Source organism: Bacteroides sp. 44_46, from assembly GCF_001915465.1.
GTDB classification, from domain to species: domain Bacteria; phylum Bacteroidota; class Bacteroidia; order Bacteroidales; family Bacteroidaceae; genus Bacteroides; species Bacteroides clarus.
In genome coordinates, this window is sequence record NZ_MNQO01000009.1 from 57,672 (window position 1) to 98,576 (window position 40,905).

Annotated in this window: 35 protein-coding genes and 1 tRNA gene (1 of these 36 cut by a window edge); 14 read left to right on the plus strand and 22 right to left on the minus strand. The window is 48.7% G+C overall.

Annotation, left to right across the window (positions count from 1 at the left end; genetic code table 11):
* On the minus strand, positions 1-1,030 hold the 5' portion of the coding sequence (locus BHV73_RS04475) for an anaerobic C4-dicarboxylate transporter family protein (protein WP_009121559.1). 281 nt of this gene lie to the left of the window's left edge; the window shows 1,030 of its 1,311 coding nt (coding positions 1-1,030); the start codon lies at positions 1,028-1,030; the stop codon falls past the left edge of the window.
* Between the two features lie 338 nt (positions 1,031-1,368).
* Here BHV73_RS04475 and aspA point away from each other — a divergent pair, with 338 nt between their 5' ends.
* Both aspA and BHV73_RS04485 read left to right on the plus strand, forming a co-directional pair.
* A complete protein-coding gene (aspA, locus tag BHV73_RS04480) occupies positions 1,369-2,802 on the plus strand; it encodes an aspartate ammonia-lyase (protein WP_009121560.1) in 1,434 nt (477 codons plus the stop codon).
* Positions 2,803-2,945: 143 nt separating this feature from the next.
* The gene (locus tag BHV73_RS04485; RefSeq protein ID WP_286736936.1) at positions 2,946-3,479 is read left to right on the plus strand and encodes a TlpA family protein disulfide reductase; all 534 of its coding nucleotides are present in this window, start codon (positions 2,946-2,948) and stop codon (positions 3,477-3,479) included.
* Between the two features lie 20 nt (positions 3,480-3,499).
* On the opposite strand, the gene BHV73_RS04490 is transcribed toward BHV73_RS04485, so the two are convergent.
* From BHV73_RS04490 to BHV73_RS04510, 5 genes are all read right to left on the minus strand, one after another.
* Positions 3,500-5,371, minus strand: coding sequence for an outer membrane insertion protein (locus BHV73_RS04490; RefSeq protein ID WP_286736939.1), 1,872 nt, complete (start codon positions 5,369-5,371; stop codon positions 3,500-3,502).
* Positions 5,372-5,396: 25 nt separating this feature from the next.
* Positions 5,397-7,640 carry a hypothetical protein gene (locus BHV73_RS04495; protein ID WP_039950522.1) on the minus strand — a complete coding sequence of 748 codons (2,244 nt, stop codon included), beginning with the start codon at positions 7,638-7,640 and terminating at the stop codon, positions 5,397-5,399.
* A 75-nt stretch (positions 7,641-7,715) separates the two neighbouring features.
* Positions 7,716-8,291 (minus strand): DUF3575 domain-containing protein, encoded by a 576-nt coding sequence (locus tag BHV73_RS04500; protein WP_022219651.1) that lies wholly within the window; start codon positions 8,289-8,291, stop codon positions 7,716-7,718.
* A 44-nt stretch (positions 8,292-8,335) separates the two neighbouring features.
* A complete protein-coding gene (locus tag BHV73_RS04505) occupies positions 8,336-9,352 on the minus strand; it encodes a fimbrillin family protein (RefSeq protein ID WP_286736943.1) in 1,017 nt (338 codons plus the stop codon).
* A 38-nt stretch (positions 9,353-9,390) separates the two neighbouring features.
* A complete protein-coding gene (locus BHV73_RS04510; RefSeq protein ID WP_286736946.1) occupies positions 9,391-10,782 on the minus strand; it encodes a fimbrillin family protein in 1,392 nt (463 codons plus the stop codon).
* Between BHV73_RS04510 and BHV73_RS04515 the strand changes: the two genes are divergently transcribed.
* Positions 10,781-10,951 (plus strand): hypothetical protein, encoded by a 171-nt coding sequence (locus tag BHV73_RS04515; RefSeq protein WP_286736949.1) that lies wholly within the window; start codon positions 10,781-10,783, stop codon positions 10,949-10,951. The genes BHV73_RS04510 and BHV73_RS04515 overlap by 2 nt on opposite strands.
* 42 nt (positions 10,952-10,993) lie before the next feature.
* On the opposite strand, the gene BHV73_RS04520 is transcribed toward BHV73_RS04515, so the two are convergent.
* From BHV73_RS04520 to BHV73_RS04565, 10 genes are all read right to left on the minus strand, one after another.
* Positions 10,994-12,352 (minus strand): hypothetical protein, encoded by a 1,359-nt coding sequence (locus tag BHV73_RS04520; RefSeq protein ID WP_259319567.1) that lies wholly within the window; start codon positions 12,350-12,352, stop codon positions 10,994-10,996.
* A gap of 56 nt (positions 12,353-12,408) precedes the next feature.
* Entirely contained in the window at positions 12,409-13,845 is a 1,437-nt protein-coding gene (locus BHV73_RS04525; protein WP_286736953.1) for a hypothetical protein, read from the minus strand.
* Positions 13,846-13,847: 2 nt separating this feature from the next.
* Complete coding sequence (locus BHV73_RS04530; RefSeq protein ID WP_286736955.1) at positions 13,848-15,089, minus strand: hypothetical protein; 1,242 nt, start codon at positions 15,087-15,089, stop codon at positions 13,848-13,850.
* Positions 15,086-16,417 carry a DUF3575 domain-containing protein gene (locus tag BHV73_RS04535; protein WP_087412483.1) on the minus strand — a complete coding sequence of 444 codons (1,332 nt, stop codon included), beginning with the start codon at positions 16,415-16,417 and terminating at the stop codon, positions 15,086-15,088. Before BHV73_RS04535 ends, BHV73_RS04530 begins: the two co-directional genes overlap by 4 nt.
* Positions 16,418-16,661: 244 nt before the next feature.
* Positions 16,662-16,850: a hypothetical protein gene (locus BHV73_RS04540; protein WP_009121572.1), complete on the minus strand. Its 189-nt coding sequence runs from the start codon at positions 16,848-16,850 to the stop codon at positions 16,662-16,664.
* Between the two features lie 48 nt (positions 16,851-16,898).
* On the minus strand, positions 16,899-17,276 hold the full coding sequence (locus BHV73_RS04545) for a VOC family protein (RefSeq protein WP_022219658.1): 378 nt from the start codon (positions 17,274-17,276) through the stop codon (positions 16,899-16,901).
* Between the two features lie 32 nt (positions 17,277-17,308).
* Positions 17,309-18,412, minus strand: coding sequence for a DUF4468 domain-containing protein (locus BHV73_RS04550; RefSeq protein WP_022219659.1), 1,104 nt, complete (start codon positions 18,410-18,412; stop codon positions 17,309-17,311).
* An 11-nt stretch (positions 18,413-18,423) separates the two neighbouring features.
* Positions 18,424-19,155: an MBL fold metallo-hydrolase gene (locus tag BHV73_RS04555; protein ID WP_009121575.1), complete on the minus strand. Its 732-nt coding sequence runs from the start codon at positions 19,153-19,155 to the stop codon at positions 18,424-18,426.
* Between the two features lie 80 nt (positions 19,156-19,235).
* Entirely contained in the window at positions 19,236-19,940 is a 705-nt protein-coding gene (locus tag BHV73_RS04560; RefSeq protein WP_087412482.1) for a pirin family protein, read from the minus strand.
* A 91-nt stretch (positions 19,941-20,031) separates the two neighbouring features.
* Positions 20,032-21,033: a 2-hydroxyacid dehydrogenase gene (locus BHV73_RS04565; protein ID WP_009121577.1), complete on the minus strand. Its 1,002-nt coding sequence runs from the start codon at positions 21,031-21,033 to the stop codon at positions 20,032-20,034.
* Between the two features lie 192 nt (positions 21,034-21,225).
* Here BHV73_RS04565 and BHV73_RS04570 point away from each other — a divergent pair, with 192 nt between their 5' ends.
* Positions 21,226-22,341, plus strand: a complete 1,116-nt coding sequence (locus BHV73_RS04570; RefSeq protein ID WP_022219661.1) for a PDDEXK nuclease domain-containing protein — start codon at positions 21,226-21,228, stop codon at positions 22,339-22,341.
* A gap of 416 nt (positions 22,342-22,757) precedes the next feature.
* Positions 22,758-24,092, plus strand: a complete 1,335-nt coding sequence (locus BHV73_RS04575) for an OmpP1/FadL family transporter (RefSeq protein ID WP_022219663.1) — start codon at positions 22,758-22,760, stop codon at positions 24,090-24,092.
* A 100-nt stretch (positions 24,093-24,192) separates the two neighbouring features.
* Here BHV73_RS04575 and BHV73_RS04580 read toward each other — a convergent pair whose 3' ends face one another.
* Positions 24,193-25,476, minus strand: coding sequence for a DcaP family trimeric outer membrane transporter (locus BHV73_RS04580; RefSeq protein WP_009121580.1), 1,284 nt, complete (start codon positions 25,474-25,476; stop codon positions 24,193-24,195).
* Positions 25,477-25,652: 176 nt separating this feature from the next.
* Here BHV73_RS04580 and BHV73_RS04585 point away from each other — a divergent pair, with 176 nt between their 5' ends.
* The 6 genes from BHV73_RS04585 to BHV73_RS04610 all read left to right on the plus strand — a co-directional run bounded on the left by BHV73_RS04585 (position 25,653) and on the right by BHV73_RS04610 (position 32,830).
* Complete coding sequence (locus BHV73_RS04585; RefSeq protein ID WP_009121581.1) at positions 25,653-26,333, plus strand: queuosine precursor transporter; 681 nt, start codon at positions 25,653-25,655, stop codon at positions 26,331-26,333.
* A 92-nt stretch (positions 26,334-26,425) separates the two neighbouring features.
* Positions 26,426-27,082, plus strand: coding sequence for a 7-cyano-7-deazaguanine synthase QueC (gene queC / locus BHV73_RS04590; RefSeq protein WP_087412481.1), 657 nt, complete (start codon positions 26,426-26,428; stop codon positions 27,080-27,082).
* A 104-nt stretch (positions 27,083-27,186) separates the two neighbouring features.
* Entirely contained in the window at positions 27,187-27,642 is a 456-nt protein-coding gene (gene queF, locus BHV73_RS04595; protein WP_009121583.1) for a preQ(1) synthase, read from the plus strand.
* Between the two features lie 235 nt (positions 27,643-27,877).
* Positions 27,878-30,175 (plus strand): TonB-dependent receptor, encoded by a 2,298-nt coding sequence (locus tag BHV73_RS04600; RefSeq protein WP_286736991.1) that lies wholly within the window; start codon positions 27,878-27,880, stop codon positions 30,173-30,175.
* A gap of 52 nt (positions 30,176-30,227) precedes the next feature.
* Positions 30,228-31,628, plus strand: coding sequence for a DUF4374 domain-containing protein (locus tag BHV73_RS04605; RefSeq protein WP_009121585.1), 1,401 nt, complete (start codon positions 30,228-30,230; stop codon positions 31,626-31,628).
* Between the two features lie 5 nt (positions 31,629-31,633).
* Positions 31,634-32,830, plus strand: a complete 1,197-nt coding sequence (locus tag BHV73_RS04610; RefSeq protein ID WP_087412479.1) for a PepSY-associated TM helix domain-containing protein — start codon at positions 31,634-31,636, stop codon at positions 32,828-32,830.
* A gap of 387 nt (positions 32,831-33,217) precedes the next feature.
* On the opposite strand, the gene BHV73_RS04615 is transcribed toward BHV73_RS04610, so the two are convergent.
* Positions 33,218-33,841, minus strand: coding sequence for a Crp/Fnr family transcriptional regulator (locus BHV73_RS04615; protein WP_087412478.1), 624 nt, complete (start codon positions 33,839-33,841; stop codon positions 33,218-33,220).
* 164 nt (positions 33,842-34,005) lie between these two features.
* Between BHV73_RS04615 and hcp the strand changes: the two genes are divergently transcribed.
* A complete protein-coding gene (gene hcp, locus BHV73_RS04620; protein ID WP_286736994.1) occupies positions 34,006-35,661 on the plus strand; it encodes a hydroxylamine reductase in 1,656 nt (551 codons plus the stop codon).
* A 123-nt stretch (positions 35,662-35,784) separates the two neighbouring features.
* Here the strand turns inward: hcp and BHV73_RS04625 are convergent, their stop codons facing one another.
* Positions 35,785-36,663 carry a PfkB family carbohydrate kinase gene (locus BHV73_RS04625; RefSeq protein WP_087412476.1) on the minus strand — a complete coding sequence of 293 codons (879 nt, stop codon included), beginning with the start codon at positions 36,661-36,663 and terminating at the stop codon, positions 35,785-35,787.
* A 161-nt stretch (positions 36,664-36,824) separates the two neighbouring features.
* Between BHV73_RS04625 and BHV73_RS04630 the strand changes: the two genes are divergently transcribed.
* Entirely contained in the window at positions 36,825-37,913 is a 1,089-nt protein-coding gene (locus tag BHV73_RS04630) for an MBL fold metallo-hydrolase (RefSeq protein ID WP_373129651.1), read from the plus strand.
* 32 nt (positions 37,914-37,945) lie between these two features.
* On the opposite strand, the gene BHV73_RS04635 is transcribed toward BHV73_RS04630, so the two are convergent.
* Together BHV73_RS04635 and BHV73_RS04640 are read right to left on the minus strand one after the other, a co-directional pair.
* Complete coding sequence (locus BHV73_RS04635; protein ID WP_087412474.1) at positions 37,946-38,842, minus strand: helix-turn-helix domain-containing protein; 897 nt, start codon at positions 38,840-38,842, stop codon at positions 37,946-37,948.
* Between the two features lie 23 nt (positions 38,843-38,865).
* Positions 38,866-39,765, minus strand: coding sequence for a helix-turn-helix domain-containing protein (locus tag BHV73_RS04640; protein ID WP_022218790.1), 900 nt, complete (start codon positions 39,763-39,765; stop codon positions 38,866-38,868).
* 164 nt (positions 39,766-39,929) lie between these two features.
* On the opposite strand from BHV73_RS04640, the gene BHV73_RS04645 reads away from it, so the two are divergent.
* Positions 39,930-40,493, plus strand: coding sequence for a DapH/DapD/GlmU-related protein (locus BHV73_RS04645; RefSeq protein ID WP_286736980.1), 564 nt, complete (start codon positions 39,930-39,932; stop codon positions 40,491-40,493).
* 315 nt (positions 40,494-40,808) lie between these two features.
* Here BHV73_RS04645 and BHV73_RS04650 read toward each other — a convergent pair.
* Positions 40,809-40,882: transfer RNA gene (locus BHV73_RS04650), tRNA-Asp, on the minus strand.
* Between the last annotated feature and the right edge of the window lie 23 nt (positions 40,883-40,905).

Below are 40,905 nucleotides of genomic sequence, written 5' to 3' on the forward strand. Positions count from 1 at the left end.
TGACGAATAAAGCGATACCGAACAACCAGGGCATCTGGCGCACGATTCCTTCAATAGAGGCGGTCAGTTGCGCCATATTGCCATTCAAGAAAGTATCGCCCATCCAGGCAATACCGAAAATAGCGATTACGGCCTGCATTCCGGCGGGAAAAACAGAACCCTGTGTCGCTTTTATTCCGTCGGTTTTGGTAACCAACAGAATAAGGGCGGCTGCCGTAAGCATGATGATTTCGATAATGGCGGACATGCCTAAAGTGACTGTTTTTCCATCAATCAGGAAAGAAGGGCGCATACCCTCAAACGAACCGAAAAGAACAATGAATGCGGTAGCGAGGATGAATATAAGTACCGAAATCATAGCATGGCGTTTGTTTTTTACGTCATCAATCTTCACCTTTCTGCCATCGAAGTATCCCTCTGCCATGCGTTTTTGATACTCAGGGTCGTCAATCAGTTCTTTTCCCACACGCATGGAGCACAATGCTCCTACCAGCACGCCGAGAATCGTCGCAGGAATCGTTATTTTGAGGATATCGAATAAAGTGATGTCGAATCCGGCGAGCAGACCAAGCAGTGCCACCGTGGCTGCCGAAATAGGACTTGCCGTGATGGCTTGCTGTGAAGCGATAACCGCAATACCCAACGGACGCTCGGGTCTGATTTTGGTTTCTGTCGCAACTTCGGCTATGACGGGAAGGACAGAGTAAGCAACGTGTCCTGTTCCTGCTACGAAAGTAAATAAATAAGTTACGATGGGACTGAGGATAGTAACCTGTGACGGATTTTTGCGTAGCAGCTTTTCCGCCAATTTTACCATATAGTCAAGTCCGCCGGCCGCTTGCATACAGGAAGCCGCGGAAATAACGGCGGCAATCATCAACATTACGTCGATTGGTGGCGCGGTAGGTTGTAAGCCGAATACAAAAGTCAATATACCTAAGCCTACACCGCCCATTACTCCGAGACCTATGCCGCCTAAACGCGCACCTATGATAATAGCGGTGAGTACAAATAATAATTGTAAGATCATATACTTGTTATTTAAAAATTAAATGAAGGCTGTTCCGTTTCTTTAATATTGGCTAATTTCTGAAAATATCTTTTATATAACAAGAAAAGGGGGTAAATGTGTTGCCTGTATTACTTTATATTTTCTAAATAAAACATATATTAACTAAATATAGATAAACTTCTGATTTATTCTTATGGTTTACAATTTGTCATATTAAGTATAGAATTATGTGTAATATTTACTTGTGATTAAAGTTTGTTAACTTAATAATAAGGCATGGTGTTTACAAAACATTTTATGCTATCTTTGGTTATTCTTTGGTAACCGCTTATAGAAATGGTTAATAAATATATATTATGAAAGAAGAACTATCAAAAAAAACTCGCACAGAAAGTGATTTGATCGGCAGCCGTGAAATACCGGAAACTGCCATGTATGGAGTACAAACCCTCAGAGGTATCGAAAACTTTCGTATCAGTAAATTTCATCTGAATGAATACCCTTTGTTCATCAATGCTCTTGCTATCACTAAAATGGGAGCGGCTGTTGCCAACTTCGAGCTTGGCTTGCTTACCGAACAACAGGCGGATGCTATTCTTGAAGCTTGTAAGGAAATACTTGAAGGCAAGCATCATGAACAGTTCCCGGTAGATATGATTCAGGGCGGAGCCGGAACCACTACCAACATGAACGCCAATGAGGTAATCGCCAATCGCGCTCTTGAAATCTTGGGACATAAACGCGGTGAATATCAATATTGTTCGCCGAACGACCACGTCAATCGCTCACAGTCTACCAATGACGCTTATCCTACCGCCATACATATAGGAATGTACTATACACACCTCAAGCTGGTGAAACACTTTGAGGAGTTAATCGATGCGTTCCAGCGCAAGGCGGAAGAGTTCAGGCATATCATTAAAATGGGACGTACGCAGTTGGAAGACGCTGTACCTATGACACTCGGACAAACATTCAATGGCTTTGCCAGTATCTTACGCGATGAGATAAAGAACCTGAACTTTGCGGCAGAAGAATTCCTCACTGTCAATATGGGAGCTACCGCCATCGGTACGGGCATTACGGCAGAGCCGGAATATGCGGAGCGGTGTGTAAAGGCTTTGCGGAAGATTACCGGATGGGAAGTTAAGCTATCTGCTGATTTGGTGGGGGCTACTTCGGATACTTCTTGTCTTGTAGGTTATTCTTCGGCGATGCGGAGAGTGGCGGTGAAGATGAACAAGATATGCAACGACCTTCGTCTGCTCGCATCCGGGCCGCGTTGCGGACTGGGAGAAATCAATCTTCCTGCCATGCAGCCAGGTTCCTCTATAATGCCGGGCAAGGTAAACCCCGTTATCCCCGAAGTGATGAATCAGATAGACTACAAAGTAATAGGCAATGACCTTTGTGTAGCCATGAGCGGTGAAGCCGCGCAGATGGAACTGAATGCGATGGAGCCTGTTATGGCGCAATGTTGCTTTGAGTCGGCCGATTTGCTGATGAACGGATTCGATACTTTGCGTACTCTCTGTATCGACGGAATCACCGCTAACGAGGAAGTATGCCGCAGCTATGTACACGATAGTATCGGTGTGGTGACCGCGCTGAATCCGGTTATCGGTTATAAGAACTCTACCAAGATAGCCAAAGAAGCCCTCGAAACGGGAAAAGGCGTTTATGAACTGGTTCTGGAACACAACATACTTTCCAAAGAGGATTTGGATACCATCCTGAAGCCGGAAAACATGATTAAGCCTGTGAAGTTGGATATCAAACCTAATATTTAAAGGATGGCGCTCCGGAGCATAAGGTTCCGGAGCAGCCTGCGTTAAATATTCGCAAAGAGTTTATGCTCTATTTGTTTTCTTATGGCTAATTAGCTTCTTTTGCGGCAGGAAATTTGTTTATGAATACTTAAAAAGCGAAGAAGATGAAGCAACTCAGATTATGGCTGCTCGGCCTGTTTGCATTATGCGGCATAGCGGCTGTGGCACAGGAAGCAAAAGCGGACAGTACCGGTTATATTGTGAAAGTGGGGCAGACGGCTCCCGATTTTACCGTAACGCTGACGGACGGCAAAACCGTTAAACTTTCCGATTTCCGTGGCAAGGTGGTGATGTTGCAATTCACTGCCAGTTGGTGCGGTGTATGCCGTAAAGAAATGCCTTTTATCGAAAAAGATATATGGCAGAAGCATAAGTCCGATCCGGACTTCATGTTAATGGGTATCGACCGTGACGAACCGTTGAATAAAGTCATCGCTTTTGGCAAGTCCACGGGTGTTACCTATCCCTTGGGACTGGATCCGGGCGCTGATATTTTTGCCAAATATGCGTTGCGTCAGGCTGGTATCACCCGTAATGTGCTGATTGATAAAGAAGGGCGCATCGTGATGCTTACCCGTCTTTACAATCCTGAGGAGTTCTCCTTTCTGGTCAGGAAGATTGATGAACTTCTGAAATAGCTTTCTTCCGGCTTCCGGTTTTAGAAAGAAAAGCTTGTGCCGGCATTTAGCGACATCATGATGTCGCTTCCCTGCACGTTATCCTGCATCAGCAGCTCCTTTCCGTAAATGCGGATTTTGGGTTCGAGGAATACTTTGAAGCGGCGGCTCACTCGATAAGAGGTATGCAGTCCCGCTTCTCCACCGATAAAGAAACGGCTTTCATGCTGCATCCGCACGGATGCCACTACTCCGGCAAATAGCTGTATGTCGTATTTGCGTTCAGGGTCGTATCCCGTCATCAGATTGGTAAGATTCAGCATATAGTTAAGGCTTCCGCTTGCCATATCATATTTCACGGTTTCCCCTTTCAGGTCTGTGGAAAGAGGCGTGTAGTCCGCTCCTAAACGGAGCGACGATAGCGGAGTAAAGATGCGTCCCGCGCTTATCATGGCCTGATAGCCAAAGTAGCGTTTCAGTTCATACCGCTTCATCTGTATGGGGGTGGAGAAACCTATTGCGCCGCTCACGAAGAAAGAAGGTCGAAACAGTTCCCGGTTCAAAGAGCGTGCCATACGGTTCTCCTCGTCGGCACGCCGTATCTCGATACCTACATTGATGCTGTACAGATTGTCTGTGAACTTTTTGGCCACATATCTTCCTTCTTCTTTTTCGCTGGTCTTTAATGAATACGATGCCAGGCTGGTACGTGGTTCCACAAACAAAGAGACATCCCCAAAGAGCCTGTATTTAAATTGCACCCCGCCCGTAAATCCCGTATATCCGCCTTTCGCGGGGCGATAACCGTTCTCCTTCAAGATATATCCCAGCTCACCGCCGGCCAGTACATTGACGGAAAACTTGGGATTCACCTGCCGGCCGTTAAAGAAATACGTGGCGTCCAGCATACCTTCCAGACGTCCCCCCGCATATGCGGACATCTCATAGAATTCTTCACCGGCGGAATTTGCCGAAGAAGCGGTTACTTTTTTGTGCCAGGTATCGGAGGATTTGAATGCCGATAGTCGCAAGCCGAATGCGGGTATCAGCCATTTGCCGGCGGACAGGCTGATGTGCGGCCCGACGGAGTTCACCAATCCTATTTCGCTTGTCAGGCGGGAAGCCTGTAACTGTCCGCCTGCGGCAACGCTGACGAAGGTATTGTCCAAAAAGCGGTTTCCTTCCAATATGCGTATTTTGCCGAAAGGCTTCCATGCTTTCAGACGGTAGTTCATGCCCACTGTCGCGCCGTAGGTCATATCGTATTTATGCCAGTTCTTTTGAAAAGAGTGGTCTATGCCGTCACTCATAATGGTGAAGCGCGGTTCCAGATAAAAGTCCACATGCGCGGTAGGGTGCAGCTTCAACTGAAAACCTAAGTGCAGGTCGGCCACATGCTCCGTCCTGCCGGCCAGCGAGGACAGTTGATAACCGACTCCCGCTACGGTCAGGAACTCGAAGATACGTCCGGGATTATAGCCGTTGACGTAGGACGATACGTTTAACAGATAGTCCGCTTGCAACCCGAAGCGCATTAAGGTTTCGTTATCTATTTTGCGGGAAAAGTTGCCGGCGAGCAGTGAAGCCCGCAGGGCATGCGCGGGAGCGAACTGCCAGCTGGCGGCAATACCGCCCGCAGGGCCTGTATTGAAATCCGTGTTTCCGCGCGGAATCATTTTATCCATACCGCCGAACAAGGAGATATACACATTGTTCTTCCATAACGTGTCGAAAGGAACGGCGTCCGGATGCTGGTAACGTTTTTGGAACATCTGCCGGGTAGCGTCGAATCCTGCGCTGACCGTATCTTTAGGATGCGCTGTTCGGGGAGAATTGTCGCTGCCTTGCTGCTGGGCAAAGGCGGCGGGTATCGTTATGCTCAATACAATCAATATAATCGGTAGCTTCTTCATGGTTTTCAGCTCTCTCTATATCCGTTTAATAAAGTTTCCAGTCACCCTGGTCGTAATATTCCATAAACTCCTTGCTGATTTCGCCGTCATTAACGGCTATTTTGTAGTATTTCTCATCCAGTTTGACGATTTCTTCCAGTTTCTTGCAGGCTTCATCAAAATCCAGGGCGTTATCGTAGCTCCATTCATACAGTTTCTTTTCCCGAATGTAAATCACCAGCTTCATGTACTTTGTCATGGCCGTTTCGGGCAGCGCGTCCAATGCTTTCTCCGCTTCTTTATTGTAATTGTCCGTTTCCATGGCCATGCACATTACGATATTATTGAGCGGTGACGACTCTTTCACTGCTTTGAATACCTTTTTGCGTTCCTCACCCTCTTTCACGGTGGCTGCGCCCCGGTAGTCGTAGTAGCCGCCCAGACAGTTGGCAAATGCCTTTATCATCTGGAAGCGCTCGGTGTCGGGAAGCTTGTCGGCAAGGATGCTGGCCTCTTCAAAGTTATAGGCGCGTATGTACATCGCGAGCTGGTTGGCGACGATTGTTTCGGGGTTTACTTCGGTCTTCGTTATGCTGATGCCGTCGTTGAACGAATCCACCATGTTCACTTTTCGTTTGAGGTCAATCAGGGGTTTCAGTATCTCTACATCGAAAGTGTCCCTGCGCAACAGCGCTATGGCAAGGTTGTTGGCCGCCAGAATCCACGGCTTTTCTTTCCCTTTCGCGTCGTATGCCATTGTCTCCCTGTAAGCGCGCCGATAGAGCTTTTCCGCTTCTTTCGGCTCTTTTATCATTTGGAACAAATGCCAGTACTCGTAGCGTGTGAATGACTTCTTGCCGTCGGCATATTGCGGGTCGTGCAAGTATTTGTCCAATATTTCGTCCGGGTTCAGCTCACGGAATATTTCATGTTTGTATTCGTACTGCACGGTACGTAGCTTGGGCAGCCGCTCTTTGATGACGGTGGAGTAATAGGGCAGGCGTGATACGGCGGCAAATTGCGCATCGGGGTTCTTGTATTTCCCGGTGATTTCCCTTATCTCCCGCGCTTCCGCGGTGAGGCTGTCCCGCTCCAGCAAGCAGGCTACCTCATTCCAGGTGGCGACACGCGTTTCCGTGGGATGCTTATACACCCGGCTCCATTTGGCGGCAGGTATTACCGAAGTGATTTTTTGGAGAGCGAAAGCCGTTCGTTGTTTGGCGAGCGCCAGATTGCCGGCATAGCGTCCTTCGGGAGACGATACGCCGGTAATCTTAAATTCTTTCAGCGTGGTGCCTTCGCCGTTGACGATGCCCATCAGGTCTTCCTGCAATTTATTCATCTGCACCACGTTGGCAGAGTCCGCCGGATCCAGTTCGGCCTTGCCTACGAGGAATGTCAGCGAGATATTGCCCGCCGTATTCCGGCGTTCGCGTCGGGGCGTTTCTTTGTATTTATCGGGGTCTAATTCGAAATCGGGGAATGAGAACTCCAGAAACTGCAAAGGGCGTTTTATTTTGCAGGTAGTCATTTTCCATTCCGCTTCGTAAGTGGAGTGGGTATAATCGGCTATAATAACTTTGGACAATACGCTGTAAATGCGTCTGGGGTCGGGCACGGGCACTGAGTCGTTGATGTCCAGATTGAAGCGCGTGGCATCCAGCTGGCGACGGGTATTGATGAAGGGCGCCAGTTTGTCGTTCTTTATGTCGTAGGCCATGCGGCGGTCTTGCGTCAGTCCGTATTCGGGGCCATCCATGACGGTGGGGTCCATGTAGCTCACCACCTCTTCGGTGGTACAGTCCATGATGTAAGGCTGCATGATGAGCCGGCGGTTGGGAGCGCCGTAATTGCTGGGAATGGCTACCGAGTTGTTTACAATCAGCTTGTTTCCCACTATTTTCCCGGCTACGGGGCGGGGCTGCGGATTCGGGTTCTCAGCCACGACTTCCACTTCCTCAAGGGCGATCCCGCCGTCGATGTTGGCATTAATCTCCTGCTTGTAGTTTACCTCGCGCAGTTCGTTTTTCATTTGCACGTTAAAGATAAGCGCGCCGTTTTCCGCCACGCGTATTTCGTAGTACCCGTCGGCGCCTGCCACGGCGTCGGCATCGAAGAGCAGTGTCCCGCCACCGCCGGTTTCGAGCGCTTTCAGAGCATCGCGCGCGGAGGCTACGGTGTTGAAAGCGAAGATACGCACGGTTTCGCCCATGGGGAAAGGCCTCGGTTTCTTTTCGCCTTCGGGCAGGTTCAGCACTTTGCCGGACACGATGGAGATTTGCTGCGCCATGATTGATGCGGAAAATGAAACCATAGCAAGACAAACGGCTGATGTTATGATGAAATGTTTCATGGCGGTTGTTCTTTATTTGAAGATATAGGACACAGAGACACCTATCTTGATAGGCAATAGTTTGTAACCGTTGGCGTTGGCTTGTGCCGTTCCGTCGGTGTAGTCTGCTATGTTGTCGTTTTTGTAGTATTGTTTTTGCTTGAAGTATACGGCGCCGAATCCGCCGTAAAACTCTACGTTGAGGCGTCTGCTCAGATTCAGCGCGTAGCCGAACGTGATTCCGGCACCGGCGGCATCACCCTGATAGATACGCTCTCCCCATGTGATGTCGTAGGAAACGCCGAGGGCGGCTATTCCTACAAACTCCCGTGTCATGGGGCGTCCGTTGAACCAGTAACGGTATTCGGGCAGAAGTCCTATCATTTTGGCTTTGTTGCCATAGATGTTGATTGCGCCGAAAGCCGAGATGTCGATACTGCTCCGTTCGCCTACAACGAATTCGCAGCCGATGTTGGGAGCCATGGCGGCAAGCATCAGTCCGTTGGTTTTTACCGCCAGTTGCTGGGCATGCAGGGCAGGAGCGCTGCACAGTATCAGCAGAAAGAAGATACTGCTTGGAAGAAGTGTATGGTGATGGGTTTTCGGCATATCGGTGTTTATCGTTTGGGTTATTGATGGTTGTAAGCTCCGCATTATTGAAAGGTGTGTTCCGTACCCTTGTCCCAATCTTTTACGGAAGCTTTGGCGGCCATGCTTTGCGTATATATAATGTTGAGCGTGGTGGTTTTGCCTGCTTCCAGTACAATTGACGGGGGAGTGTTTGCATTGGCATCGGCTTCGTCGAACACAACGATATCCTTCACGGTTCCGTCGGGTTCCTTTATACTGAACGCCAATCGGCGGAGCGCTCCGGTAGAGCCGTGCTTGTATGGCAGCAAGAGGTAATCCTTTTGAAGGACGGACGTTCCGGGTATAAGGGCGGGTGGGGTTGCTTCGTCCTGGTAATCGGAGATGACGGATGTCCCTGTGTCCGGACTGTCGGACGTGATATCGCCTGTCTGCAAATCCATGGTTCCCTTTTGTCCCTCACGGGTGGTGAAGCCGATGCTTTGCAATACGGGATATGATTCGGCGGTATATTCGGGGCGATTGGTGGATATGTTGAGGCATAGCCGTGCCAGGGCATGTTTCAAGGAGACGGGAATGCCTGCCGCGGTTGCCGCCGCTTTCTTGCTGCCTTTTATTTCGCCGGTGTAAAGGTAGTCCGTCGCTTCATTCGCTTCCAGAGCGGCGGTGACGGGAATGGATACTTTGCCATGCCCGTCTGTGGCGGTTTCCGTTGTATAAGGATAGTAACCGTACAGGTAGAGCGTATCTTTCCGGGCGGGGTAGTACACTTTCGTTCCTTCCGGCTGCAAATTCAGTTGCCCGTCCTCTGCATACAGGTATGGAAGATTCTGCAAGTATGGGGTGCTGAAATTACTGTCTCTCATGAGGAACATGCCTATTTTATCTCCTGTATTCAGGGCGGTGCCTTCAATGACATTCCGGCTGACAGTAGCCTCTACGGTGCATACCGATGCTTTCAGCCGCACTTCCACAGCCCTCTCCTCGCCGGGAAGAGGGACTGTGGCAGTATCGGCGTCGCATCCTGCCAGTAGCAGGAGTGCGAGACTGAAGAGGTACGATATGTTTTTCTTTTTACTCATTACACAGTTTTTGTTTTTCGTGCGGGTACGTTCCGCTTTTACTCGATGGGTACGTCTACGGGATCACCGCCCGGTTTCCATGTGGCCAAAGTGGCGGTGGCGTTGATTTGCTGGGTGGCGTAGATGCCGATACGCACGTTGTAGTAATAGCCGGCATAGAATAATTTGTCGGTTTTATTCAAATCGGCAGAGGGAGTGGGGGCGTTGACGGGGATGTCGTGCACAATCAGGTCTTGGGGCACTCCGCCGGCGTCGGGAGCCATGATGGTAACGTCCATCAGGAATTGTTCCATATCCGGTTTCACCATCAGATAGCCTTGCACCAACGGGGCTGGGCTTGATACGCCGCCAAGCGTGTATTTTCCGTTCTCGTATTTCTGGACGTAAATGTCTTTGGGAACTTCGGCTGTTCCGTCGGCATTCTCGTTTGTGAAAGCGATATTTCCGTTGCCGTCGTCGGTGGCTTCCCTCATCAGCAGGGGACCGTTGTCGGTAAAGGTCAGCTTGCCGGTCAGAATGTTGAGGGTGGCGGTTGTACCGTGGTATTTGATGGTGATGTTTTTCACTTTCATGTTTTGAACGGCGGTTCTGTCCGCTTCGGACTGGTCGCTTGCGGGAATCACGGAGAAACGCAGTTGTGCCAGCCGGTGCTCGAAGTTGATGTTGGGTATCCACGGGTAGTCCGACTTATCGTGGGGTGTCTTATTCAGCTCAAAGTGATACTTCAATTGGCGGATGTACCGGGCATTGTAGCCGGTCAGCTCGGTATCGTTTGTTACGCCGTCTTTCAGGTAGATGGAGCCGGGAGCTATCGGGGCGGCAGCGGCGTTTTTCCAGATGATATCTTGCGAGCCGTCGAATTCGGTAAAACTTATTTCCGGTTTTGCGGCGCTGATGGTTTGGTCGGCTTGATAGGGGGCGTAACCGTAGAAAGTATAGTCGTATTTCTTCTGCATCGGATAGTAGTAGACACCGTTTGCGGCATTATCTTTATATAATGTAATCTTCTGCGCCTTGTCGTTTTCCAAGCCATCCGGCTTTTCGTCCGTACCGCCTTGTTGAGGCCAGGCGGTTACAGCTGCCTGTACGTTGTTCAACAGAATGCCGTAATTGTCCGTGTCGCCCCATGCGGCTGTTCGGTTGGCATCGGTAATGGCGGTGTTGTTTGTAGCGTCATTGGTGGCAAGGGCGAAGATTCCTAATTGGGTGGTAGCGCCGTCGGTGTCATCATACAGCTTGTCCAGCGGAGCGCGTGTTACGCCTACGCTGGCTCCTATGCGGGATTCTATTCCCCCTAATTGAATGATGAGGCGTCCGTCCGGCGACTCGAAGTCGCTGTCGGTAACAGGTTGCTCTATTACGATATCCTCGTTTTGCGAGCAGGCTGTCATGCAAAGGGCGGCCGCCAGAATCCATAAGTTCTTTTTCATGATTGTAGTGAGTAATTGGTTAAACATATCGTTCTTCTCTGATGTTCCCCGGGTGGTATTCCTCGTACCATGCTTGGGTATTCGTTATACCAACGGGTGGTACTTCCCGTACCACGCTTTGGTATTGCAAGTACCAACGGTTGGTATTAAGTGTACCACCCGTTGGTAGTTGGATTGTGTCAAGGGCTATCTCCGTTAGAGGAGCAGGCTTTTATTTTCCGTCCTCGATGTCGGTATTGATATCACCGCCTTCTTCCCATGCGGTCAGGACTGCACTGACTCTGATGTCTTGGAGACCATAGATAGTGATGTATACATTATAAGAATAACCGGGTTTGAATGTATCTGTTCCGTCTGCTGCATCTGTGTTTATCTTGTTTTGATAAACAACTAACTTTTGCCCTTCTTTTGTTACTTCTTTATAAGTCTTGGTTCCGCCATTATTTTCGTCTTCCGTATCTACTACATATTGTTTAAGGTCGATAGATAACGTTACGTCTCCGTCGGGGAAGAATAATACGGGTTCTCCTATTGGTGTTCCGTTCTTGTCCGGATCACTGGAAGGTATATTTGCGTTTCCATGAGGATATGTAGGAATTACAGATGTGATAGCTTCCAATTGACCTGTTACCGCATTCTTTTGACATACAGTAAAATTATCTGTTGCATCACCATTCTTTGCAGAGGTGCCGTTTTCAAGATCCATATCTACTTTGCTAACCATTTCTGTCAGCATAATTTTGGTAACTTGCATACCCAGTTTGTTAGCGCCGTCAGCATTCTCATCCCATTGGCTTGTACCTGTATTCCATTTCTTTGCTGCCGCTTTGGCATCGCCGGCTCTTACAAAAAACTTTAAGCGTGCTAATTGGTGAGTGAATTTCAGGACAGGAATAATATTATTGCGGGCAGTACGTGCTCCGAACTGGTAGTTTTGAACCAAATTAGCCCATGTGTCACTGGTTGGTAAGTGAGTGGCGAAGTCATAATACGGACTGTCTGTTTCCGTTGCATCTTCAGTTCGCAATGCAATGGTTTTTGCAGATAACAAGTCTTGAGTACCATTAATTGTAACGCCCGTTACGGTTTTTGTATCTGCTGTAATAGTTGCATCATCATGAGCTGCATCATCAACGTGATACCCATAGAATGTATAGGTTCCGTTAGTTGGGTAATACTTATATTGAATGGTACCCTTATCATCGGTTATTGAGCCGGTTTGGTAAATTCTGATGTTATCATCTGCCGCATCTTTTCTCGGTGCTCTGAACTCAAGCGCCGTATTATCAAAGATTTTTGTGCCGTCAGCTTCTTCAGCCTCTAATCCGGTCTCTTTATCTACCATGTGAATATACAGCCGTTGGCTATCCCACTTGTTGTTGACGCCATCTACATCTCCTACCGAACCTGTACCTCTGGTATTGGCTGTCACAGCAGGAGCATCCACGCCTAATGCAATCACTGCGCGGTCGTTACTTTCTTCCGGATTACCATTACCCGGATCATTGTCCTTTGAACAGCTGCTCATTACTGCAAGAGCCATTGCTGCATAGAAAAATTGCTTTTTCATAATCATTTAAAATTTAATTAATAAAAGAAAATATATAAATCTCTGTTTGTTTGCTCTTATAATTCATCCTCTCCTATCTCTATATCCCCGCCGTTCACCCACGAGGCAGCCTGTACGTTCAGTTTTATATCCTGCGGCCCGTATATGTAGGCGCTGATGCTGTATTCGCGTCCGCCCATAAATCCACTGGAGAGGTAGGCGCCGTTCTCGTCTTTGTTGTACACGGCATCCTTTAAATCATAGCTGAAAGTAGTGGCGTAGGGTTCGCTTGCAGTGTCGTTGGGATAATATACCGTGCTGATTAGGAGTTTGGCATTGTTGCCCGGCGGTAGCAGGAATATGCCGCCGTCTGTCGCCGGGCGCTGGTTTACTTCCTTGTTTGCGTCTTCTTCTTTCACCTGCATAGGGTAGAGGGAGTTCCCGTCGGCGTCGGTCCAGGGAATTTCTTTCCCATCGGCGTCGCGTGCAGGTATCTTGCCCCGTTCTCCGTCTGCCGGGAAGTAGACGCCTATGTTTGCGGGGTCTGATGCCGCTACCGTGAAAACGCCCTTGTTGACGCATTCTATCCAGACACCCGTAATGTAAACGATGTCTTCCGTGCTTTTACTTGCGGGGTAGAATTTCAGCTTGACGTACGACAGTTGATGCTTCATGCGGATGATAGGCCAGATATTTCGGCGTGCCGTGTAGGTGCCGTAGTAACAACTGCGCATCAGTTGACGCTCGTCGGCGCCAAGCTGTTTCAGCCGGTCGGCCTGCTCGCTGTAATCGGCGGCTATTTTCCGGCCGTTCTCCAGATCCTCTATCAGCGTTTTCAGGTCGGAAGCCGCAGCGCACATCAGGTCTTGCGAACCGTCTACCGTGACATCGAAGCAGATACGGTCTGCTTCACGCTTTACTTCGCCCGTTTTTGCATTGTCGTAGTAATAGGCGAAGAAATTGAAAGCGTCGAATTCTTCCTGCAAGTTATAATAAGGAATGTAGCCGGAGCTTTTCCAATTGATGAACGAGCCGTTTCCGGCATAGGCTGCCCGTTTGCCGTGCAGCTTGCATTGTTCGGCGGTAAGTCCCAGCGCGGCGCACTCTTCGGCGGAGATTTCGTCCAGGCTGCCGTCGATAAGGCAATAACGGCGGTCGGCATCCTCCGCCCGCCGATGGGCATAGGTCATGCCGTTGGGGTTGTCGCGCCGGAAAGCGTATACAAAGAATGTTCCGTCGGATATGCGTTGGCCGAAATTCGTTTCGTCCGTGGGGTTCAGCACTCCCGAACCACGCGTCAGTACATTATATATAGGGTCGCTGAAGGCTACCATGACGGGCAGTTGTGTCCGGTCGCCCTCGTTGTCCTGATGATTCGGGTCGTAAAGCGATTCGTCACCGGTGTACAGATTACCGCAACTGGCAACAAGCAGCAACATACACCATAGGGGCAGGACAAGCATATGCCGGCGTTTCCGCTTATGTATCTTATTACTATATGTCAGGCGTTTCATGGTTATATCTCTATTATTATGTCGTCATCCGGATTGGAAGGGTCGTGGGGCTGCCATCCCATACCGGTGTCGTTGGGTACTATCTTGTCGGCCTTTATCACCAAAGGAGTTGTTATCTCGATGTTCACGTCTTCTTTGCTGTAACGCAGGTAGGTCTTGCCGTCGCGCACTTCGATAAGCTGTGCCGCGGTCAGCTCGTCATAAGGATTGATGGCGCCGTAGATGTAACGGCTGTTCTTGACGGGATTGCCGTCCGCATCCAGTACCGGTGCTCCGGCGGCGTCCAACTGGGGAGTGGACACCTGCAAGGCCACTTGTAAGATGCTCGGCCCGTTGAGATGCCCTTTGGCCGCGCTGGGGATGATGCCGAGGGTATGGAAATGGACTGCGCATCGGTAAGTGCCTTCGCCGGTTTGCGTAAATTCGTCCGGTTGCACCTGATGTACCGTCCGGTATAGGCGGGTGGTGTCCAAACAGGCGTCGGAGATATTGAAGCGTCCGCAAGTTCCGGACAGTTCGATGATGGGCGCGGAGAGGTCTTCCTTTTTGATATTTCCCTCGGTGCGGATGTTGAAGATGATATTGATGCGCTGGCTGATACGTTGCATATCGAATTCCATAACGGTGGGTTGCCCGGTTTGGATGTTTATATTCTTTTGTACCGCATAGAAGATGGGGGACTTTACCTCCTTGAGGTACTCGTCGTCGGGATTGAAGTCGGGCAGGTCGTTGCCCTCTACGATACCGGGCTTCTCGTCGCCCATGCTGCTGATTTGCAGATACAGGTCTTTTACGCTTATCCGGTTGTCGTGGATGTAATTGTCCAGATTGTCTATGCTGATGATGGGAGTGGGCTTCGTTTCATCCGTTTGTACGGGGGTGTCTGCATACTGCTCGTTGATAACGAATATGTTGTACTCGCCGCCGCGCAGGTAAAAAGAGGAAGCGGCGGTTACGGCTGTTCCGCTGTCGGAAGAGCTTTGTTGCAGGGTGATATTATTGTCTGTTGCAGGGTCTGCGGATGTGTCTACGATGCCGTGGGTACGCCAGGTGTTTATGATGCGGCTTGCCACGATGTGCATTTCTGCCGGAATCTCATCTTTGCTGATGTCGCCCCAGTTGAGGCGTACCCGCATGTCGGTGATATGCGGGTGTTCCGCTTCCGGACAGAGGTCTACCGAGGTGCAGGCGGACATGCAGCACAGCAGGCTGAGGACAAGATATGTCAGTGTCTTGTTCTTCATCCTTCATCCTCCTTCCTTGCAGCTTCACCGGAGGCATCTCCTTTTTCCTCTTTGACGGCCGCGGCTTCCGGCTTTCCGTCCTTTTTCTTCTTTTTCCCAGAGTCTTTCTTGTTTTTCCTCTCTTTCTTCTCTTGGGCGGACTGCTTTGCCTCTCTGGCGGCGCGTTTGCCGAGCTTGGTGGAATCTTGCGTTTCGGCTTTCCGCTTCAATTGTTCTTCACGTACTTTCAGCGCCTTGCGCAGGGTCTTTTCCTGTTCGGAAGTAAGCGTGTCGCTCAGTTGTATGCCCAGAGAGTCGGCCACCTGTTTGCGCAGCTTGTCGGTGGCTTCTTTTGCGGCAAGTTCTTTGCGCTCTTGCTGCATCAGCTTCCATTGTTTCAGTTCTTCCTTATCGAGCAGGCTGTCCGGACGGCTGAAACCCTGTTCCCGTATCGCGTTGTTGATGGAGTCGATACGCTCGCGCATCTTATTTATCTTTTCATTGAGCGCCTGACGGGCGAAGTCGCGCAACTGTACACGGCGGTAGACCGATTCTTTGTACTTGCTGCCCGCCGACATGAACCGGTAGACGAAAGCTACGCGCAAATCCGTTATCAGGGGGAACGGTACGATGTGCCCGCCCTTGCATTTCTCCGCTATGCGAGGGTAGCAGCCGCTCTCCGCATCATGGGTGTAAACATCGTACGAGGTATAAAGCAGTCCGGCGGAACCGCCTAATTCCAGGTCGATGTAATTATTGCGGTAACCGTAGAGCGGAGCGGTATAGCCCACGCTGATGCCGGCTCCGTAAGCGTTACCCTGCTTTCCTTCCTTGCCGATTTTGAAGTTGTAGCTGGCGGCGTTGACGTATACGCCCCAGTAGTAAGCGCGCTCTTGGCGGGGATTCTTGCGTTGCGTGGTGAATACGGTTTCCTTGAGGCGTGTCATCAGATTGGCGTCTTTGGTGATGCCGCCTCTTTTACGGGTACGAAAATACTGCCGCCACTCTACCCGTGCGTCGAATACATTGAAAATAAGGGATGGGGTGTACTTTTGCGAGGTATTCCAATTCCACTTTATATTGGCGCCTATGGTGTGTTTGTTTCGGATAGTGTTGCCTAAGTCGAATTCCACGCCAATATTGGGGACGGTCAATAACCAGTCGACAGCATTCGTCTTGATACCCCAGCGGTCTTTGAAAGATATCAATTCTGCTTTCGCATCGTCTTTCTTGCCGCGTTGTACCTGAGCATGGGTGCTATTCAAAGTTATTGATATAAGAAAACACACTACAATCCTTCTGGATAAAAAAAAGTAGCGCTTTTTTTTATGCTCTTGTGATAAAATCACTTTCTTTTTAAAATGTTATTTGTTTGTTTGCGGCATCAAAAATATATACTAAGAACGTAAAAACAAAGTTTTTTGTTAACTTTCTTTCATTAACGGGGGATTTTCCGGTGCGATATGCCTAAAAACCGTTTGGATTGCATAATTTTATAATGGTTTTCCGTGATGCGGGTGAGTATGATATAAAGAAAAGAAGGTGTAAATTCTGTTTGAGAGAACTTACACCTTCTTACCTGAAAAATTATTTTTACTTTCCTTTATGCCTGTTCGCGCGTTTCTTGCGAATTTCGGCTTTCATTTTCGCCGCACCGGAACCATGCAGTCCGGTGATATAGGTTTTCTTTTTGGCTTTGGTCTTGACCTTGTTGTCTTCTTTAGGCTTGTCTTTCTTGCCTTTGAAAACAATACCGCCCATCATTGCTTCTTCTATACTCACGTTGTTGATGTATTAAGTATTAATGTAAAATCGGGGTATATCGCATACTTACCTGGCCGGTAGTATCTCAATCCAGTAATCGTCAGGGTCATTGATGAAATATAATCCCATCGCGGTATTCTCGAAACACACCCAGCCGTTTTCTTTGTGGTATTGGCGGATCGCCTCGTAGTCTCCGGCTACGCGGAAACAAAGGTGGCTTTCATTCTCGCCCAGCTCGTAGGCTTGGGGATGTTCTTTCAGGCAGGTCAGTTCCAAAAGGAAACCTGTGCTGCCGTCGGTGAGATAAACCAGCGTGAAAGAGCCGTCCGACGACTCTTTCCGGTGATGTTCTTTCAGTCCCAACGCTTTTTCGTAGAAAGCGATACTGCGTTCCAGATTGGTGACGTTTATATTAAAATGGTCAAATTTGCTTTTTATTTCCACTGTTGTTACTTATTTAGGTTTACATTATCGGTTCATTTGATTTTCGCTTTCAGGATTTCGCCTATGTATGTGCGCGGCATGCCTTCTATCGGAGCTTGTGACGGAACTTTCTTGCATTCCAGAATAACGGAAGGCTCTGTCTGCCCGTTGGGGTAGAAGCGTACGGTATAGTTCCCGGCCGCTTCCATCTGTTCGTAAGGCTGTTCCGGTGACAGGATGGTGAAGATTACCGGCTTGTCGCCTGCTATCTTGCCTAACGAGCCGCCGGCATTGGCGGTCATCATGGTCATGTTGAAAGGTTCCTCGCCAATCACGATAACCAGTTTGCCGTTTCCGGTTTGGATGGCGTTGGCGGGTATGGCGTTCGGCGCAACTTCCTTATAGGCGTTCGGCACAACCTGCGCATTCGTTTGAGGTGCGGTCACCGTAACCGGTACCGTAGCGGTTTGGGGAGTCTCTACCGTAACCTGCGTCTTGGGAGTAATCACCGTTGTGCCGGAGTTGACGAGTGCTTTTGTCTCTTTCTGTTTCTGTTCCTCTTTCTTTTCCTCTGCCGGAGCTTTGGCGACAGTGGCGCTTAGAGCCTCGGTCACGCCCACGCAAAGGTCATCTACAAAATCCACCGTCTTTCTGCGCCATTTGGCAAGGCCGCGCACCAGTTTGGTTTTGGACTTGTTCAATGCGTACTTATCGGTAATCCACTCTTCGGCGGTATATTTTTCTTTTCCTTCGCGGTAGTTGAAACGTATCTTCTCCACCTCAAAGATGCATTTCTCCGGCTGGCAGGTAACGGTGAGCTGGTAAAGTATTTTGGTTCTGTCCAGTGACAATGCCGTGGAGCTGAACACAATCCATTCGTCGCCCATGCCCACAATCTGTCCTTTCTCCTTGTCGGAAAAAACCACGCGGCTGTTATTCTCATTCTTCGCCAAACGCGCGTCCATCCATTTCAGCAGACGGGAATAGATTGTATCTTGAGACATGCCGGGAATGCTGAAATCTTTGGTAAATACCACTTTGCCGTCCACTTCCGGAACGGCGCCGGCCAGATATTTGCTGTCGTCCCTTTGCGCGTGCAGCAAGGCGGGCATGCAAAGGCAGAACAGTGCAACAAGAACTTGTGTCAAATTTTTCATAATGCTATGTTTTATTTAGTAATGTCAAAACTCTCACCCCGGCGGGAGATTGTAAGGAAACGGCAGCCTTCGCTTTCGGCAAAAGTACGGAATGCGTTGCCGCCCTGATAATCTTCACTGAAGTGCATAGGTGCAAATATAGTGGTTTTTATTCGTTCCACGAATTGTTCCGCACCGCGCATATAATCTTTTCCGATGCGGCTGTCCACCGGAAACATGGCTACATCTACCTGAGGAGCCTTTTGTCGCAGGGTTTTCACTTCTGCAAGAAAGTCGCCTTCGGCTTTGCGTATTTCCTGGGGAGTGGATTCTTCACTCCAATGCCAGTTGTTCAAATCGCCGGCATGGAACAGGCGGACGCCCTGTAAGTCTATCAGGAAGGAGATGCCTACATCGGTGGAGCCGAAGGCTTCGATACGGATATGCCCGTCCTCGCAGACGTCGCCTTTATTGATATAGGTGGCGTCTTCCGCCGTTGCACGCCGGTGTTTCAGAATATCTTTGGAGAAGATATACCGGATATCGGGGCGTTCTTCCTTCCATGAAAGAACTTCGCGGTTGAAGTGGTCGGGGTGGAAATGCGAGGAGAGTACGTAGAGTATCCCCGGTTTCTTTAACAGACGGTCGTGTACGATTCCCCGGTTCGGCTCCTCTTCCGAGGAGTCTTTGTAGTAATCGATAATGACCGTCACTCCGTCCGCTTCAATCGCGAAGCCGCTATGGTAGATATAATCAAGTTTCATTGTACGGATTCAATTATAGCGCAATATTACAAAAAACGCTACACAAACTTCCGGTTTAGCTGTTATTTTATGCAAAAGTCTTACATGGGGACTTCAATCAGCAGGATATGCGAATCTTTCAGAGTTTCCAACTCAAAGCTGGCGGTTTCGTATACTCCCATACCGTCGCGACGGGACAGTATCGTGCCGTCTACCTTTATTTCGCCTTCTATGAGGAAAATGTACACTCCGGCGTGCGACTGGTGCAGGTGATAGCCCAGCTTCTTTCCGGCCTCGACTTCTCCGATGGAGAACCATGTCTGTTGCAGTAGCTTGGCGGGAGCATTCCCGTCGGGAGATACGATGAGCGCAAGCTCGTTCTTGTGCAGATAGGGGCGGATGTCATAATCTTGATAGGCGGGCGGGGTATTCAGTTTTTCGGGCATTACCCAGATTTGGAGAAATTCCACCGATTCGGTATCGCTTCCGTTCATTTCGCTGTGGTAGATACCTGTACCGGCACTCATGGTCTGAATATCGCCTGTGGTGATGGTACGGCTGTTTTGCTTGCTGTCGCCATGTTTCAGCTTACCTTTCAGGGGGATGGAGATAATCTCCATATTCTTATGCGGGTGGGTGCCAAAGCCTTTGCCCGGAGCTATCCGGTCGTCGTTCAGTACACGCAGGGCGCCGAAGTTCATGCGACGGGGATTGTAATACTCGTCAAAACTGAATGTATGGTGGCTGTCGAGCCAGTCATATAAAGAACGTCCACGGCTTTCGGCTTTGTCTATTACTTTTTTCATAATCTTTCTTTTTAGTGATTTATCTGTATGTAACAAGCAATCGTGCCGGAAAGTTTGAGCCGTGGATGATTAATGTTCCATAAATGGCTTTTTACAGTTTTACTTCGTTCTCCAGTTTCTTGTGTTCCATGAAGTCCTTTATATTCATCAGGGTAGTGGATGCGATATTGGCAAGGGCTTCACGGGTGAAAAATGCCTGGTGGGAAGTTACGATTACATTATTGAATGACAGCAGGCGCGCCAGCGTATCGTCATCGATAATCTTGTCCGACTGGTCTTCGTAGAAATATTCGCTTTCTTCCTCGTATACGTCCAGTCCGGCGGAACCGATTCTCTTGTTTTTCAGCCCTTCTATCAAGGCGTTGGTGTGGATAAGCTGTCCTCGGCCGGTATTGATAATCATTACGCCGTCTTTCATTTTACTGATAGAGTAGTCATTAATCAGGTATTTGGTCTGCTCTGTGAGCGGGCAGTGCAGGGAGATGATATCCGAATTGTGATACAATTCATCCAGTGTGGTATATACCACCTGATGCTCACGGGCGAAATTGTAGTCGGGATACAGGTCGTAGGCAAGGATATTCATGCCGAAACCGCGCAGGATGGTGATTAACTTTTTGGCGATCTTGCCTGTGCCGATGATGCCGGCCGTTTTGCCATACATATCGAATCCCAAAAGACCGTGTAGGGAGAAGTTGCCGTCACGCGTACGCCAGGTGGCACGGGGTATTTTCCGGTTAAGGGAGAGCATGAGGGCAACGGTGTATTCCGCCACCGCATAAGGGGAGTAGGCGGGAACACGTACGACGGTAATACCGTTTTCCGCCGCTGCTTTCAGGTCTACATTATTATATCCGGCGCAGCGCAGGGCAAGGAGCTTCACTCCGTTTGCCGCCATTTGCCGGATGACTTCCGCGTCGGCCGTATCGTTTACAAAGATACACACCGCGTCCACACCTTGTGTCAGTATCACGTTATTCAGGTTGAGATGCCCCTTATAATAACGAAGTTCAAAACCGTATTCACTGTTTTTTTCATTGAATGAAGCCTCATCGTAAGGCTTGCTGCCGAAGAATGCAATAGTATATGCCATGAGTTTTTAAGTTTTTAGAATATTTCGCTTATTACCGATATAAATAACACATATAAAGATAATAAGGTTCAGGACAGGTTCATCACAGTTCGATGAAAAGATAACCTATATAGAAATACATTCAAATAACCGTAAGGTTTTGATGTACAGTTAAATCAAAAGAGTAACTTTGCAAATAAACAAAAGAAGACTATGGCTGAAAATACAGAAATGAAAGGGAATGATAACTTGGCGGATAACTTTCGTGGTTATGCGGCATTGCTTCGCAAAATCAAGCAAAGGGTACTGATTGCACAGCAACGGGTGATTTATGCAGCCAATGAGGAAATGCTTCGGATGTATTGGGACGTTGGTGAAATGTTACAGCAAAGTCAAGATGATGAAGGTTGGGGTAAGAAAACTTTGCAGCGGTTGTCTGTGGATTTGAAGAACGATTATTCCGAAATAAAAGGATTTACTGTGCGCAATATGCAATATATGGTGCAGTTCTTCAACGAATATAATCAAGAACTTACGATGGTGAAAGGAACTGCTTCTCCAATTACGAAATCAGTGATTTCGCAATTAGACGAATATAATTTTACTCTTCCCATCAAGTATCTGGATTGGACGCATAATCTTGTTCTGATAAAGCAGGTCAAGGATATTCGCGCACGGTATTGGTATATGGTGCAAAGCATTACCAATCATTGGACGACACGCTATCTGCAAGAAGCCATCAGACTTGATGATTACGGCAAGCATGGAGCGTTGGCAAACAATTTCACTGAAACCCTGCCTGCACCGGAAGCGGACGATGTAAAATCCATGCTCAAAGACCCATATATATTCGATATGCTGACTTTCACCGACCACTACAATGAGCGTGATGTGGAAATCGGTTTGGTGAAGCATGTAGAGAAATTCCTCGTGGAAATGGGAGCCGGTTTTGCCTTTATGGGTCGGCAGTATCACATAGAGGTGTCGGGTGATGATTATTATATCGACATATTGATGTATAATGCGTTTCTGCACAGATATTTGGTGATTGAATTAAAAGATACCGAGTTCATACCGGAGTATATCGGCAAATTGAATTTCTACTGTTCCGCTGTGGATGATATTCTTTGCCGTGAGGGAGATAACCGGACTATCGGACTGCTGCTTTGCAAGAGTAAAGACCGTATCAAGGCTGAATATGCCTTGCGTGATATCCAAAAGCCAATCGGAATTTCCGACTATGAGTTGGGACAAGCCTTGCCGAAAGACTTCCGAGGCAGCCTGCCTACGATTGAAGAAATCGAAAAAGAATTAGAAATAAACAGATAATGAATACGATGTGCTTACACATCATTGATTAATAATCGGTTGTAAACACTTCTTTTCCCTTTCGGGAGATTAATGATTTAGCATGCCTTACTTATATCGTTCCGGCATGGGGTAAGTTTTATTCCACCATGGAGAAAGTTTCGTTCCACCATGATGGAACGAAATTTACCCCGTGGTGGAATGATTTAAGATTAGCGGTCTTTTCCTTTCATTATGGAAACGCTGTTCGCTGAATTATGGCAGTGATAAATCAAGGAGTATCTCACCCTATATTGAGTATTTGCTTAAATGTTTCAATAGAAACTATTGATTTTTTCAATTAATTTCTTTACTTGTTATAAATTAAATGCACAAAACAGTTTTTCATGTGCAATATTATTGTACCTTTGCGCCCGAAAACAATAAAAAAGATTTAGATGAGAAAAATTTCATTGATTAGCATTGCGATGCTAATCGTTTCAATTCCAACTTTTGCGGGAGGTCTCCTGACAAATACAAATCAACACCCTGCTTTTCTTCGTATGTTATCCCGTGGTGCAAATACTACCGGTGTGGATGCGGCTTTGTCCAATCCTGCGGGTCTGGCCTTTTTGCCGAAAGACGGATTTTATACGTCCTTGAGTATCCAGAGTGCGTTCCAAACAAGAAATATCGATGCTTCATGCGAGGCTTTGGGCTTGGATAAGTATTACGAGGGTAAGGCGTCGGCGCCTGTTATTCCCAGCGTATTTGCGGCTTATAAAAAAGGTGATTGGACTATCTCCGGTTTCTTCGGTATCACCGGTGGCGGTGGAAAAGCTTCGTTTGACGACGGTCTTTCCATGTTCGATGCCATGGTAATAGGCGGATTGGGTCAACAAGGCATTCCGGGTAATGCCTATTCGCTGAACAGCTATATGGACGGCAAGCAGTACATTTATTCCGTACAGCTGGGTTTGACTTATAAAATAACGGATTGGCTTTCCGCTTTTGCGGGCGGACGCATGAACTACTTTACCGGTGGTTATAAGGGTGCGTTGAATGCCAGCGCCGCCGTCAATCTGCCTTTGCCTGCCGGGGGAGCGATACCCGTTGGTACCGAGCTTATCGGCATCGACCTGGATTGCAGCCAGACCGGTTGGGGATTTACTCCGGTTATCGGCTTGGACGCTAAGTTCGGCAAACTGACTATTGGCGCTAAATACGAGTTCAAAGCCAACCTGAACATCGAAAATAATACCAAACTGAACTCATTACGCATGGTAGGCGCTCCCGAAAGTGAGTTGGAAGCTTACAAACATGGTGTAAATACTCCGAACGATATTCCCGCCATGCTTTCGGTAGCCGCTGCTTATGAGTTCCTTCCCGTGCTGCGCGCATCGGTGGAGTACCACTTCTACGATGACAAGAACGCGGGTATGGCCGACGGCAAACAGAAATACCTGACAAAAGGCACGAACGAGTATCTGGCAGGTATAGAATGGGATGTAATCAAAAGACTGACCCTGAGCGGCGGTGTACAGTTCACCGATTACGGCTTGTCCGATAACTACCAGACCGATACCAGCTTCTCCTGCGATTCTTACTCTTTGGGTATAGGCGCAAAATTGCAGCTTTCGGAAAGAGCCGACTTGAATGTGGGTTATATGTGGACCAACTATGAAGATTATACAAAGACCACTCAAAACTACAACGGTTTAGGCTTGCCCGGTACCAACGTGTACAGCCGCACCAACAAAGTTTTCGGTCTGAGCATCGACTATCGCTTCTGATATTTCATAATCCAACCTTTATATATGGAAGAAGGGGATGTCCGTTACGGATACATCCCCTTCTTCGTTTTTATACAGATTAGAAAGAGTCTTGCGCCAATCAGAAGGAATATTGCACCAGCAGGTTCATACGGTTGGCATGATTGGTGGAATCATCGAAATTCGTACGCCATCCGCGCAGGTATTCCGCACCCACCTGCATATTGGGAGTGACATTCCAAAACAGGTTCGCTACGAAATATTGTCCATAGCGGTACGTAGACGGTTCGTTGGCGGGGTATCCGTTTTCAGAATAAAGGCGTGACATGCTGTATGTGCTTGAGAGGAACACCTTCGGACTGATATTATATTGCAATCCCGCATACCAGCCCAGCATCGGCAACGCCTGCATCTTCCCCTCTTTGTCGGGATCGGGAACGATGTCCACGTTCAGGTTGCTGATATCATTCAGGTATTGTCCGATGCCTTTTCCGTAGGTGGCCTGTCCGAATACCTGCCATTGCCTGCCTACATTGAAGGTGGCGGATGCCTGTACGCCGAATCCGGTAACGGCATGCGCCTTGTCGCTCAGCGTGCTGGTGTACGTCATGCTGCGGATAAGTCCGCCCACACGCAAGTGGCTTTTGCTGTTCCAGCCGTACTGTGCGTAAGCGGTGAAATCCGGCATACGCTGTTGCGCGATGTCAAGCCCGCTGTCGGTCGTACCGTCTACGGAAGGTACTTCGACGGAAGCGTTGAAACGGAAGTTTTTCAGCCCCTTGTAGGTATATGCCACTTGGGTGGCACGGTAAAAGGTGGCTCCGTTGGGACCCTGGAAGTCGATAGTGGAAGGTAGTGCGCCCAAGTCCATGAAACCGCCATAGGTATAACCTACCGTTACGTCACGAAAAGACACGTAGGCATTGCGCAGTTGGAAGCCTTTGTTGGAACCGTCCCGGAAGTTACCGGCGGTGTACACGATGAAGTCGCCGAGAATCTTGGTATGCCCCACCAGCTTCAGGAAAATGGTGGAAGTGCTGGCATCCATTTGAAACTGGTTCTTGATTTTGCTTCCACCAGGGATGTAGGCGGGGATAAAGTCGATGTTGTCGACGATGCCGCCGAAATCATACTCCGCCGTAGCGCGTACATAGCCGCCGATACCCAGGGCGAACTTGCCTTTTCTGTCCGTCAGCAGGAAGCGGGGAGCTTGCGGTTCGTGGATGTAAGGCAGTTGCGACTCATTCATGATGCGGATTATCTCATCGCCCGCCTTGTCTATGGTGACCAGTACGACACCTTTGGGAGACTCGTCTTCGATAATCACTTTTTTTTGCGCGTGGGCTGCAACTGCCGACAGTCCTGCGCCGCACAGCAGAAACATTACTTTTAAGATTGTTTTCATTTAAGTTAGGTTTTGGTGAATGTGCTTTGAACAACTTAAATTTAAAATGGTTTTGCGGTCACCGAAAGAAAGCGTATCTTTGCGCCCGATTTAACAAGAGTGAAATCATAAACTGAAATGTATGATGCCGCGAATAGCGGTCGTGTATTCTAGAACACCACGTAAAAAACAGGAATATGAAGCAAAAAGTATCTGTACCCTTTATGCTGCTGGGCATTCTGTTCAATGTCTGTTTGATAGCGGCTAATCTCCTTGAAACAAAAGTCATTCAGGTTTTCGGCATAACCGTTACCGCCGGACTGTTAGTGTTTCCCGTCTCTTATATCATCAACGACTGCATTGCCGAGGTGTGGGGCTTTCGTAAGGCGCGCCTGATTATCTGGAGCGGCTTCGCCATGAACTTCTTTGTGGTGATGCTGGGGCTGATTGCCGTGGCCTTGCCTGCCGCTCCTTTTTGGGAAGGAGCGCCTCATTTCAACTTCGTTTTCGGCATGGCGCCGCGTATTGTCGTTGCAAGCCTGTCGGCATTTCTGGTAGGTTCGTTTCTCAACGCCTATGTGATGAGCCGCATGAAAGTGGCGAGCGGCGGGCGTCATTTTTCGGCACGCGCCATCTGGTCTACGGTGGTGGGCGAGACAGCCGATTCGCTGATATTCTTTCCGGTAGCCTTTGGCGGCATTATCGCATGGCAGGAATTGCTGGTGATGATGTGCATTCAGATAGTACTGAAATCCCTGTATGAGGTAATGATTCTTCCGGTGACAATCCGGGTGGTGAAAGCCATTAAAAGGATAGACGGAAGTGACGTCTATGATGAGGGAATCTCTTATAAAGTGTGGAAAATCACTGAAATCTGACATCAAGTGTGGAAGGGGTTGTGCCTGAAAAGAAATCATCAAGTGTATTTTGACGCAACTTCCGACTACTGTTCTTATAAATAATAGCAATCATGAATAAAGAAGCAGCATTAGTCGTATTCAGCGGTGGGCAGGATTCGACAACCTGCCTGTTCTGGGCAAAGCGTGAGTTTAAGAAAGTGTATGCGTTGAGCTTCCTGTATGGGCAGAAACACCGGAAGGAAGTGGAGCTGGCGCGGGAGATAGCGCGTAAAGCGGAAGTGGAGTTTGAAGTGATGGATGTTTCTTTCATTGGCCGGTTGGGGCATAATTCGTTGACAGACCCCGGTATGGTGATGGATAAGGAAAAGCCGGCAGACGGTGTTCCGAACACTTTTGTGCCGGGACGTAACTTGTTCTTCCTGAGCATTGCCGCTGTCTATGCACGCGAGAAAGGCATCAATCATATCGTGACGGGTGTGTCGCAAACGGATTTCAGCGGTTATCCCGATTGCCGGGACGCGTTTATCAAGTCGCTCAACGTAACGCTCAACCTTGCCATGGACGGGCAATTTGTACTGCACACCCCGCTGATGTGGATAGATAAAGCCGAAACGTGGGCGTTGGCGGATGAGTTGGGAGTACTCGACCTGATTCGTCACGAAACACTGACTTGCTACAATGGCATACCCGGTGACGGTTGCGGACACTGCCCGGCCTGCAAGCTGCGTAGAGAAGGATTGGAAAAGTATTTGGCGGGTAAGCGATAACCTCTTTTAATCCCTGGAAAATGAATTGAAATCAATTAAGTAAACAGATACGCTCTGAATGATAGATAGCCCTGATATAAACTAAATTTCAACTACTTGATAATATGACCGAATTAAAAGACCAGCTTTCCTTATTGGGAAGAAAAACGGAGTATAAGCAGGATTATGCCCCCGAAGTATTGGAAGCGTTTGACAATAAGCATCCCGGTAATGATTATTGGGTGCGTTTCAATTGTCCGGAGTTCACCAGCCTTTGCCCCATAACGGGACAGCCGGATTTCGCGGAAATCCGTATCAGCTACATCCCCGATGTGAAAATGGTGGAGAGCAAAAGCCTGAAACTCTATCTTTTCAGTTTCCGTAATCATGGCGCTTTCCACGAGGATTGCGTAAATATTATAATGAAAGACCTCATTCGTCTGATGAATCCCAAGTACATTGAGGTTACGGGAATCTTCACCCCGCGCGGCGGCATCTCCATTTACCCGTACGCAAACTACGGACGTCCCGGAACGAAATACGAACGAATGGCGGAACACCGCTTGATGAACCGCGAATGAAATAATGGAATATACCTATCAATAGCGATTGCGGGTATGATACTTTCTTAGAATAGCGTTGATGTAATTACCTAAAACAAGTGATTGTGCGGTGTTCTTTTTCTGATGATCTTTGCATCGGTATTAGTAACAACTTAATAATCATTTCAAATTGAAAACAGTTATATCAAACCTATTCCTTTTCTTCCTGTCTGCGTGTGCATTTTCTGCATACGCGCAGAAGCCGGGTAAAACGATGATTTCCGGTAAAATCCTGTCTACGGAGAAAGAAGTCGTGGATTTTGCGACAGTCTACTTGAAAGGGACCGGTTACGGGGGGATAACCAATCACGAAGGTATTTATCATGTGAGTGCGCCTGCGGGTGACTATACGCTGGTAGTGTCGGCTGTCGGCTATAAAACCGTAGAGAAAGCGGTGACGCTGCTCAGAGGGCAAAGGGTGAAACAGAATATCACAATTACTCCCGAAACCCAGCAACTGGATGAAGTAACGGTAGTGTCAACGGGCGTAAGCCGCATCAAGCGGTCGGCATTCAATGCTGTGGCGGTGGATACGAAAGAGCTGCAGAACACCACGAAGAACCTGAGTGACGCACTGACCAAAGCGCCGGGCATGAAATTGCGCGAGTCGGGCGGGGTAGGTTCGGACATGCAGCTCATGCTGGACGGCTTCAGCGGGAAACACGTAAAGGTGTTTATCGACGGTGTTCCGCAGGAAGGTGTCGGAAGCTCGTTCGGGCTGAACAATATCCCGGTGAATTTTGCCGACCGTATCGAAGTGTATAAAGGCGTAGTGCCTGTGGGCTTCGGAACGGATGCTATCGGCGGAGTTATCAATATCGTTACGAACAAGAAACGCCGCCGCTGGTTTCTGGATGCGTCCTACTCTTACGGTTCGTTCAATACGCATAAATCCAACGTAAACTTCGGGCAGACCTTTAAGAACGGTTTTACGTACGAAATCAATGCGTTCCAGAATTATTCGGACAATGACTATCACATCGACGCTCCGGTGGAAGACTTTGAAACGGGCCGGATAGACCGTGACAAGAAAGTACGCGTAAAGCGTTTCAACGATACCTACCATAATGAGGCGATTATCGGCAAGGTGGGCGTTATCGACAAGAAGTGGGCCGACCGTCTGATGTTCGGTTTCACCTATTCCAATATGTACCAGGATATACAGACCGGTGTGCGTCAGGACATAGTGTACGGACAGAAGCACCGCAAGGGACACTCGCTGATGCCCTCGCTGGAGTATAACAAGCGCAACCTGTTTGCGAAAGGGCTGGATGTGGTGCTGACCGTGAACTATAACAAGAACCTGACGACAAACGTGGACACTGCTTCCTATAAGTACAACTGGTACGGAGACAGGAAACCGCTGAACTCTCCCGGCGAGCAGTCCTACCAGCACTCGCGTGCCGATAACAACAACTGGAATGGTACGTTTACGGCCAACTACCGTCTCGGGAAGATACACATGCTGACGTTCAATCACGTGTTGAATGCTTTCAGCCGTTCCAATACTTCGTTGCTCGCCAAAGAAGAGCAGTCGGATGCCATCGCCAAGGAAACCCGCAAGAACATCTCCGGTCTTTCTTACCGCCTGATGCCGTCTGAAACCTGGAACTTATCCGTATTCGGTAAGTATTACAATCAATTTGTTGCCGGACCGGTGGCTACCAATACCAATCAGGACGACTATGTGCGTACCACCCGCAGCGTAAGTTCCATAGGGTATGGAGCGGCGGGCACTTACTTCATCCTGCCGGGGCTGCAAGTCAAACTGTCCTACGAAAAAGCCTACCGTCTGCCTACTATCGAAGAAATGTTCGGTAACGAAGACTTGGAAATGGGAGACATTGGCATCCGTCCGGAGAACAGCGATAACATCAATCTGAACCTGAGCTATAATAAGACTTTCGGCAAGCATTCCGTATATGTGGAAGGCGGATTGGTGTACCGTAACACCAAAGACTATATCCAGCGCAACATCACCGACCTGAGCGGCGGTAAATCCGCGGCCACTTATATAAACTACGGAAAGGTGCTGACGAAAGGATATAACATCTCCGCCCGTTACGGCTTTGGCAAATGGGTGAGCGTGGGCGGTAACTTTACGCAGATGAACGTACGCGATAATATGAAAACGTCCATATCCGGCAACGCGGAAAATATAGCCTATAAGGAACGCATGCCCAACCTGCCGTATATCTTTGCCGATTCCGACGTGACATTCTACTGGCGCGACCTCGGGAAAAAGGGAAATGCGCTGACCGTATCCTACGACAATCAGTACTTGCATAGCTTTACCTATTATTCTTCCAAAATCGGTTCGAATAAAGGCGACTATGTGGTTCCCAACCAGTTCTCACACAACCTGAGCCTTTCTTACAGTCTCCACGGCGGGCGCTACAACCTGTCGTTCGAGTGCCGGAACTTTACGGATGAGAAACTGTACGATAACTTCAGTCTGCAGAAAGCCGGACGGGCATTTTATGGAAAGGTACGCGTATACTTCGGTAATTAAGCTGATAAATAAATCAATAACGATTAGTATAATATAATAAGGTAAAAACATCATGAAAAAGAATTTCTTTTTAGCCGGACTTTTCGCAACCGCGATGACAGGACTGGCATTGACATCTTGTACGGATACGGAAGTGCCGGGCGGCGGAAACAATAATGAGACCAAAGGCGATTTTGTGGTCGCTGCCTCTGTCACGGCCTCTGGTAATACGACTAACGTTTTGCTGACTTCCAAGACTTTGGACGAAGGCTCTGTTTCTACCGTCAACAACGGACTTGTCAACGACGGCGCTTCCCAATGGGTGTTCTATAAGGATCAGTATCTCTATGGACTGACTTATAATCAGGGCAATGCCGGAACTACCCGTTCTTATATCATGAACTCCGCCAACGAAGTGCAGGCGCGTTCGGGAGAGTTCGCCGTCAAGAGATTCACCACTTACGGCATCTACGACAAGTATATCATCACCGCCTCTACCGGTGACGGCCCTACGGAGTATGCCGATGACAAGCAGTATCTGCCTAAAATGTTCTTGCTCTCTTATCTGGATGTAGCGGCCGAAACGTTCAAAACCAATGATACGAAAGTAAAAGCCTATATGTCCGAGAATTTCCTGGGCAACGGTGAGTTCGTGACATTGGCGGGCATTCTGGAACATAACAAAAAGATATACAGCGCAGCCGTTCCCATGGGGTTGAGCCAGTATGGCGCTGCCGTAGACGGCGGTAAGTATATATTGCCGGGTAACGAGACGTTGGTAAAGACCGAAGACGGCGGTTCCAACAGCAGCGCTTACAAGAAAGGTGAGTTGCAGTGGACGCAGTACCCCAACGAGTGTTGGGTGGCAATTTTTGATGATGCCGCCATGACGACAAAGAAGCTCATCAAGACAGACAAAATCAGTTATGCCTGCGGCCGCTTCAAATCCCAGTATTACCAGACTATCTGGGAAGCTGACAACGGTGATATTTACGTATTCTCTCCAAGTTATGCCAAGACTATGAGCGATGTCCGCCAGCGGACAACCTTGCCGGCGGGTGTGGTACGCATCCCTGACGGTCAGGAAGACTTCGACAGCTATTACTGCGACCTGGAGGAGCAAAGCGGCGGAAAATCCTTCCTGCGTTGCTGGCATATTGCGGACGACTATTTCCTGCTGCTGATGTACGACCGTCCTCTGACGGAAACAGGCTTTGAGGCCAAAGAGCTGGCTGTCTTTAAAGCTGGAAGCAAGAAACTTACGTATGTCACCGGCCTTCCGTCGGCAGACTTGATTTCCGGTTTCGGCAACACCCCGTATACGGAAAACGGCTATGCCTATATGGCTGTGACAACTACCGACGGGCATCCGGCTGTTTATAAGATAGACCCGTCCAGCGCTACTGCCACGAAAGGTGTCACGGTAGAGGCTACGCAGATTACAGGTATCGGTAAGCTGAGCCCTCTTAATTAACTGCCATGAAGAAAGCATTTCGTAAAATACATCTGTGGCTGTCTGTTCCTTTCGGGCTGATTATTACGGTTATCTGTCTTTCGGGCGCTGCACTGGTATTTGAAGATGAAGTAACGGAATTGTGCAGGCGCGATCTCTATTATGTGGAAAAGGTAAGCGGCGCTCCGCTTCCTGTGGAATACCTGATAGAGAAAGTCGCCGGGACATTGCCGGACAGTGTTGCCGTTACAGGTGTCTCCATTTCTTCCGATGCGGAACGTGCCTATCAGGTCAATCTGTCGAAACCGCGACGGGCGTCCGTTTATGTAGACCAGTATACCGGTGAGGTAAAGGGCAGGCACGAGCGTGCGCCGTTCTTCCTCACCATGTTTAAGCTGCATCGCTGGCTGCTGGACGGAATGAAACCGGACGGCGGAATATTTTGGGGCAAGATGATTGTAGGGGTCAGTACGCTGATGTTCGTATTCGTGCTCATATCGGGCATTGTCATCTGGTGGCCCCGCACAAAGAAAGCGCTGAAGAACAGCCTGAAGATTGCCGTCGGTAAAGGCCGGCGCCGCTTTTGGTACGATTTGCACGTGGCGGGCGGTATGTATGCGCTTGTATTGCTTTTGGCAATGGCTCTGACCGGACTGACATGGTCTTTCTCGTGGTATCGCGCGGGCTTTTATAAGGTGTTCGGAGTAGAGATGAAACAAAGGGCGGGGCATGGTGCGCTGCAAACGGTTCACGGCACACCGCAAACGGCTCACGGCACACTGCAAACGGCTCATGGTACACCGCAAACGGCTCACGGTGGCAAGTCCGGGCGTAACTCTTCCGAAGAAGGTCGTGGAAACCGGGAGCATACCTCGCCATATGCTTGCTGGCAGCAAGTGTACGAGGAACTGAAAGCGCGTAATGCCGGCTATAAGCAGATTACAGTTTCCAACGGCTCTGCCAGCGTCTCTTTTGAGCGTTTCGGCAATCAGCGGGCTGCCGACCGTTATGCCTTTAATCCGCAGGACGGCGAAATCACCGAAGTTACCTTATATAAGGACACCGACGCTTCGGGCAAGATGCGCGGCTGGATATACTCCGTACATGTGGGCAGTTGGGGCGGCATGTTCACCCGGATACTGACGTTCATTGCCGCACTATTGGGCGGCACACTTCCGCTGACGGGTTATTATCTGTGGCTGCGGCGTATCCGCTTGATATAACTTAATACTTACTTATGACTTACTTAAGTAAGTGTTGAAATTTAATTTATAGCAAGAATAATCTAAGCTTGAAAGATTTTTAGTTTTCAGCTTGAAGGATTTTTAGCTTTCAGCCTGAAAGGCTCTTATCTCTAAGCCCGGGGTAACACCCCGGGAATAAATGTTCGTGGTATTCTGCGCCCTGTAAGGGCAAAAGTACTCCCGGGGTGTTGCCCCGGGCTATAAGATAAACAGGCTTTCAGCCTTAGGTTACGCTATATCCTCGTTACTGCTATAAACTAAATTTCAACACTTATTTATGACTTATTTATGACTTACTTATGACTTACTTGTTCAGTCTTAGTAGTTTGTATCTTGCTTGTTCAGTCTTAATAGTTTGTATCTTACTTATTTAGTCTTAATAATTTGTATCTCTTTTCCTTCCATGCGTATGCACCCTTCGCCGGCAAGCTCGGACAGCGCCCGTGCCAGTGAAGGACGTGCCACGCCGAGTATCTGCGCCACTTCCTGCTGGTTGAGTATGGAGCCGTGCATGCGCAGATAGTTCAGCAGACGCGATTTGAGGCTTTGCAGGGCAAAGGCATTCAGCTTTTTGGAAAGGAACAGGGTTCTGTCCGATACCAGCCTTAAAAAGTTGTGCATCGCTACGGGATATTGGTGCAGGAAGTCCAGAAAGGCGTTTTTGTTTACGACAAGGATTCCACATTCTTCTATCGCTTCGATATTGACAGGGAAGCGGTTCTCTGATGAAAAGACGAATGCGGGAGCAAGCAGTTGCGGGGCTTTCAGGGTCTCGATGGTCAGTTGCTTACCTTCCGCATTAACCATTTGCGTACGTACCTTGCCGCTGCACAGGATAAACAGGGAACGGTACACTTCTCCCTGCATGGCTATGAAGTCGGACGGCTTGTACAGTCGGCACGCATGCTCGGGGGCGAGGATAAGGGGTAATAATTCATCTTCCGTGGTTCCCTGGAAGGGCGGCATTTTCAGTAGCGGATATATTTCCATTCTCTTTTTGTTTTTTTGTAGTTTGGTGTAACATACGTGACAGTTTACGCAAGTGCGAATCCCCATCTTTGCACAAAGATAGTGAAACACTTTCTTTATAGGAAACCAAACGACGGGGAAAGTGTTGACAGAAAGTAGGTATAAACTTCTAAATGAATAAGAAAATGGAAATGAACATGTTTTGTTATCAATGCCAGGAAACAGCCAAAGGAGTAGGCTGTATGCTGAAAGGTGTGTGCGGAAAAGAAAGCCATACGGCGCAGGCCATGGATTTGCTGCTGTTTGTGGTCAGAGGCGTTTCGGTGGTGACCGATGCCTTGCGTAAAGCCGGATGCCCCGTGCCCGGAGAGGCCGATGTATTTGTGGTGGATGCCCTGTTCTCCACGATTACGAATGCCAATTTCGATGATGAAAGCATCCTGCAGCGGGTGGACAAGGGGCTTGCCCTGCGCAACCGCTTGATGGATGAAGCCAAGCGTAACAATGTATTTTTGCCGGAAGTGGACGAACTCTCCTGGCAGGGAACACGCGCCGATTACGCGGAAAAGGCGAAGTCGGTAGGCGTGTTGCGTGAACCCGACGAGGATCTCCGTTCGCTGAAAGAACTGCTGACGTACGGTTTGAAAGGTATGGCGGCCTATTTGGAACATGCCATGCGTTTGGGCTTCAACGACAATGATATTCATGTCTTTATGCAACACGCGTTGGCTACGATAGCCTGCCGCTCGCTTTCGGCGGACGAATGGACGCAGTTGGTGCTCGAAGCCGGCGGTTTCGGGGTAAAGACCATGGCGCTGCTGGACGAGGCGAATACGGGAACTTATGGAAATCCCGAAATCACCAAAGTGAATATTGGTGTCAAGAACCGTCCGGGCATCCTGATTAGCGGACATGACCTGAAAGACCTGGAAGAACTGTTGAAACAGACGGAAGGCACGGGCGTGGATGTATATACACACAGCGAGATGTTGCCGGCGCATTATTATCCCGCCTTTAAGAAGTACTCTCATTTTGTGGGCAACTACGGTAATGCCTGGTGGAAGCAACGTGAAGAGTTTACGGCTTTCAACGGCCCCATCCTGTTTACTACAAACTGTATCGTGCCGCCGCTGGCGAATGCCGTATATAAGGAAAGAATGTTTACCACCAACTCTACCGGGTATCCGGGCTGCAAGCATATCGAGAAGGACGCGACGGGCAGGAAAGATTTCTCCGAAATCATAGAGATGGCCAAACAGTGCCAACCGCCTACGGAGATTGAGCGCGGGGAGATTATCGGCGGTTTCGCCCATAACCAGGTTCTGCAACTGGCGGATAAGGTGGTGGATGCCGTAAAGAGCGGCGCGATTCGTCGCTTTATCGTAATGGCAGGGTGCGACGGACGTATGAAGAGCCGCGACTACTATACGGATTTCGCCAAATCATTGCCTCAGGACACTGTAATCCTTACGGCTGGTTGTGCCAAGTACCGCTATAACAAGCTCGGCCTGGGCGACATCAACGGCATTCCCCGCGTACTGGATGCCGGACAGTGTAACGACAGCTATTCTCTGGCGGTTATCGCCTTGAAGCTGAAAGAGGTGTTCCGGCTTAATGATATAAACGAGCTGCCTATTGTTTATAATATAGCCTGGTATGAACAGAAAGCCGTAATCGTATTGTTGGCGCTGTTGAGTTTGGGAGTGAAGGAAATACATTTAGGCCCTACTTTGCCTGCGTTCCTTTCTCCGAATGTGGCTAAGGTATTGGTGGATATGTTCCATATCGCGGGCATCGGCAGCGTGGAAGAGGACTTGAAGAAATTCGGGTTGGCTTCTTGAGCGGATAAGCCGATAGGGTAATAACGAGAGTGTGTCAAAACAAAACAAACGGTAAGCGTTTTTTTGTTTTGACACACTCTCAGCTTTTTAGTGACTCTCGTTCCGTAAAGAGAACGTTTTTCTTTACGCGAGATTGATTATCCTTCTGATTTCGGCCTCGGTTCCGCGGAACGGTCCGTGCGTTTGCAGCTTGATGGTGCACATGGCAGCGGCAAAGCAGCCCGCTTCCTGATAGGACGCGCCCTTGTTCCGCATATACAGATACCCCACCATATAGGTATCTCCGCAGCCTGTGGCATCCACTATTTGCAGGGCGGAGTAGGCGGGGATTTCGTGGAATTGTCCTTTGGCGTATATCAGCGAGCCTTTGTCTCCCAGTGTCAGCAATACCTCTTTCACGCCCCAGTCGGCAATGAGCAGGGCGGCTTCATGGGGTTCTTTGCATCCGGTGAGCACTTCCATTTCGGTTTCGTTGGCTTTTAATATATGGATATGCTTCAAGGCTTCTTTCTTTTCCGGCCAGTCCACGGGCAGCACCTTTTCATTATCCACCTTGCGCAGAAAGCCCTGAACGTCTACCGACAGCAGTCCTTTGCCCGACAGGTATTTGATGACGTCCAGCGAAAAGTCGTCAGCCAGCAGACTGCCCAAATGAATAATCCGGGCGTTGACGTCCCGCAAACCTTCCATTGTAAACGGATCGGCCTTTGCCGTGACACGTTGCGTACGTTCGTTCTGATTTTCTCCGTATATATTTTCAAAGCAGACGGAATGGGCGCTGGGCAGAGTTTTCACTTCGATGCCTTCTTTCCGTATATCTTCCGCTACGTTCATGTCGGCATCGGCCAGAGCCGTAACCAATAAAAAACCATTCGGGTCGAGATGCTTGATGGCATGCGCAAAATAGAAAGAAGTGCCGCCCGGCATGAATATCGTGTTCTTGGTGGTAACTATCTTGTCCTGTGTGATATAACCGATGCAGCATAAATCGTGTACACTCATTGTTCCCTGTTGTTTTTATTCGTTTATTTATTTGTAATTTTGCCGCAAAGGTAATGATTTATTGAGAAAAACAGTAATATTGATAACAACATCCGTAATCTGTATGTTGCTAAACTGAGGAAGTAAGCCTACATTTGCACAGGTTTAATGTAGTTTGAAGTATGAAGTCACGGAAAAAGAAAAAGATATATATGATAATAGGAATAATAACGGGTGTGATTATAGCGACAGGCGTGGCGGGTATTGTATTTGTCAACCGCCCGCAGTTTGGGAGACTGCCGCAGGGAGAACGGCTGGAGCGAATCAGAAAGTCGCCTCATTACAGGGACGGGCAGTTCCATAACCTGCATCCCACTGTGCAGATGACGGCAAAGAAAGGCCGTTTGGGCGCTTTATGGAGTTTTGTTTTCAAAAAAGAGGAAGGGCTTCGTCCACAAGAAGATGTTCCGGCCGTCAAGACGGACTTGAAAAGCATAGGACGGGACGAGAATGTGCTGGTGTGGTTCGGCCATTCTTCTTATTTTATCCAGGCGGACGGCAAGCGGATATTGGTAGACCCCGTTTTCTGTGCGGCCGCCCCGCTTTCTTTCCTTAACAAGCCGTTTAAGGGTACGGATATTTACAAGCCGGAAGATATGCCCGACATTGATTACCTGGTTATCACGCACGACCATTGGGACCATTTGGACTACGGCACGGTGATGCAATTGAAGGAGCGTACGGGTAAGGTCGTTTGTCCGCTGGGGGTGGGCGAGCATTTTGAATATTGGGGCTTCGACAAGTCGCGTTTGGTGGAACTGGACTGGTTTGAAGATGTCGGGCTCGATGAGGGCTTTCTTATTCACTGCCTGCCTTCCCGTCATTTCTCCGGACGTTTCCTGAAATCCAATCAGTCGCTTTGGGCTTCTTTCCTTATTGAAACTCCCTCGCAAAAGATTTATATGGGCGGAGACGGCGGATATGACACGCGTTTTGCCGAAATCGGTAAGAAATATCCGGGAATCGATCTTGCCATACTGGAGAACGGGCAGTATAATGAGGACTGGAAATATATCCATACCATGCCCGCTTATCTTGCGCAGGCAGCCGAAGATTTGAAAGCGGAGAAATACTTAACGGTTCATCACTCGAAGTTTGCCTTGGCAAGACACCGTTGGGATGAACCGTTAAGGAATGCCGTGAATCTGAAAGAGAAAGACTCACTGGATGTCCTGATGCCCGTAATAGGGGAGATTACTTATCTGAATTGAGTAGGGTGACCGGCATATGGACAACTGTCCTGTCAATTCTGCGCATATTTATATTCAGTCGGTGTCATCCCCGTTATCTTCTTGAACAGGCCGGTAAAATACTGCGTATTGGCATACCCTAATTTCTTGGCTACCGTGCCTACGGTATTCTCCTTGTCCAGCAACATTTTCTTTGCGATGTTGAGCCGCATTAGCTGGAAATACTCGTGAATACTTTTTCCGGTCTCAAACCTTAGCAAATCACCGAAATAACAGGGGGACAGGCGAAGGGCGTCCGCGCAATATTCCTCTGTGGGCAACACACCGCCTTCCAGCTTGCCGGACGAGATATATTCGCTCAGCAGCAACTTCGTTTTGTGCAGAATCGCCTTGTTGGCCTCACAACGGGTGATGAACTGGCGTTCGTTGAAACGTGCGCAATAATCCAGCAGCAACTCGATATAGCGTGAAATCAGCGTCTTGCTATGGCAATCTATGGAGTGCCGAAGCTCCTCTTCGATATTGCGGATACATTCTATGATTTTCATCTTTTCGCGCGATGACAGGTGCAGCGATTCGTTCAGCTTGTAAAAAAAGAAGGAGTACTCCTTGATGTGGCTTCCCAATGCAGTGTGCGCTATCAGCTCCGGATGAAAAGCCAGCAGCAGGCCTTTTTGAGTAAGTATATTGTTTATACCCAGCTTTATGGATTCGCCCGGCGTACGGAATATCAGTGTGGCGTTGGAGTAGTCGTAGTATTTGCGTCCGTACGTAAGCTCCCCGGCTTCTCCTTCCATCAGAATAATCGTATAGAAATCACACCGGATGGTGCGCTGCTCCAGGTTGGCTTTGGATAAGTCGATGACACTCACCAGCGGATGCAGCGTCTTGCAGCCCATACAACAATTACATTGATGTACAGTCTCTATATTCAGTATCTCTTTTTTCATAAGGACAATCTTATCCGCATCCTTTATATTTGTAGTTTTCTGTATTCGCCGGGTGTATACCCCACGTTCTTCTTGAAGATGCGATTGAAATGCTGCGAATATTGGAATCCCAGCTCATAGGCAATCTGGCTGACCGTCTTTTCCGTCCCGGCAATCATCTCTTTGGCTAAATCTATCATTCTGGTCTGAATGTATTCCTGCGCGCTTTTTCCGGTTTCTTTCTTTATCAGATCGCCGAAATAGTTGGGTGACAGGAATACTTTGTCGGCGAAGTATTTTACGGAAGGCAGCCCGTCCGTTTGCGGTTTGTCGCTTTGGAAATAATCGTCGAGCAAGGCTTCGAATTTCACCAGCACGCTCTTGTTGCTTTCCGAACGGGTGATGAACTGCCTTTCGTAGAAGCGCATGCAGTAATCCAGCAGCAGTTCGATGTTCCGCGAAATCAGACGTTTGCTGTGCTTGTCGATCGGGTGCTGGAGCTCCATTTCTATTTTCTCCAGACAATCCATGAATATGCCTTTTTCTTCCTCGGATAGGTGCAGGGCTTCGGCCGAGGCGTACGAAAAGAATGAGTACTGCTTGATGTCCTGTCCCAAAGAAGTTCCTTTAATCAGGTCGGGATGGAACAAAAGGCCGTGGGCGCTCGGCTTCACTCCCTGCTGCATCTCCGTTTCCACCACCTGTCCCGGAGCAAAGCTGGTGACCGTCCCTTCCTGGTAATCATAAATCTGCCTGCCGTAGCGGATGTCCCCGCATTTTACTTTTTTCAGAAAGAGCGCGTATATTCCGTAGTTCATCGTAAAATGTGTAGGGAACTTGGTGGCTTCCGACAGGTCTACCACGCTCACCAGCGGATGCAGGGTTTCAAGTCCGAAGAATTGGTTGTATTGGTCTACTGTGTCCAGTTTTATAACTTCTTTCATAAGGTATCGTTTTTAGTCCTGCACAAATGTAAAGAATAAAATCATACGTAGTACACCGCTTCGCGCAGAATCAGTAATTAGGTTACAAATGTCCGTAATTCGTTCACACGGGTGCGGTTGTCATTCGGTTACATTTGCAGTGTAATTTATTAATAGCTGGTTATATGACACTTAATGATTTTTTGGAATATGTAAAGACACGAAAGGCTCTCGATACGGAAGAGATACATCACTTTATGGACGAAATGAGTAATGAGGCGAGACGTGTTACATTTAAATTGAATACTTCCTATTATGCTCCGGACGAGGTGAGGGCGTTGCTCTCCGAACTTTTCGGAAAGCCCGTGCCGCCCTCGCTTCGCGTGTTCCCGCCGTTCTATACGGATTTCGGAAAGAATATTGAAATCGGTGATAACGTATTTATCAATGCCTGCTGCCATTTTCAAGACCATGGCGGGGTTACGTTGGGAGACGGCTGCCAGATAGGGCATAATGTGGTTTTTGCAACCCTCGACCACGGGCTTGCGCCCGAAGACCGTCATACCACATATCCTGCGCCTATCGTGCTTGGCAGGAATGTGTGGGTAGGTTCAAATTCCACTATTCTGCAAGGCGTGACGATTGGTGACAATGCGGTGGTGGCAGCCGGCGCGGTGGTGACGAAAGATGTTCCGGCGGATGCAATCGTAGGGGGAGTGCCTGCGAAAATTATGAAATATATCTGCTAAATCCTATCCGCCCGCTATTCCGTATGGACGGGACTGTGTGAAAGGCGGGAGAGGTGGTATAAACTGTTTACGGATGAAAACACACTGTGCGTCCGGCGTAAACGCATGATACGTTGAGGCGAAACGCATAGTGTGTTTCGCTTAAACGGACTGTCTGTTTCCGAACGGTGAAAGGAGAAGAATTCTATTGAATGAATTTTTTTCTTTATCAATCACGGTAAGCCATGTGGCGGTTGCCGTGAATTACCGGGGGAGATTTGTATAAAGAAAAAGCCCTGAAACTTATTGAGTTTCAGGGCTTTATTTCTAATTCTGCGGTGCGTACGGGACTCGAACCCGTGACCCCATGCGTGACAGGCATGTATTCTAACCAACTGAACTAACGCACCAGAATTTCATTTTATCATTGCTA

Excerpts from the sequence above, each read along its gene's own strand:
- BHV73_RS04495 (WP_039950522.1), bottom strand. The coding sequence starts at position 7,640 with ATGGCGCAGCAAATCTCCATCGTGTCCGGCAAAGTGCTGAACCTGCCC.
- BHV73_RS04565 (WP_009121577.1), bottom strand. The coding sequence starts at position 21,033 with ATGGCATATACTATTGCATTCTTCGGCAGCAAGCCTTACGATGAGGCT.
- BHV73_RS04600 (WP_286736991.1), top strand. The coding sequence starts at position 27,878 with ATGATTTCCGGTAAAATCCTGTCTACGGAGAAAGAAGTCGTGGATTTT.
- BHV73_RS04570 (WP_022219661.1), top strand. The coding sequence starts at position 21,226 with ATGGCTGAAAATACAGAAATGAAAGGGAATGATAACTTGGCGGATAAC.
- BHV73_RS04490 (WP_286736939.1), bottom strand. The coding sequence starts at position 5,371 with ATGAAGAAGCTACCGATTATATTGATTGTATTGAGCATAACGATACCC.
- BHV73_RS04550 (WP_022219659.1), bottom strand. The coding sequence starts at position 18,412 with ATGAAAAATTTGACACAAGTTCTTGTTGCACTGTTCTGCCTTTGCATG.
- BHV73_RS04510 (WP_286736946.1), bottom strand. The coding sequence starts at position 10,782 with ATGAAAAAGAACTTATGGATTCTGGCGGCCGCCCTTTGCATGACAGCC.
- BHV73_RS04530 (WP_286736955.1), bottom strand. The coding sequence starts at position 15,089 with ATGAAGAACAAGACACTGACATATCTTGTCCTCAGCCTGCTGTGCTGC.
- BHV73_RS04505 (WP_286736943.1), bottom strand. The coding sequence starts at position 9,352 with ATGAGTAAAAAGAAAAACATATCGTACCTCTTCAGTCTCGCACTCCTG.
- BHV73_RS04485 (WP_286736936.1), top strand. The coding sequence starts at position 2,946 with ATGAAGCAACTCAGATTATGGCTGCTCGGCCTGTTTGCATTATGCGGC.
- BHV73_RS04605 (WP_009121585.1), top strand. The coding sequence starts at position 30,228 with ATGAAAAAGAATTTCTTTTTAGCCGGACTTTTCGCAACCGCGATGACA.
- BHV73_RS04630 (WP_373129651.1), top strand. The coding sequence starts at position 36,825 with ATGAAGTCACGGAAAAAGAAAAAGATATATATGATAATAGGAATAATA.
- BHV73_RS04575 (WP_022219663.1), top strand. The coding sequence starts at position 22,758 with ATGAGAAAAATTTCATTGATTAGCATTGCGATGCTAATCGTTTCAATT.
- BHV73_RS04580 (WP_009121580.1), bottom strand. The coding sequence starts at position 25,476 with ATGAAAACAATCTTAAAAGTAATGTTTCTGCTGTGCGGCGCAGGACTG.
- BHV73_RS04625 (WP_087412476.1), bottom strand. The coding sequence starts at position 36,663 with ATGAGTGTACACGATTTATGCTGCATCGGTTATATCACACAGGACAAG.
- BHV73_RS04515 (WP_286736949.1), top strand. The coding sequence starts at position 10,781 with ATGATTGTAGTGAGTAATTGGTTAAACATATCGTTCTTCTCTGATGTT.
- aspA (WP_009121560.1), top strand. The coding sequence starts at position 1,369 with ATGAAAGAAGAACTATCAAAAAAAACTCGCACAGAAAGTGATTTGATC.
- queC (WP_087412481.1), top strand. The coding sequence starts at position 26,426 with ATGAATAAAGAAGCAGCATTAGTCGTATTCAGCGGTGGGCAGGATTCG.
- BHV73_RS04520 (WP_259319567.1), bottom strand. The coding sequence starts at position 12,352 with ATGAAAAAGCAATTTTTCTATGCAGCAATGGCTCTTGCAGTAATGAGC.
- BHV73_RS04585 (WP_009121581.1), top strand. The coding sequence starts at position 25,653 with ATGAAGCAAAAAGTATCTGTACCCTTTATGCTGCTGGGCATTCTGTTC.
- BHV73_RS04525 (WP_286736953.1), bottom strand. The coding sequence starts at position 13,845 with ATGAAACGCCTGACATATAGTAATAAGATACATAAGCGGAAACGCCGG.
- BHV73_RS04640 (WP_022218790.1), bottom strand. The coding sequence starts at position 39,765 with ATGAAAGAAGTTATAAAACTGGACACAGTAGACCAATACAACCAATTC.
- hcp (WP_286736994.1), top strand. The coding sequence starts at position 34,006 with ATGGAAATGAACATGTTTTGTTATCAATGCCAGGAAACAGCCAAAGGA.
- BHV73_RS04635 (WP_087412474.1), bottom strand. The coding sequence starts at position 38,842 with ATGAAAAAAGAGATACTGAATATAGAGACTGTACATCAATGTAATTGT.
- BHV73_RS04555 (WP_009121575.1), bottom strand. The coding sequence starts at position 19,155 with ATGAAACTTGATTATATCTACCATAGCGGCTTCGCGATTGAAGCGGAC.
- BHV73_RS04645 (WP_286736980.1), top strand. The coding sequence starts at position 39,930 with ATGACACTTAATGATTTTTTGGAATATGTAAAGACACGAAAGGCTCTC.
- BHV73_RS04615 (WP_087412478.1), bottom strand. The coding sequence starts at position 33,841 with ATGGAAATATATCCGCTACTGAAAATGCCGCCCTTCCAGGGAACCACG.
- BHV73_RS04500 (WP_022219651.1), bottom strand. The coding sequence starts at position 8,291 with ATGCCGAAAACCCATCACCATACACTTCTTCCAAGCAGTATCTTCTTT.
- queF (WP_009121583.1), top strand. The coding sequence starts at position 27,187 with ATGACCGAATTAAAAGACCAGCTTTCCTTATTGGGAAGAAAAACGGAG.
- BHV73_RS04560 (WP_087412482.1), bottom strand. The coding sequence starts at position 19,940 with ATGAAAAAAGTAATAGACAAAGCCGAAAGCCGTGGACGTTCTTTATAT.
- BHV73_RS04610 (WP_087412479.1), top strand. The coding sequence starts at position 31,634 with ATGAAGAAAGCATTTCGTAAAATACATCTGTGGCTGTCTGTTCCTTTC.